Raw genomic sequence first — 56,639 nt, 5'->3', positions numbered from 1 at the left:
TGGCGCCGTGTGCCAGCACATAGGCGTCGTTCGAGGCTAGCGCCTCGAATTTGTTGGCGGCGCTGGTGAAGGGGAGCTTCGTGATCCCGGCCACGTGCCTTGCGAACAGTTTTGCAAAGCGCGGCTTCGAGTTGAGGCCGGTGCCGACGGCGGTGCCGCCCTGCGCCAGCGGATAGAGCTCCTTCACCGCGACCTTGAGTCGGGCGATGCCGCTTTCGACCTGCGCGGCGTAGCCGGAAAACTCCTGGCCCAGGGTCAGGGGCGTCGCATCCTGGGTGTGGGTGCGGCCGATCTTGACGATCTTCGAAAACTCCTTCTCCTTCTTGCGCAGCGCGCGGAGCAATTCGCCGAGAGCAGGGACGAGATCGGCGTTGATGCGGCTTGCGGCCGCGATGTGCATCGCGGTCGGAAACGAGTCGTTCGACGACTGGCTCATGTTGACATGATCGTTGGGATGCACCGGCTTCTTGGCGCCAAGCTCGCCGCCGAGCAGCTCATTGGCACGGTTGGCGATCACCTCGTTGAGGTTCATGTTGCTCTGCGTGCCGGAGCCGGTCTGCCACACGACAAGCGGAAAATGATCGTCCAGCCTGCCTTCGATCACCTCGCGCGCGGCGCGGATGATGGCCTTGGCGCGGCGCTGGTCGAGCAGGCCGAGCTCGAGGTTGGACTGCGCGGCGGCGAGCTTGACGATGCCGAGGGCATGCACCAGCGAGATCGGCATGCGATCGGTGCCGATGCGAAAATTCTGACGCGAGCGTTCGGTCTGGGCCCCCCAATAGCGATCGGCCGGGACCTCGATGGGGCCAAAGCTGTCGGTTTCGATGCGGGTCGCGGAGCGTGAGGGGCGGGTCGTCTTGGCCATGAGCACATCCATTCTGCCGCGCGAAAAGCCACGCGGCCTTTTCATGTGCTTCTCTATATAGAGAGTTTCGCCGTGTGCGACCGGCTCGGGCCCAACCTAGATCATTTCTTGCGGAAACGATCGAGCCGCACGACCTCGGCGCCGCCCTGGCTCGGCGGGGTCGGCTCGTCCGTAGCTTCCGCCTCTTCCGCGGCAGGCGCCGGTATCGATACAGCCGATGGCGCGGGCGCTGCCGGCAAATTCTCCGGCGAGACCTCGGCGACGTCGGAGGTGTCGAACTGGAGGCCGAACTTCACGGACGGATCGAGGAAGCTCTTGATGGCACTGAACGGCACCACCAGCCGCTCCGGAATGCCGCCAAAGGACAGGCCGACCTCGAAGCGGTCCTCGAGCACGGTCAGGTCCCAGAACTGGTGCTGGAGGATGATCGTCATCTCTTCCGGATATTGCGCGAGCAGTCGCGGCGACAGCTTCACGCCTTCGGCCTTCGACACGAAGGTGATGAAGAAATGATGCTCGCCGGGCAGGCCATGGGCCGCGGCATCGGTCAGCACCTTCCGCAGCACGCCGCGCAGCGCGTCGCGGGCCAGCACATCGTATCGGATATGATCGGTCGCCATGGTGGTCCTGTTGCATTCCCGAAGCCGGACCCTGCCGGCCCGACTCGCCAAGCCGCAATAATACCGCGCCTGATGGGTGAGCAGGAGTCTGCCGGGGAAGAATTCAAAGAGCAAAGTGGAGGCTTCTGTTGCCAGGTGCCTCCGAACCCCGCCTAGCGGAGCTTAACCCGCTAGGACTTTAAGTTGGTCTTTCAAACTGCGTTACGCAGCCTGAGCAACCGGAGCAAAGTTGTCGTTGGCAACTATTGCAGTAGCCCGATAACGGCGGAACAATACCGGGAAAAAGTACGCCCTTTACGCCCTCGTCGATCCTATTTCGCCCCCGCCAAAGCTCAGCTTCGGGCTCGCCCGATGGTGGGCTTTGGTGGAGGCGCCGGGTACCGCCCCCGGGTCCGAATGGTTTATTGCGACGACCGTTTATTTCCATAGCCGGCGAACCGGCGCCCCCAATATAGGGGCCAAAGGTCCCAAAAAACAGAGGCTTGGAAGCGCGATCCTGCGGTTCCCTTTGGATAGGTTCCTGCTGGACTTGGCCGCGTGACGGGCGGCGTTCTAAGCTTCTGACATGTCCGACAATTCAGCGCTGGCCGGCCAAAAATCAGATCAGAAGCCGGATTTACCTGCCGGGGCCCCTCCGCCCGGCCTGCTCGCGCTGTTTCTGGCCTTCGCTCGGATGTCGCTGGCCGGCTTCGGCGGCGTCCTGGTGTTCGCCCGGCGGGCGATCGTCGAGCAGCACCGCTGGATGACGGCGGACGAGTTCAACGAGACCTTTGCGCTCTGCCACTTCCTGCCCGGGCCCAACATCGTCAACCTATCGATGGTGTTCGGATCGCGGCTGCGCGGCATCGCCGGCGGTGTTGCAGCCTTTACCGGGCTGTTGCTGCCACCGACGCTGATCATGACGGTGCTTGCGATCGCCTATGCCCGTTTCGGCGAACTCGAGGTGCTGCGCCGAATCCTGGCCGGCATCTCCTGCGCGGCGGTCGGCCTCTTGATCGCGGTGGTCTTCCGCATGATGGCGCCGCTGCTCAGGCGGACGGATCCCCTCGCGCTGATCCTGATGCTCGGCGTGTTCCTCGCCATCGGCGTGCTTCGCCTGCCGCTCCAGGCGGTGTTGCTGGTCGCAATCCCCGTCAGTGTCGGCGTCACTTATTTCCTGCGGCGGAAAGTAGCAGCATGACCGGCCACAGCCCGATCTGGGCGCTGATCTCCACCTTTGGTCTGATGTCGCTGTTCGCCGTCGGCGGGGCCGCGGCGGCGGTCCCGGAGATGCACCGCATCGCGGTCGAGGTGCATCAATGGATGACCGACAAGCAGTTCACCGACGCCTATGCCATCGCGCAACTCTCGCCGGGTCCGAACGTCCTTATCGTGACGTTAATCGGCTATGCCGTCGCGGGCATCCCCGGTGCGCTGGCGGCGACGCTGGCGATGTGCCTGCCGACGGCGCTACTTGCCTATTATGTCAGCCGGCTCCTGAACCGCCCCAGCCAATCGCGCTGGCCCGGCCTGATCCAGGCTGCACTGGTTCCGCTCTCGATCGGTTTGATGGCCGCGAGTGCCCTGATTTTGGCCCAGTCGACCGATCGCAGCATTGCTGCACTGCTCCTGACGGCAATAGTCGCGGTGATTGCATCCGTCTCGCGCATCAATCCACTGTGGCTCCTGCTCGCCGGTGGCGTGTTGGGTTTCGCTGGCATTGTGTGATGAAAATCGCTAGGCAGTGATCCGGGCGGGGATCCCTTTCCAGCCGATTTAGAACAACAGTGCTCGTGACTTACGGGTCGCGGAGGAGACAGGCATGGCCGACACGATGGGCCACTCAGCGACAGCCACCCGAAATACCCGGTTGGTGGTCGGCTTTTGTCTGCTGGCGATTGCGCCGCAGATCTTCGAATTTATCTGGTCGATCGGAACGATCTTCGGCTGGGGGGCCGGCCGCGGCCCGGTGGCGGTGGTCACCAGCCATGTGACGGCGCTGCTCGCCGGCGCGCCCAGTGCCATCTTCGGATCGTTCGGCGGTGGCACCAAGAAGGTGTCGTCCGATGTGCTGCTGGCCCTGATCTATTCCTATCCGCTGTTCGTGGTGGCGATCCTCACGCTGTTCATGACGATCCGCTCGGCGCAAGACTATGTCGGCGGCGTCGTCCTCATGGCGCTTGCTCTGTTCGCGTTGTGGGCAGGGAGCGACTTGCAGGGCATGCGGGGCTTCTCCTTCGGCGCCGGCACCGCACCGCGCATGTTCGGCGGATTGCTGGTTGCCTTGTCCGCCGGCATCGCCCTGACCGGTCTTCTGACCGATGGACCGCCGATGGCCCATTATTCCTGGCGAGGACCGCTGTTCGTGGTGGCCGCGATCCTCTTCTTCGCACTGTCGATTCGATCGCTCGGCCTCGTGGTCACGGCCTATGCGAGCTTCATGATCGCGGCAGCGGGGTCGCACGAGACGCGCTGGCTGGAGGCAGCCATCGTCGGCGCCTGCCTGACGCTCGGCTGCGCAATTCTGTTCCCATCTGTGCTCGGGCTGCCGATGCCGATGTACCCGCGTTTCCTGATCCAGTGAGGGCGTGATGGATATTTTTGCCAACCTCGCTCATGGCTTCGCCGTCGCGTTCTCCCCGATAAACCTGCTGATGTGCCTGATCGGCGCCCTCGTCGGCACGCTGGTCGGCGTGCTCCCGGGCATCGGCACCATCGCGACGGTCGCGATGCTGCTGCCGATCACCTTCGGACTGCCGCCGGTCGGCGCGCTGATCATGCTCGCCGGCATCTATTACGGTGCGCAATATGGCGGCTCGACCACGTCGATCCTGGTCAATATTCCAGGCGAGGCGACATCGGTGGTCACCGCCATCGACGGGCACCAGATGGCCAAGCAGGGCCGCGCCGGCCCGGCGCTGGCGATCGCCGCGATCGGCTCGTTCTTCGCCGGCTGCGTCGCGACCGTCTTGATTGCCATCCTCGGCGCGCCGCTCACGAAGCTCGCGCTGGCGTTCGGCCCGGCCGAGTATTTCTCGCTGATGGTGCTCGGCCTGATCTTTGCGGTGGTGCTGGCCAAGGGCTCGGTGCTGAAGGCGATCGCCATGATCGTGCTCGGTCTCTTGCTGTCGATGGTCGGCTCGGACATCGAGACCGGCGCCTCGCGCATGGCCTTCAACATTCCGGAACTCGCCGACGGTCTCGGCTTTGCGACGGTGGCGATGGGCGTGTTCGGCTTTGCCGAGATCATCCGCAATCTCGACCATGGCGCCGAGATGAACCGCGACCTCGTCCAGCAGAAGATCACCGGCCTGATGCCGACCAGGAAGGATCTGGTCGACTCGACGCCGCCCATCCTGCGCGGCACCGTGCTCGGCTCGATCCTCGGCATTCTGCCCGGCGGCGGCGCGGTCATCGCGTCGTTCGCGGCCTATACGCTCGAGAAGAAGCTGGCCAAGAACCCGTCGCGGTTCGGCCGCGGCGCGATCGAGGGCGTGGCGGGACCGGAAAGCGCCAACAACGCCGCGGCGCAGACCTCGTTCATCCCGCTGCTCACGCTCGGCATCCCGCCGAACGCGGTGATGGCGCTGATGGTGGGCGCGATGACCATTCACGGCATCGTGCCGGGTCCGCAGGTGATGCAGAAGCAGCCGGATCTCGTCTGGGGCATGATCGCCTCGATGTGGATCGGCAATCTGATGCTGATCATCATCAACCTGCCGCTGGTCGGAATCTGGGTGCGCCTCTTGCGCGTGCCGTACCGGCTGATGTTCCCCTCGATCGTGATCTTCTGCGCGATCGGCATCTATTCGGTGAACAACGCACCGGTCGACGTCATCCTCGCTGGCGTGTTCGGTTTGGTCGGATATTGGCTGATCAAGCACGATTTCGAGCCGGCGCCGCTGCTGCTCGGCATGGTGCTCGGACCGCTGATGGAAGAGAACCTGCGCCGGGCGCTGCTGATCTCGCGGGGCGACTGGAGCGTGTTCGTCACGCGTCCGTTGTCGGCGGTTCTGCTGGCGGTCGCGGTGAGCCTCCTTGTCCTTACGGTGCTACCGGCGTTGCGCGCCAAGCGCGACGAGGTGTTCACCGAGTCCGAGAACTGAGGTCGCCGCCCGCGCCGCTGCGTCGGCGCGCCGCATTCGGAAGTCGAATCGACTGGTGTGACGCCTTCGTGAAATGAAAATGCCGGCCTTTGGGCCGGCATTTTGTTTGTGTCCAAGGGGATCGACATGACCTTTCTTCGCGCGCTCACGGGCGCATGCGCCGCAGCGCTTGCTTCGCTGGGTACCTTTGTTGCACCGGCCGAGGCGCAGACCTATCCGACGCGCAGCATCACCATGATTGTGCCGTTTGCGGCCGGAGGCCCGACTGACGTCGTCGCGCGCATCGTCACCTCGCACATGGCGCAGACGCTGCGACAGAGCATCATCATCGAGAATGTCGTCGGTGCCGGCGGCACCACCGCGACCACGCGGGCTGCCCGCGCGACCAATGACGGCTATACGCTGATCACCGGGCATATGGGCACGCATGCCGCATCGGTACCGCTCTATCCGAAGCTCGCCTACCATCCCGAAAAGGACTTCGAGCCGATCGCGCTGCTCGCGGGCACGCCGATCCTGATCCTGGCGCGCAAGGACTTTCCACCGAAGGACCTGAAGGAGTTCGTGACTTACGTGAAGGCCAACGCCGAGAAGGTGAACGCCGCACATGCCGGCATCGGCTCGGTCTCGCACGTCTCCTGCGAGCTGCTGCACTCGATCCTCGACGTCAAGCCGGTCGGCGTGCCCTTCAACGGCACGGGACCTGCGATGAATGCGCTGGTGGCGGGTCAGGACGACTACATGTGCGACCAGATCGTCAACGCCGTGCCGCAGATCAACGCCGGCACGATCAAGGCCTATGCGATCGCAACGCCGGAGCGCAATCCGTCGCTGCCGAACGTGCCGACGACGGCCGAAGCGGGCTTGCTGAAGTTCCAGGCCCAGGCCTGGAACGCGATATTCGCACCCAAGGGAACCTCTCCGGCGATCGTGGCGAGCCTGAACGCTGCGGCGGTCAAGGCGCTGGACGACGAGACCGTGCGCAAGCGCCTGCTCGAGCTCGGCAGCGTCATCCCGGGCCCGGCCGAACGGACGCCGGAAGCGCTAGCCGCCCTCGTCAGAAGCGAGATCGCGAAGTGGACCCCGGTGCTCAAGCCGGCAACTTAAAGCATGATCATCGCGCTTTAGTCAGTGCGATCAAGCTGATAGGCAGAAGGGCGGGACGCAGGTTCCGCCCTTGTCGTTTGTACCGGGAACACTCATTTTCCGGGTATAATCGGTGCGGACAGCGAATCGCCGCTGTCGCAGCGCGGGGGTGGCCGCTAAGTTCGCCGCCTCCCCAAAAGGCCGCCGTCTTCCTAAGGTTTTTGGCACATGCACCAGTATCAGGACCTGCTCGAGCGGATTCTTTCAGACGGCGCCGAGAAGACCGACCGGACCGGCACCGGCACGCTCTCGGTGTTCGGCCACCAGATGCGCTTCAATCTGTCGGCCGGCTTCCCGATGCTGACCACCAAGCGGTTGCCGCTGAAGGCGATCGTGCATGAGCTGTTGTGGTTCCTGAAGGGCGACACCAACATCAAATATCTGCGCGACAACGGCGTCACCATCTGGGACGAGTGGGCGGACGCCAATGGCGATCTCGGCCCGGTCTACGGGCATCAATGGCGCTCCTGGCCTACAGCCGACGGGCGTAGCATCGACCAGATCGCCAATGTCATCGACATGATCAAGCGCACCCCCGATTCGCGCCGGCTGATCGTGACCGCCTGGAATCCGGCCGACGTCGAGAAGATGGCGCTGCCGCCCTGCCACCTGCTGTTCCAGTTCTATGTCGCGAACGGCAAGCTGTCGTGCCAGCTCTATCAGCGCTCGGCCGACGTCTTCCTCGGTGTACCCTTCAATATCGCATCCTATGCGTTGCTCACCATGATGGTGGCGCAGGTCACGGGCCTGAAGCCCGGCGACTTCGTACACTCGCTCGGCGATACCCATCTTTATTCCAACCATCTGGAGCAGGCGAAGCTCCAGCTCACCCGCGCGCCGCGCCCGCTGCCGGTGATGCGGATCAATCCTGAGGTGAAGGATATCTTCTCGTTCCGCTTCGAGGATTTCGAGCTCGTCGGCTACGATCCGCATCCGCACATCAAGGCGGAAGTCGCGGTCTAGCGCCGATGTCGTTGGCCATTCGTCGTGCGCAGCCCGGAGAAGCCGGGCTCGTTCTCTCCTTCATCCGCGAGCTTGCCGATTACGAAAAGCTCTCGCACGAGGTGGAGGCGACCGAGGCTGACATCGCCGACGCACTGTTCGGTGAAACACCGCAACTCTATTGCGCGATCGCCGAGTGGAATGGTGAGCCGGTCGGCTTCGCGGTGTGGTTCACGAATTTCTCCACCTTCAGCGGCCGCCGCGGCATCTATCTCGAAGATCTTTACGTGCGGCCGTCGCATCGGGGCAGGGGTCTCGGCAAGGCGCTGCTGGTCTATCTCGCCAGGGAATGCGTCGAGAACGGCTGGTCGCGCCTGCAATGGGCGGTGCTCGACTGGAACGTGCCGTCGATCGCGTTCTACAAGTCGCTCGGCGCAGTCATGATGGACGACTGGACGCTGTGCCGCGTCACGGGTCCCGCGCTGGAGCGGCTTGCCGGGAGCTCTGCCTGATGGAGATCGTTTTCGTCGTTGCGATCGCGGAGAATGGCGTCATCGGCGCGGGCAATGCGATGCCGTGGCGATTGAAGTCCGACATGGCGCGCTTCAAGGCGCTCACCATCGGCAAGCCGGTAATCATGGGCCGCAAGACCTTCGAATCCCTGCCCCGGCCGTTGCTGAACCGCACCAACATCGTGATCACGCGCGATGCGGCTTATCGCGCCAGCGGGGCCATCGTCACGACATCCGCCGCGGATGCAGGCGCGGTTGCGCTTGGTGACGCCCTGCGGCGTTCGGTCACCGAGATCGCGGTGATCGGCGGGGCCGAGATCTTCCGGCAATGGCTCGATCGCGCCGACCGCCTCGAAATCACCGAAGTCCACGCACGGCCCGAAGGCGACACGCATTTCGACATCGACAAGGCGGAGTGGGACGAGGTTGAACGTATCCGCCATCCTGCCGGCCCCGACGACAGCGCTGACTTCTCCTATGTGACATATCGTCGGCGGCGCGGCCATTAACCGCTTTCGTCAATGTTTACATTGACTTTTTCGTGCCCAAGCATAGCTCGAAAGATGGTCCGGGCTGCGTTGTAAGGGACCTGCCTGTCCCCTATAAAGCCGGACCGGACAAAGCGGGCGGGGCATTCCACCCTGCCGAGGAGAGCACAGAATGCCGTGGAAGAATCAGGGCGGTGGCCCATGGGGCTCGGGTCCAAAGGGACCATGGGGCTCAGGCCCGCAACCGGTCGGGCCGAGGCCGCCGGATCTGGAGGATCTTCTGCGGCGCGGCCAGGACCGCCTCCAGCAGATCATGCCGGGCGGCTATTTCTCCGGCGTTGGCATCACGCTGATCATCCTGCTGATCGTCGCGTTCTGGCTGCTGTCGGGCTTCTTCCGCGTTCAGTCCGAAGAGCTCGGCGTGGTGCTGCGCTTCGGCAAGCATGTCCGCACCGTGCAGCCGGGCCTGAACTATCATCTGCCTTATCCGATCGAGACAGTGCTGCTGCCCAAGGCGCTGCGCGTCAACACCACCTCCATCGGCATGACGCTGATCGAGGACCCTGCACGGCGGGGCCGCTCCATTCGCGACGTGCCGGAAGAGAGTCTGATGCTGACCGGCGACGAGAACATCGTCGACGTCGATTTCACCGTGCTCTGGCGCATCAAGCCGGACGGCGTCGGTGACTTCCTCTTCAACATCCAGAATCCCGAGGGCACCGTGAAGGCGGTCGCCGAAAGCGCGATGCGCGAGGTGATCGGCCGGTCCCAGATCCAGCCGATCCTGACCGGAGCGCGCAACGTCACCGAGCAGGGCGTGCAGGAGCTGATCCAGAAGACTCTGGACAGCTACGGGTCGGGAATCCTCATCACCCAGGTGCAGATGCAGAAGGTCGATCCGCCGGCGCAGGTGATCGATGCCTTCCGCGACGTCCAGGCGGCCCGCGCCAATCAGGAGCAGTTGCAGAACGAAGCGCAGACCTACGCCAACCAGGTCGTGCCGCAGGCGCGCGGACGTGCCGCCAAGATCCTGCAGGATGCCGAAGGCTACAAGGAGCAGGCGGTCGCCGAGGCCAAGGGCCAGAGCGCGCGCTTCCTGAAAGTCTACGACGAATACAAGAAGGCGCCCGACGTGACGCGTGAACGGATCTACCTGGAGACGATGGAGCGCGTGCTCGGCGGCGCGGACAAGCTCGTCTATGACGGCGGCCCCTCGGGCCAGGGCGTCGTGCCCTACCTGCCGCTTCCCGAACTGTCGGCCAAGCGGCCGCCCACCACCGGTCCGCAGTCGAGCGGAGGCAACCGATGAGGTCTCCGGTCACAGGTTTCGTCACGCTGCTCGCCCTCCTGCTCGTCGTGATCGTGGGCTACATGTCGCTGTTCACGGTGCAGCAGACCGAGCAGACCATCGTGCTCCAGTTCGGCAGGCCCGTCGACGTCGTCACCGCGCCCGGCCTGCATTTCAAGGCGCCGTGGAATTCGGTGATCAATATCGACAAGCGGATCCTCGACCTGGAGAACCCGTCGCAGGAAGCGATCGCGTCCGACCAGAAGCGTCTCGTGGTTGATGCCTTCGCGCGCTACCGCATCAAGGACGCGCTGCGCTTCTATCAGAGCGTCGGCTCGATCCAGGCCGCGAACATTCAGCTCACCACGCTCCTGAACGCGGCGCTGCGCCGCGTGCTCGGCGAGGTCACCTTCATCAACGTGGTGCGCGACGACCGCGAGAAGCTGATGCAGCGCATCCGCGACCAGCTCGATCGCGAGGCCGACGGCTACGGTATCCAGGTCGTCGACGTCCGGATCCGCCGCGCCGACCTGCCGGAGCAGAACAGCCAGGCGGTCTACCAGCGCATGAAGACCGAGCGCGAGCGCGAGGCTGCGGAGTTCCGCGCGCAGGGCGGTCAGAAGGCTCAGGAGATCAAGTCCAAGGCCGACCGCGAGGCGACCGTGATCATCGCGGAAGCCAATTCGCAGGCCGAGCAGACCCGCGGTGCGGGCGATGCCGAGCGCAACCGCCTGTTTGCGGAAGCCTACAGCAAGGACGCCGACTTCTTCGCCTTCTACCGGTCGATGACGGCCTATGAGAACGGGCTGCGTTCGAACGATACCCGCTTCCTGCTGCGGCCGGACTCGGATTTCTTCCGGTACTTCGGTAGTCCGTCCGGCAAGATGGCAACCGAGACGCCGGCCAAGCCGTAAGCTAGACAAGGGCGGCCGGTCTGGCCGCCCTTTGTCCAGACAAAGAACAGTACGACGGGAGGTTCCATTCCGATGAGGTCCATTGCGTTCGCCGACTTCCTCATCGGCCTGGGCATCCTGTTCGTGCTGGAAGGCTTGATGTTTGCGGCCAGTCCCAGCTGGATGCGCAAAGCCATGAAGAGCGCCATTGCCACGCCGGACAACATCCTGCGGGCCGTTGGGATCGGCTCGGCCGTGGCCGGTCTGGTCCTGATCTGGGTTATGCGGCGTCCGATTTAGGCATCGGGCCCAACGCCAAAGTGAAGGCGCCAGACTGGTTTTCGCCGTATTATCGAGGTCTTGAGGCCCGTCAAGCTCCGCGCTTGCGCCGTGCCCCCGTTCGAGCGCAGTCTGGCGCCGAATTCCCCTTGTCTGGAGATCACAATGACCGCTGCCACCACTGCCCCGTCCCGCTCGCGCCGTTGCGCGAGACTTGGTGTGCGAATTGGGCTGGCCGCGCTCGCCGTCAGTGCTTTCAGCGCGTTCGGCACGCCGGCCCATGCGCGCGGACCGGATGGCATCGCCGACGTCGCCGAGAAGGTGATTGACGCGGTCGTCAACATCTCGACCTCGCAGACGGTCGAGGCCAAGGGCGGCGGCACCAACACCATGCCGCAACTGCCGCCCGGCTCGCCGTTCGAGGAGTTCTTCGACGACTTCTTCAAGAACCGCCGGGGTCCCGGTGGCGGCAGCAAGGGCGGCGACAACAGCCCGCCGCGCAAGACCAACTCGCTCGGCTCCGGCTTCATCATCGACCCATCGGGCGTCGTCGTCACCAACAACCACGTCATTGCGGACGCCGACGAGATCCACGTCATCCTCAACGACGGCACCAAGATCAAGGCCGAGCTGGTCGGCGTCGACAAGAAGACCGATCTCGCCGTGCTCAAGATCAAGCCGCCGAAGCCGCTGGTCGCGGTCAAGTTCGGCGACTCCGACAAGCTGCGCCTCGGCGACTGGGTGGTCGCGATCGGCAACCCCTTCAGCCTGGGAGGCACGGTGACCGCCGGCATCGTTTCGGCCAAGAACCGCGACATCTCGTCGGGGCCGTATGACAGCTACATCCAGACCGACGCCTCCATCAATCGGGGCAATTCCGGCGGTCCGCTGTTCAACCTCGATGGCGACGTCATCGGCGTCAACACGCTGATCATCTCCCCTTCCGGCGGCTCGATCGGGATCGGCTTCGCCGTGCCGTCGAAGACGGTGGTGGGCGTCGTCGACCAGCTCCGCCAGTTCGGCGAGTTGCGCCGCGGCTGGCTTGGGGTGCGCATCCAGAGCGTCACTGACGAGATTGCCGAGAGTCTCAACATCAAGCCCGCGCGCGGAGCGCTGGTCGCCGGCGTCGACGACAAGGGCCCGGCCAAGCCCGCCGGCATCGAGCCCGGCGACGTCGTCGTCAAGTTCGACGGCAAGGACGTCAAGGATCCGAAGGACCTGTCCCGCGTCGTCGCCGACACGGCGGTCGGCAAGGAGGTCGACGTCGTCATCATCCGCAAGGGGCAGGAAGAGACCAAGAAGGTCACGCTGGGCCGCCTCCAGGATCCCGACAAGGTGCAGGCCGCGGTGAAGACCGACGAGCCGGCGCCGGAGAAGCCGGTGACGCAGAAGGCGCTTGGCCTCGATCTCGCAACGCTGAACAAGGATCTGCGCACGCGCTACAAGATCAAGGACAGCGTCAAGGGCGTGGTCGTTACCAGCGTCGACGCCAATTCGGACGCCGCCGAGAAGCGCCTGTCCGCCGGCGACGTCATCGTCGAGGTGGCGCAGGAGGCGGTGTCGAGCGGTACCGACATCCAGAAGCGAGTCGATCAGCTCAAGAAGGACGGCAAGAAATCGGTGCTGCTGCTGGTTTCCAACGGCGAGGGCGAGCTGCGATTCGTCGCGCTGAGCGTGCAGTAGCCGCGCCTTCTTGGCCCCACACCCGCTGTCATTCCGGGATGGTGCGCAAACACCAGACCCGGAATCTCGAGATTCCGGGTTCGATGCTTCGCATCGCCCCGGAATGACGGAGAGAAAAATCTATCCCTCCACGAACTCGTCCCGCCGATACCCCTGCGCATAGAGCAACGCGGTGAGATCGCCATGATCGATCCGCGCTGCTGCCGCAGCCGCCACGGCCGGCTTGGCGTGATAGGCGACGCCCAGCCCCGCCGCCTGGATCATGGCGAGATCGTTGGCGCCGTCGCCGACCACGACCGAGTCGATGTCGTCGAGATCGAACGACTCCATCAAATCCACCAGCGTCGCGAGCTTCGCGGCGCGGCCCAAGATCGGCTCCTTCACTTCGCCCGTAAACTTGCCGTCGCGCACGACGAGCTCGTTGGCGCGGTTCTCCTGAAAGCCGATCCTGGCGGCGACCGCCCTCGTGAACAGCGTGAATCCGCCGGAGACGAGGCAGGTGTAGGCGCCGTTCGCGCGCATGGTCGCGACCAGTGTGCCGCCGCCCGGCGTCAGCGTGATGCGCCTGGCCAGCACCTCGTCGACCGCGCTGGCGGGCAGGTCCTTGAGCAGCGCAACGCGCTCGCGCAGCGCCGGCTCGAACTCGATCTCGCCGCGCATCGCGCGCTCGGTGATCGCGGCGACATGCGCCTTCACCCCGACGAAATCGGCGAGCTCATCGATGCATTCCTGGCCGATCATGGTGGAATCCATGTCGGCGAGAAAAAGCTTCTTGCGCCTGAAGCCAACAGGCTGCACGACGATGTCGATGGGCAGGTCGCCGCGGAGCTCGCGGAGCCGTTGCTCGATGGCGTGACGGTCGCCTTCGAGGTTACTGTCGGCGCCGAAGGGGATGTCGACCGCAACCCCGTCGAACAGCCAGTGTGCCGGCGCCGCTTGTGGCAGCACGGCGCGGGCGCCGTCGACGATGGTCGAGTCGAGCGCGGGATTGTCGGGGTTGCAGATCAGCGTGGCAACGAGGGACATTTGAGGTTTTCGTGAGCGAGGAGCGTTCAAGCAAGGCCGTGCTTATCGCAGGCCCGACCGCCAGCGGCAAGTCGGCGCTGGCTCTCGAGCTTGCACGCGCCACCGGTGGTACCGTCATCAATGCCGATTCCATGCAGGTCTACCGCGACCTCCGCATCATCACGGCACGGCCAACTGGGGCGGAGGAGGCGCTCGTGCCGCATCGTCTCTATGGCCATGTCGATGCGTCCGTGAATTTTTCGACCGGTGTCTGGGTCGGCGACGCGGCGAAGGCGCTCGATGAAGCAAGGGCTCGAGGCCGTCTGCCGATTTTCATCGGCGGCACCGGGCTCTATTTCAAGGCGCTGACGGTCGGCCTCTCCGTGGTGCCGCCAATCCCTGCCGAGGTGCGCGACGATGTGCGCGCGCGGCTGGAGCGCAACGGCGTCGAGGCCTTGCACGCGGAACTTGCGCGCCGTGACCCCGGTGCGGCGGAGCGATTGAACCTGCGCGACCGCACGCGGATTGCGCGCGCGCTCGAGGTGATCGAGGCAACCGGGCGTTCGCTGCTCGACTGGCACCGGGAGGGGCAGCCACCGCTGCTGCCGAAGGACAGTTTTCGCGCGGTGTTTCTCGCGCCCGAACGGGACGAGCTCTATGCCCGCATCGATGCCCGCTTCGACGCCATGTTGGGAGCCGGCGCGTTGAGGGAAGTCGAGCGGCTCGCTGCGAGACACCTCGATCCGCTGCTGCCGGCGATGAAAGCCCATGGCGTGCCGGCCTTGATGCGCCATCTGCGCGGCGAGCTCAGCCTGGAGGAAGCCGCCAGCATTGGGCGCGCCGACACCCGCCATTACGCCAAGCGGCAATTCACCTGGTTCCGGCACCAATTGCCGGATTTCGAATGGGTGAGGGCGGACGAGGCAAGGGGATCGCTTGCGGCGATCGTGAATGCGGCGGGCCCGGGTTGACGCGCTTTTGTGCGCGGTTCCCGGAATTTACCTCTCGCCGAACCACGGGAACACCGCTACACTGCCAAAATCGCGCGGGAACGGCCGCATTGCCTTGACATCCGGGCTTTGGCCGCTATGTTTCGCGCAACCTTTGGGAAGCCGAGCGCCCGCCATGCGTAACATTATTGCCAAACTCCTTATCGCCGTCGTACCCAGGCACACCGCCGGGGGTGGCTAGCTGCCATCCACAAGACAGGCGGTGTGCATGGGCCCTCTTCGGGGCCTTTTTTATTTCCCGAACCCGACACGAACGAAGCCGCTGCCAACAGCGCATCCGGAGCAAGCCAATGAGCGACAAGAGCCACGATCCGAACCAGATGACCGGCGCCGCAATGATCGTCCGCGCGCTCATCGATCACGGCGTGACCGACATCTTCGGCTATCCCGGCGGCGCGGTGCTTCCGATCTACGACGAGATCTTCCAGCAGAGCGAGGTCCAGCACGTCCTGGTCCGCCACGAGCAGGGCGCGGGCCACGCCGCCGAAGGCTATGCGCGTTCGACCGGCAAGCCGGGCGTCGCGCTGGTGACCTCCGGCCCCGGCGCCACCAACATGGTGACGCCACTCACCGATGCGCTGATGGACTCGATCCCGCTGGTCTGCATCTCCGGCCAGGTGCCGACGCATCTGATCGGCAACGATGCCTTCCAGGAATGCGACACCGTCGGCATCACGCGTCCCTGCACCAAGCACAACTGGCTGGTGCGCGACGTCAACGATCTGGCCAAGGTGCTGCACGAAGCCTTCTATGTCGCGACCTCCGGCCGTCCCGGCCCGGTGCTGGTCGACGTTCCCAAGGACGTGCAGTTCGCGACCGGCACCTATCATCCGCCGCGCAAGTCCGACGTGCACCGCTCCTATGCGCCGCGCGTGAAGGGCGATGCGACGCAGATCCGCAAGGCCGTGGCGCTGCTCGCGAGCGCCAAGCGCCCGGTGATCTACAGCGGCGGCGGCGTCATCAATTCCGGTCCTGAAGCCACCAAGCTGCTGCGCGAACTGGTCGAGGTCACCGGTTTTCCGATCACCTCCACCCTGATGGGCCTCGGTGCGTATCCGGCGTCAGGCAAGAACTGGCTCGGCATGCTCGGCATGCACGGCACCTACGAAGCCAACATGACCATGCATGATTGCGACGTCATGCTGTGCGTCGGCGCGCGCTTCGACGATCGCATCACCGGCCGCGTCGATGCGTTCTCCCCGGGCTCGAAGAAGATCCACATCGACATCGATCCGTCCTCGATCAACAAGAACATCCGGGTCGACGTGCCGATCATCGGCGATTGCGGCAACATCCTCGGCGACATTCTCCAGGTGTTCAAGGCGGAGGCGAAGAAGCCCGACATCAAGTCTTGGTGGCAGCAGATCGCGCAATGGCGCGCCCGCAACTCGCTCTACTACAAGAAGAGCAACGACGTTATCCTGCCGCAGCACGCGATCCAGAGCCTGTTCGAGGCGACGCGCGGCAAGGATACGTACATCACGACCGAGGTCGGCCAGCATCAGATGTGGGCGGCGCAGTTCTACGGCTTCGAGGAGCCGCATCGCTGGATGACGTCCGGCGGTCTCGGCACCATGGGCTACGGCCTGCCGGCCGCGGTCGGCGTGCAGGTTGCCCATCCCGACAGTCTCGTCATCGACATCGCGGGCGACGCCTCGGTGCAGATGACGATGCAGGAAATGTCGACGGCCGTGCAGTACGAGCTGCCGATCAAGATCTTCATCCTGAACAACCAGTACATGGGCATGGTGCGGCAGTGGCAGCAGCTGCTGCATGGCAACCGCCTGTCGCATTCCTACTCGGAGGCGCTGCCGGATTTCGTCAAGCTGGCGGAAGCCTACGGCGCCGTCGGCCTCCAGGTGCACAAGCCGGGCGATCTCGATGGCGCGATCCAGGAAATGATCTCGGTCAGGCGCCCCGTGCTGTTCGACTGCCGCGTCGCCGCGCTCGAAAACTGCTTCCCGATGATCCCCTCCGGCAAGGCGCACAACGAGATGCTGCTGCCGGAGCAGGCCAACGACGAAGCGACGGCCAAGGCATTCGCCGGCGGCAAGGCGCTGGTGTGAGGCCATGTTCGACCTGAACGAGCTCGAGCGCGCACACGCGATCGTGGGGCAGGCGGTGCCGGTGACGCCGGCGCATGCCTGGCCGCTGCTCGCTGAACGTCTTGGGACCGAGGTCGTCGTCAAGCACGAGAACCACACACCGATCGGCGCCTTCAAGGTGCGCGGCGGCCTCGTCTATCTCGAACGGCTGAAGCGCGAGCGGCCGAACACGCCTGGCATCATCTCGGCGACGCGCGGCAATCACGGCCAGAGCCTGGCCTTTGCCGCAGCTCGTCACGGCATTCCCGCCGTGATCTACGTGCCGCGGGGCAATTCGGTCGAGAAGAACCGCGCGATGAAGGCGTTCGGTGCCGAACTGGTCGAGCATGGCGAGGACTTTCAGGCGGCCGCCGAGGAGGCCCAGCGGCGCGCCCAGTTTACCGGCCTGCACATGGTGCCGTCGTTCCATCCGGATCTCGTGCTCGGCGTCGCCACCTATGCGCTCGAACTGTTCCGGACGGCGCCGGATCTCGACGTTCTCTATGTGCCGATCGGACAGGGCTCCGGAATTTCCGGCTGCATCATGGCGCGCGACCTGCTGGGCCGGCAGACCGAGATCGTCGGCGTGCAATCGACTGAGGCGCCGTCCTACGCGCTCTCGTTTGCTGCGGGCAGGATCGTGACGACCGAAACCAGCAATACGCTCGCCGACGGCATGGCGACGCGCATTCCAGACCCGGATGCGTTCGCCCTGATCCGCAAGGGCGCGTCGCGCATCGTGCAGGTTACCGACGACGAAGTCGCCGCAGCGATCCGCGCCTACTGGACCGACACGCACAATCTCGCCGAAGGCGCCGGAGCGGCCCCACTCGCCGCGGCACTTCAGGAGAAGACGAAACTGTCGGGCAAGCGCGTCGGTCTCGTACTGTCCGGCGGCAATATCGATTTCGATCTGTTCCGCCGTTGGGTCGGGACGGGCGCGCCAGCGATGGCGTGACGGAGAGACAAGAGGGGACGACAAATGAACCAGCCCGCATCCGCCTACTTCATCGAGGACCGTCACGATCCCAACGAGACGCACACGCTCTCGGTGCTCGTGCAGAACGAGCCGGGGGTGCTCGCGCGCGTGATCGGCCTGTTCTCGGGGCGCGGCTACAACATCGAGAGCCTCACGGTCTCGGAGACCGAGGCCCAGAAGCATCTGTCGCGCATCACCATCGTCACCACGGGTACGCCGATGGTGATCGAGCAGATCAAGCACCAGCTCGACCGCATGATCCCCGTCTACCGGGTCGTCGACATGACCCTGACCAGGCGTTCGATCGAGCGCGAGTTGGCGATGGTCAAGGTGCGCGGGCAGGGCGAGCATCGGGTCGAGGCGCTCAGGCTGGCGGATGCGTTCCGCGCCCGCGTGATCGACGCTACCACCGAGAGCTTCGTGTTCGAGATCACAGGCAATACGGACAAGATCAATCAATTTATCGACCTGATGCGCCCGCTCGGCCTTGTCGAGGTGTCGCGCACCGGTGTTGCCGCGATCGGTCGCGGGCCTGAAGGGATGTGAGCCATGCTGGCGCGCGACTGGTACTACAACGAGCGGAACCGGATGGGGATCGAGCCCGCCGTGGCGTCGATCTACGACAACCATGACGATGCCGATCTGCGGGCGCGCGCCGCGCTGAAAATGCTCGGTGTGCAGCGCGGCTGGCGTATCGCCGATATCGGCTGCGGCAACGGCGTGCTGGCGACCGAGGCCGCGCTGATGGGCGCGGAGGTCGACGCCATCGACATCTCGCCGGCGATGCTGGCGCTCGCCGAGATCTACGCCCGCGACCGCAAGGCGCCCGTGCGCACCCAGTCGGCAGGCCTGCTCAGCTTCGCCTACCGCCCCGAGTCCTACGATCTGATCGTCAGCGAGTTCACGCTGCACCATCTGCCGGATTTCTGGAAGGCGGTGGCGATGTCGCGGATCTATCGCGCACTGAAGCCGGGTGCGAGCTTTTATCTGCGCGACATCGTCTACACAGCGATGCCTGACGCGATCGAGCGCGACGTCGACCAATGGGCCGACTTCCAGATCAAGAACCACGATTTCGCGCGGGAGAGCGTGGTGACGCATATGCGCGACGAATACTCCACCTTCGGCTGGGTGATGGAGCGGATGCTGACCGACGTCGGCTTCACGCTGGTTTCGGCCGATTACCACGCCCCCATGCACGGCACCTATCTGCTGCGAAAACCGAAAGCCGGCAAGCAAGGCTAGAGCCGTGAGAGCAAGCTGCAACGACGACGTCGCTGCGCCCCCTTCCCCGCATGCGGGGGAGGGTCGGGGAGAGGGTATCTCCACAAGCGAGAACCTCCAAGAGGAGAAAGCCCTCAGCCGCGCCTTCGGCGCGACCTCTCCTGCAAGCGGGAGAGGTTAGGGAGTTTGGAATGAAGCCTGCCGACATCCTCATCGCCGTCCTGGTGGCGATCATCTGGGGGCTTGCCTTCGTGGCGAGCCGGATTGCGCTCGACGAGCTGTCGCCGGAGCTGATGACGGCGCTACGCTTCACCATTGCCGCAGTGCCCTGCCTGTTCATTCGCAAGCCGAAGATCGCCTGGTCGCTGCTGATCGCGATCAGCTCCACGCTGTTCCTGGGTCAGTTCCTGAGCCAGGCCTATGGCATCGCGCATGGCGTTCCGGTGGGATTGACGTCCGTCGTGGTGCAAAGCCAGGCGCTGTTCACCATCGGTTTTGCCGCGCTCGCGTTCGGTGAGCGGCCGACACGGCTGCAGACGCTGGGTATCGTTTTTGCCGCGGCGGGCCTGCTGATGATCTGCGGCACCGTCGGCTATGATTTCAGCGTCGCGGCCTTCGCGGTGCTGATGATCTCGCCGCTCAGCTTCGCCGTGGGCAACCTCCTGCTCCGTGGCGCCCGCGGTGCGCCGATGTTCGACCTGTTCGCATGGCTATGTCTCGCCTCGGCGGTGCCGCTGTTCGTGCTGGCGCTGATCGCCAATGGCCCGGCGGCGACCTGGACGTCGCTGACCCACATATCGCTGGCGTCGGCGCTCTGCATGCTGATGCTCGGCGGCATTTCCACCAGCATCGCCTATTGGCTGTGGGGCCGCCTGCTGCGCGACTATCCGGCCGCGCAGGTGGTGCCGTTCGCGCTGCTGGTGCCGTTCGTCGGCTCGGCCGCCTCCAGCATCGTGTTCGGAGAGCGCTTCGGACCGTTGCGCCTGGCCGGCATGCTGACCGTGGTCGGCGGTATCGCCGTGATGGTGCTGGCGAGGCGCCCTCAAGTCTCGCCGAAGACGGCGTGAGGTGAGCATGTCGCAATCGCTGCTCTATGCCTTCATCATCTTCGCCCTCGTGATGTTCTTCACCCCGGGGCCGAACAACATCATGCTGCTGTCGTCAGGGCTGACCTACGGCTTCCGCCGCACCATTCCCCATATCGCCGGCATCACCATCGGCTTCGCCTTCATGGTCGCGGCGGTCGGCCTCGGGCTCGGCACCGTGTTCATGGCCTATCCGATCCTCCAGACCATCCTGAAATATGCCGGCGCTGCCTACCTCATTTACCTTGCCGCCGTGATCGCCATGTCCGGTCCGGCCAAGCCGGGCACGGAGAGTGCCCGCGGCCCGATGACCTTCTGGGGCGCGGCCATGTTCCAGTGGATCAATGCCAAGGGCTGGGTGATCGTCATCGGCACCATCACCGCCTACGCGGCGATTGCCCAATTCCCGCTCAACATCGCCGTCCAGACCGCGATCAGCCTCATCGTCGGTACGGTCTCGACCGTGGTCTGGGCTCTGTTCGGCACCGCGCTGCGCCCGGTCCTGACTTCCGAGCGCCTGGTCCGCGTCTTCAATATCCTGATGGCGGGCCTGCTGCTCGCCTCCCTCTACCCCGTTTTCATGGATGCATGATGTCGCGGATTTCCATGCAGAAACGGGTTTCCCTCAGGGCTGAAAATGCTCTAGACAGCCCCCGAAATCCGCAAATTTCACCCTTCGGACACTGACCATTGGCCGATTTTCGGCCCTGAACGAGGAAACGACCATGCGTGTTTACTACGATCGCGACGCCGACCTGAACCTGATCAAGGGCAAGAAGGTCGCCATCGTCGGCTATGGCAGCCAGGGCCATGCCCATGCGCTCAACCTGAAGGATTCCGGCGTCAAGGAAGTCGCCATTGCGCTGCGCAAGGGTTCGGCCTCGGCCAAGAAGGCGGAGAACGCCGGCTTCAAGGTGATGGAAGTTGCCGAAGCCGCCAAATGGGCCGACCTCGTCATGATGCTGACGCCGGACGAGCTTCAGGGCGACATCTATCGCGAGCACCTGCACGACAACATGAAGAAGGGCGCCGCCCTGGTGTTCGCGCACGGCCTCAATGTCCACTTCAACCTGCTCGATCCGCGCGCCGACCTCGACGTGCTGATGATCGCCCCGAAGGGCCCCGGCCACACCGTGCGCTCGGAATATCAGCGCGGCGGCGGCGTGCCCTGCCTGATTGCGATCGCCAAGGACGTCTCGGGCAACGCCCATGACCTCGGCCTGTCCTATGCTTCCGCCATCGGCGGCGGCCGCGCCGGCATCATCGAGACCACCTTCAAGGAAGAGTGCGAGACCGACCTGTTCGGCGAGCAGGTCGTGCTCTGCGGCGGCCTAGTCGAGCTGATCAAGGGCGGCTACGAAACCCTGGTCGAAGCCGGCTACGCGCCGGAGATGGCCTATTTCGAGTGCCTGCACGAAGTGAAGCTGATCGTCGACCTGATCTATGAAGGCGGCATCGCCAACATGAACTACTCGATCTCCAACACCGCCGAATATGGCGAGTACGTCACCGGTCCGCGCATCATCACGGACGAGACCAAGAAGGAGATGCGCAAGGTTCTCGCCGACATCCAGGGCGGCAAGTTCGCCCGCGACTGGATGCTCGAGAACAAGGTCAACCAGACCTCGTTCAAGGCGACCCGCGCCAAGCTCGCCGCGCACCCGATCGAGGAAGTCGGCGCGAAGCTGCGCGACATGATGCCCTGGATCAAAAAGGGCGCGCTGGTCGACAAGTCGAAGAACTAAGTCGTCGCTCCCGGACGCAGCGCATCATGCCGTGGTGCGCTGCCGATCCGGGGGACATTGCGTTTCCTGGATCCCGGCTCTGCGGCGTATCGCTTACGCGCCGCGCTTCGTCCGGGACACGAGTGAACATAAGCTTCGCTCGCCAAACCAAATTTTAAATCTTCGCGGCTACTGTCGAGCGAGATCGCAAACGGCGATCTCGTACTTTCCATCCCGCGCGAAGCATTGCCGCTTCATTCAAATTCTTCGCGGGCCGACGGCGCCGGCCTGAATGCGAAGAACTGACATTTAAATCACATTCTTGAAATCGCGTGGTTTCTCGGATTTTTTGGCGACCTTCAGAACACCAAAAACGTCTGCGTCTTCAGGGCTAAGGATTCGGCTCTTCATCCGTATTCTCATCTCGCGTCCATCTCATCGCGATCACACGCCATTGCGTACCCGGCACCTTCGCTCCCACATGATCTTGCGGGGGAACTCTTGGAGAGAGGACCATGCGATCTGTCGTCGTCACCGGTGCGTCCACCGGTATCGGCTGGGCCATTGCGAAGTTTCTGGTCGCGCGCGGCTATCGCGTCTTCGGTAGCGTCCGAAAGCAGGCGGACGCCGACCGGCTCCAGGGTGAGTTCGGCGCCAATTTCACCCCGCTCCTGTTCGACGTCACCGACGAGGCCGCAGTCCTTGCTGCCGGGCGAACAGTCCGCGAAGCACTGGGCGGCGAGACGCTGGCAGGCCTTGTCAACAATGCAGGCATCGCGGTCGCCGGTCCCGTGCTCGAATTGTCGGCCGATGATTTCCGCCGCCAGATGGACATCAACGTCATCGGCCCCGTCATCGCGACACAGGTGTTCGGGCCGCTGCTCGGCGCCGATCCGTCGTTGAAGGGACCGAAGGGTCGGATCGTGATGATGAGCTCGGTTGCGGGCAAGAACGGCAATCCGCTGTCGGCACCCTACTGCACCTCCAAGCACGCCATCGAGGGACTGTCGGAAAGCCTGCGCCGCGAGCTGATGCTGTTCGGCATCGACGTCATCATCGTCGCCCCCGGCGCGGTGAAGACGCCGATCTGGAGCAAGGCCGAACAGATCGATCTGTCCGTCTACAAGAACTCGCCCTATCTGCCGGCGCTCAACAAGGTGATGGCCTTCATGACGGAGCTCGGCGCGAAGGGGCTGCCGGCCGAGCGCATTGCCGAAATCGTGTTCGAGGCGCTGACCGCGGCAAGCCCCAAGGTGCGCTATCAGATCACGCCGGACCCGATGCGCCACGTGATCGCAGCCCTGCTGCCGAAGCGGACACTCGACCGCATCATCGCCAAGCGGCTCGGGTTGCTGCCGCAGTGATGCCGGCACGTCGGCCCACCGCCCCGCATCCGAAGCCGGGCCGTATCACCACGGTGATCTCGGCCGCGCTTTGATCGATGCTGCGCTGCAACTTGCGAATTGAGCAGAGGGTGCTCGACCTGTTCATCGCAGGGATCGCAAAGCCCTGGCACGACCGGGCGGCTTCGGCAGCCGCCATGCGGCGCTTCGCCGCTTGCTCACATTGAGCCAAGGTCGGACCGCACCGCGCGTTGCCTGTCCTTGACGGTTCCGTTACAGTTTTATGACACGGTGCAGGCTTCCGGCTGCGCCGCGCCCTGGCCGGTCGGCTGGACGGCTTGGCATCACCGGGCCGGAGTTGAAGTTTAGCGTATTGTCGATGGCGTCCGCGCCCAATCCTGGTCCTTCTGCCACGACCGCCGTGCTGGCGAGCGTCGCCGCGCTCGGCATCTGGCGCCTGCTCGCGGTTGCAGCGCCGCATCTCGCTGCGCTCGCGCTGATGTTCGAGACCGAGACCGATTTCGGTTCGCGCCTGTCCTTCGCGCTCGCCTGGGGCATCCTGAACTTCTTCTGGATCACGCTGCTGCGACGGCCGGCGCTCTCGGGCGCTCTATCGCTGACCCTGGTCGTCGTGCTGGTTCTGCTGTCGCGGCTCAAGCACGACGTCGTGCAGATGACGGTGAACTTCATCGATCTGATGATGATCGACCGCGACACCGTCGCGTTCCTGTTCACGATCTTCCCGAATTTGCGCTGGTCGGTGATCCTGGCCGGCCTCGTCACGCTGCCGTTGATGTATTCGCTGTGGTGGCTCGATCCGTTCCGCGTCCGCCGCCTGCCGGCGCTGGCCTGCAAGCTCGCCTGCCTCGCCGGGCTTGTCGGGTATTCGCTCTATCATCCGGATGAAGCCTGGCGCGGCTACTACGACGACGGCTATCTCTCGAAATTCTTCCGCTCGGGCGTCACCGCGGTGTCGGACTTCGCGCAGTACGGTTTCATGGAGGCGGCCGCTGCGACCAATGAACGGCTCAACATACCGCTCGTCGATGCCTGCCATCCTGCCGGCCGCCGGCCGAACATCATCATGATCCATGATGAATCGAGCTTCGACATCCGCGCCGCGCAAGGGATCAAGGTGCCGCAGGGCTATGGCAGCCACTTCAAGTCCTGGGACGGGAAGCAGCGCACGTTCCTGGCCGAGAGCAATGGTGGACCGAGCTGGTTCACCGAATACAACGTGCTTGCAGGGCTCTCCTCGCGCTCGTTCGGACGCTTCGCCTATTTCGTGACGCGGATCGCCTCGAGCCGTGTCGAGCGCGGCTTGCCGCTGGCGCTGCGCCGTTGCGGCTACGATACGCTGTCGCTTTATCCCGCCTATGGCGGCTTCATGGGCGCGCGCAGCTTCCAGATGACGACCGGCATCGAGCGCTTTCTCGATGCGAAGAACCTCGGCGCGAAGGATGTCGAACCTGACAGCTTCTTCTACGACAAGGCGCTCCAGCTGATGGGCCAGCAGCCGCCGAACAAGCCGCTGTTCACCTTCATCTATCTCGGCGCCAACCATTTCCCCTGGGAGACGCGGTTCCGGCCCGACCTGCTGCCGAACTGGCGCGCACCGGGCAATGCGCCGTTCATCGACGAATATCTGCGCCGGCAGGCCATGAGCGCCGAGCAGTACAGGGCTTTCGTCGCCGGGCTGAAGAAGACCTTTCCGGGCGAGCCCTTCCTGATTGTGCGCTACGGCGATCATCAGCCGGAGTTCGCGCCTGCCATCCTCGAGCCCGGGCTCGACGAGGGCGCACTCGGCAAGAAGCTCGACGCTTACGATCCGCGTCTCTACGCGACTTATTATGCGATCGACGCCGCCAATTTCGAGCCGGTGAAAAGCGCGGCCGTGATGGACACGATCGACGGCCCCTATCTGCCGCTGGTGATCCAGGAGGCCGCCGGCATACCGCTCGACCCGTCCTTCGCCGAGCAGAAGGAGATCATGCTCCGCTGCAAGGGTATCTTCTACGGCTGCAAGGACGGCGCCGAGGCGCGGCGGCTGAACCGGCTGCTGATCGACGCGGGGATGATCACGGGGCTGTAGCGGACGCGCTTGCGTCCCGTTTGCATTACGGCTTCGTAATCTTTTCCTCGTGCAGAAATTTTTGAACTAAAGTCTGAGCCGAATATGCCCGAAATCACCGACTTGTAATTGGCGGGCCACTCCACTTCCAAAACTTCGTCACGATTGCTCCCATCATCCGACACGCCGTCACCATCGTCTTTCCGGCGGCGCGATGCCCATTCGTGATCCACCTTCCTTGCAGGAGTATCGTCCATGCGAGCGCTTGATGCTGCGCGTCTTGCATTTGCCCTCGTGCTGCTGAGCCCGGCCGTCCATGCGGCTGAAGCCACGCACGACATCAAGGGCCTCTATCTCATGACCGACTATCCGGCGATCACCGTGCAGCCCGGCACCACGACCAATGTTTCGCTGCGCTTGCAGGATTACGGTCTGGCGCCGGAACGTTACCAGCTTTCGGTCGCAGGCGTGCCGAGCGGCTGGACCGCGACGCTGCTCGGTGGCGGCCAGCCGGTCGGCGCTGCGATGCCCGCTGCTGATGGCAATGTCGCACTTCAGCTCAGGCTCGACGTGCCCGCCGGCAGCGATCTCAGCGCGCATACCGTCACGGTCCGGGCCGAAGGGCAGGGTGCAAGCGCGGAGCTTCCGATCGCGGTGTCGCTCGCAAAGGAGCTGCCCGCGAAACTAACCGTCAAGTCGAGCCTGCCCTCGCTGCGCGGCAGCCCGAAGTCCAATTTCGACTACACCCTTTCGATCAAGAACGATTCGGGCCGCAACCTCGTGGCAAGCTTCGCCGCAGAGGCGCCGACCAATTTCGAGACCTCGTTCACCGAGGCGTATGGCACGCAGGAGCTGTCCTCGATCCCCATCGATGCCGGGCAGTCCAAGGACATCAAGCTGAAGGTGCGTCCGCCCACCACCGTCGACGCGGGCCATTTCCCCGTCAAGGTGACGGTGAAGGCGGAGGACACCTCGGCCTCCACCGAACTTGCGCTCGACATCGTCGGCCAACCCCAGCTCCAGATCACCGGGCGCGACGGCCTCTTGAGCGCGCGTGCGGTTGCGGGCAAGCAAAGCTCGATACCGGTCGTCGTCACCAACACCGGCACGGCACCGGCCGAGAACATCGCGCTGGCCGGCACGGCGCCGAGCGGTTGGAAGGTGACTTTCGAGCCGGCGACGATCGATCGCCTCGTGCCCGGCAAGGACAGCGAGGTGCAGGCGCTGCTCACGCCCAGCGACAAGTCGCTGGCCGGCGACTATCAGGCCACCATCCGCGCGACATCGCGCGGGGAAAGTGCTTCCAGCCAGTTCCGCATCACCGTCGCCACATCGACGGTTTGGGGCGTTGCGGGCGCCGGAGTCATCGGCCTCGCACTCCTCTTGATGCTGGGCGCAGTAGCGAGGTTCGGACGCCGATGACCGAGCAACAGAGCGAGACCAGAAACGAGCGGCGAGATCTCGTGATCAGTGCGCGGGGGTTGACCAGACGCTATGGAAGAACCGTCGTCGTCGACGCCGTCGACTTCGGCATCGCCCGCGGCGAGGTGTTCGGCCTGCTGGGCCCGAACGGCGCCGGCAAGACGACGACCATCCTGATGATGCTCGGCCTGACCGAGATATCGTCTGGAGAGGTCAGCGTGCTCGGCTTCGATCCGGCGCGGCAGCCGCTGAAGGTCAAGCGGCGTGTCGGATATCTGCCCGACGCCGTCGGCTTCTACGATCAGCTGACGGCCGCTGAAAACCTCGCCTACACGGCCAAGCTGATGGGCCTCGCCCGCGCCGAGCGGGCAGGACGGATCGAGGCGGCGCTCGCCCGCGTTGGTCTCGCCGAGGTCGCCGCCAAGCCTGTCGCGACCTTCTCGCGTGGTATGCGGCAGCGGCTGGGCCTGGCCGAGATCATCGTGAAGCGCGCCGAGATCGCAATCCTGGACGAGCCGACCTCCGGGCTCGATCCGCAGGCGACGCAGGAATTCCTCGGATTGATCGGCGAGCTGAAAGCCGAGGGCGTCACCGTGCTGCTGTCCTCCCACATGCTCGACCAGGTGCAGCGTGTCTGCGATCGCGTCGCGCTGTTCCGGGCCGGGCGGATCGAGCTGATGGGAGCCGTGCCGGAGCTTGCGGTCAAGGTGCTTGGCGCGGGCTTCGTCGTTGAGGTCGAGGCCGAGGGGGCCGGCATCGCCCGGCGGCTTGCGCTGATCCCGGGCGTGACCAAGGTGGAGACCCTCGCGGACGACCGCTTCCGCATGACGGCCGAGCGCGATGTGCGGCCCGACGCGGCCCGCGCCGTTGTCGCGGTCGATGGAGCCCTGCGAAAGCTGTCGGTGGACGAGCCGAGCCTCGAAGCAATCTATGCACACTGTTTCCAGGCGCAGCCCGCGGGAGACGTTCGTCATGCGGCGTGAGGGATCACCGTTCCAGGGACTGTCGACCGTGTTCGTCAAGGAACTCGCCGATCACGTCTCCAGCATCCGGATGCTGATGCTGGAACTCCTGATCGTGTTCACGGCCTTGGCGGCGCTCTATGAGGCGATCAGCAGCCTCAGGCAGACCACGGCCGAGGATCCGTTTCTCCTGCTGCGGCTGTTCACGACCGACCAGGCGCCGCTGCCGTCTTTCGTCGCGATCCTCGGTTTTCTCATTCCGCTGATGGCGATCGGGCTCGGCTTCGACGCCGTCAATGGCGAGCACAGCCGGCGGACGCTGTCGCGCATCCTGGCACAGCCGATCTACCGCGACGCGCTGCTGATGGGGAAGTTCCTTGCGGCGCTTGCCACGATCGGCATCAGCCTTGCCGCCTTGTGGCTGCTTGTCATCGGTCTCGGTCTGCTCTTCCTCGGTGTACCTCCCGGCGGCGAGGAGATTGCAAGATCGCTGGTCTTCTTGGTCGTGGCGATCTTCTACGCTGGGGTCTGGCTGTCGCTTGCGATGCTGCTGTCCACAGTCTTCCGGTCGGCCGCCACGGCGGCGCTGGTCTCGCTGGGCATCTGGCTGTTCCTGACGGTGCTCTGGCCGATGCTGGCCCCGGCCGTGGCGCAGTTGATTGCGCCGTCCGATCCTCGCTATGCGCTGCTCGGCCTGAACGATCCGGCGACCGCTGTCTGGACGCAGGAATTGCTGAGACTTTCGCCGAACGACCTGTTCGGCGAGGCGATGCTGGCCGTGCTGTCGCCGACGACGCGTACGCTCGGGCCCGTGTTCCTCGATCAACTTCGCGGCGCCGTGATCGGCGCGCCGCTTCCGTTCGGCGAAAGCATCATGATCGCATGGCCGCAGACCGTCGGCCTCGTTGCCGGCACCATCATCCTGTTCGCGTTCAGCTACGTGCTGTTCCAGCGGCAGGAGGTGAGGGCGTGAGCGGATCGGCATCGCCCTCTCTTCCTCCAGGAGACGGGCGAGAGGGGGTGGCCGGAATTCCCCATCGCGGCCACCCCCTCGACTGTGCCTATCGGTGCCTGATCGTTCCCCACAGCCACTTCGCCACCGCATCCGGCGATGAGTTCGCGTCGTTGCCGCTGGCACGCAAATTGGCTTCGCGCATGGTGGCGATGTCGATCTTGCCGAGCAGCGGCTTCAGCGCCGCCTTCAATCGCTGGTCACCGGCGCGTTTCGGCGCGAGCAGCAGGATGGCGTCGTAGGGCGGGATCGCGTGCCTGATATCGTCGAGCGCGACGAGATCGTACTTCGCGATCAGGCCGTCGCTGGTGTAGCCGGCGATTACGTCGACCTCGCCGCTGGCGACGGCCGCATACATGAAATCCGGCTGCATCTGGCGCTGGGCGCGGAACGAAAGGCCGTAGGCCTTTTGCAGGGCGGCCCATTCCGGTCGCGAGAAGAACTCGTAGTCGCCGGCAATCGACATCGTCGATGCGTGCGCGGCGAGATCGGCGATGCTGCGGATGCCGAGCGCCTCGGCGCGCTGCTTCGGCATCACCAGCGCATAGGCGTTCTCGAAGCCGAGCTCGCCGAACAGGGTGATGTTGTCCCTGGCGAGCGCCGTTTTCAGTTCCGCGAGCAGCACCGCGCGCGGCTTGATGTCGGTGCGATGGAGCTGGTTGGCCCAAAGCGTGCCGGAATAGTCGACATAGAGATCGATGTCGCCGGCCTTCAGCGCCTCGAAGATCACGCTTGAGCCGAGGCCCGAGCGCGCCGTCGCGGACAGACCGGCGGCCTGGAGACGGTCCCTGAGCAGCGCCGACAGCACATATTGCTCGGCAAATGTCTTGGCGCCGACGACGTAGCCCTGCGAGGAGCGCCCCATCGTCGGCACCAGGGTTGCGGCGACGAGGGCCGCGATCCCGGCGCAGCCGAGCGCTGCGCGCAGACGGTTGCGACGACGCAGGCCGTTCTCGATCAGGCCAAGCAGTTGATCGACGGCGAGCGCAAGCAGGGCCGAGGCCAGGCAGCCGAACAGCACGAACACCCAGTTCTGGGTCTGGAGCCCGGCAAAGATGTAATTGCCGAGACTGGTCTGCCCGATCGGAGTCGATAGCGTCGCGGTGCCGATCACCCAGACTGCGGCGGTGCGGATGCCCGCCATCATCACCGGCAGCGCCAGCGGCAGCTCGACCATGACCAGCGACTGCCGCCCGGTCATGCCGACGCCCTTGGCGGCTTCGATCAGCGCGGGATCGATGCCGTTGAGCCCGGTGATGCCGTTTCGCAGGACCGGCAGCATCGAATAGAGCGCCAGCGCCAGCATCGCCGGCAGGAAGCCGAATGCGGAGAAGGAAACGCCGAACCAGGCCAGCGCGACGGAAGCAGCCAGCAGGAGCAGCGGATAGAACAGCGCAAGCAGCGCCAGCCCAGGCACGGTCTGCACGATGCTGGCGAATGCGAGCAGCATGGCGCGCGGTGCCGGGCGATTGCGCGTGAGGATCGCCAGCGGCAGGCTGACGGCGAGACCGAGCGCCAGTGCGGCAAGGCTCACCCGCACATGGTTGCCGAGATAGTCGGGCAGATGCGCCAGCGCTTCGCCCCAGCGCGGATCGGCGAGGAGGCTCATGCCGCACCGCTCTGCGGCAACAGCGCATTCAGCCGCTCGACCTGGCGCCGCGGCGTGCGCAGCAGCTCCAGCACGTAGGCGTCGCCGCTCCTGGTGAGCTCATCGGGCGTGCCCTGCGCGAGCAGCTGTCCGCCGCGCATCACTGCGATGCGGTCGGCGAGCAGAATCGCCTCCGTCATGTCATGGGTGATCATCACGGTGGTCAGGCCGAGCCTGCGATGCAGCGAACGATAGTCGTCGCCGAGTGCATCGCGGGTGAGGGGATCGAGCGCGCCGAACGGCTCGTCCATCAGCACGATGCGAGGCCTTGCCGCGAGCGCCCGCGCCACGCCGACGCGCTGGCGTTGGCCGCCGGAGAGCGCTTCCGGCAGACGGTCGCGATGCGCGGCCCGCTCGAGCTGCACCAGCTCCAGCAACTCGTCGACGCGCATTGCGATTGCAGCCGACGGCTCGCCCAGCAGCCTTGGCGTGATCCCGATATTGTCGGCGACGCTCAAGTGCGGAAACAGCCCGCCGCTCTGGAAGACATAGCCGATCCGTCGCCGCAGCGCGACCGGATCGACCTTCCTCACGTCCTCGCCCTCGACCGTGATGGTGCCGCCGTCGGCCTCGATCAGCCGGTTGGCGAGCCGCAGCAGCGTGGTCTTGCCCGAGCCCGAGCCGCCGACGATCGCCACAAACTCGCCCTCGGCGACGTCGAGCGTTACATCGTTCACGGCCTTGAGGGAGCCGAAGCTCTTGGTGACGTGTGCATAGCCGATCATGGGACTGGACGGCATCAGGCGTGCGCTCGGCTCGGTTGCCTCTGAGGGGCGGGGTGGCGGGGCCCATGCGTAGCACGCTTGGCGCCTTGATTGAACTTGGCCGCGCGAGCGGCTAAGGCATCGGCCTGAATTCGGAGGACGCCCATGACGACGCCCACGGCAGTGGCGCTGGAAGATGCCAAGGTCGCGTTCCGCCTCGGGGACGGGCGGGTCTATACGGCAGTCGAGAAGGCCCATCTCGCGGTCGCCCAGGGCGAGTTCGTCGCCATCGTCGGCCCGACCGGCTGTGGGAAATCGACCCTGCTCAACGTCGCGGCCGGGCTGCTGAAGCCCGCCGCTGGCAGCGTCCAGATTTTCGGCCGGCCGCTGATGGGGCTGAACCGGGATGCCGGCTACCTGTTCCAGGCCGACGCGCTGTTCCCGTGGAAGACCGCGCTCGACAATGTCGCGATCGGGCTCGAGATCAAGGGCACGCCGCGCACTGATGCGCTGCCGCGGGCGCAAAAATGGCTGACGTCGGTCGGTCTCGGTGCCTTCGCGGGCCGCTATCCGCACATGCTGTCCGGCGGCCAGCGCAAGCGCGTGGCCCTGGCGCAGGTGCTGATTCGCGATCCCAAGATTCTCCTGATGGACGAGCCGTTCGGGCCGCTCGATGCACAGACCCGCCAGGTCATGGGCAACCTGCTGCTCGATCTCTGGAATGCGGACCGCAAGGCCGTGCTGTTCGTCACCCACGATCTCGAAGAGGCGATCGCGCTCGCCGACCGCGTCGTGATCATGTCGGCCGGGCCGTCCTCGCGCATCATCGGCGACTGGCGCGTCAGCCTGCCGCGCCCGCGCGACATCTTCGAGGTGCGCCTGGACAAGGAATTCCATGCGCTCCATCGCGAGATCTGGAGCGTGCTGAAGGACGAGGTGATGAAGGGCTACGCGCAACCCGCTCACGCGGCGGAGGCGGTTTGATGTCGCGGTTGATGCTGTTGGCGCTGCAAATCCTGGTCGCGGTCGTCTGCATCGTGCTGTGGCAAGCGCTGTCGACCGTCCCGGTATTCGGCAAGATCCTGCTGCCGCCGTTCTTCTTCTCCAATCCGTTCGATGTGTTCAGCCAGATCGTGAAATGGTTCGCTTCAGGCGTCATCTGGAAGCATCTCGGGATCACGCTGGCGGAATCGATCCTCGCCTTCGTGATCGGATCGCTCGGTGGCGTGCTGGTCGGCTTCTGGTTCGCGCGCCAGCCGCTGGTCGCCGCAGTGTTCGACCCCTACGTGAAGATGGTCAACGCGCTGCCGCGCGTCGTGCTGGCGCCGATCTTCGCGCTGTGGCTCGGCCTCGGCATCTGGTCCAAGGTCGCGCTCGGCGTCACCCTGGTGTTCTTCATCGTCTTCTTCAACGTCTATCAGGGTGTGAAGGAAGTCAGCCGCACCGTGCTCGACAACGGCCGCATGCTCGGCATGAGCGAGCGGCAGTTGATGCAGCACGTCTATTGGCCGTCGGCGCTGTCGTGGATGTTCTCCTCGCTGCACACTTCGGTGGGTTTTGCCGTGGTCGGCGCGGTCGTCGGCGAGTATCTGGGATCGGCGGCGGGGCTCGGCTATCTCATCCAGCAGGCCGAGGGCGTGTTCGACGTTGCCGGCGTGTTCGCCGGCATGTTCGTGCTCTCGGCCTTCGTCATCCTGATCGATTTCGGGGTGACGCTCGCGGAGCGCCGCCTCCTGGTGTGGCGGCCGACCGCGTCGGAAGGGCGCGGGTAGGGCGCAAATTCATTTCTGCGTGCCGCGTGCCGCTGGAGGAGCTCACCTCTCCCGCTTGCCTTGCGGGAGAGGCAGGCACCTCTGCCGTTGCAGCAATCAGACCTGACCTCATCACGCTTTAGAGGCCTTCCGTTGACGCCATCGCTTCGTCCCGCCATGTTGCGGCCATGACCAGAACGACGCTCGATCTTACCGGACTGAAATGCCCGCTGCCCGCCCTGAAGACGCGCAAGGCGCTCAAGCCTTTGCAGCCGGGTGATCAGCTGGAGGTTCACTGCACCGATCCCTTGTCGGTGATTGACATTCCGAACCTGATCCGCGAGACCGGCGACAAGGTCGAGATCACCGAGCGCAACGAAGCGCGCATCGTGTTCCTGGTCGAAAAGAGCGGCGCCCCGTAGAAAGGCGAATGTTCACGGCGGCGACGTTTGACTATGCTGCGCCTGCGGGGGAAACGGCCGGAGCTTCGCTGCAATGCGAAAGACGCCGATTGTTGCGGTGGATGATCTCGAACCTAAGACTCTCAAACCTAAGACATCGGGCATGACATTCTCGACATCGAGGGCAGGCGCAAGTCCCGCGGTGGGCCGCGAGCCTGCCGTCAAGCTCGGCAAGACGGCTGCAGGGCCGGAGTTCAGCGCGCTGGCGCAGGCCTCCATTCTGATCGTCGACGACGAGCCGGGCATGCGCAATTTCCTGGTGCGCACGCTTGCGCCGCGCTGCAAGCTGGTGGACGAGGCGGCCGATACCGACCAGGCATCGCGCAAGCTCGATTCCAACCGCTACGACGTCGTCATTCTCGATAACATCATGCCAGGCAAGAACGGCGTCGATTGGCTCGCCGAGCAGCGCGCCGTCGGTTTCTTCGCCGACGCCATCCTGATCACCGCCTATGCCGACCTCGACACTGCGATCCAGGCCCTGCGCGCCGGTGCGGCCGATTTCGTGCTCAAGCCGTTCCGCTCCAACCAGATCCTCAACGCGGTGGCACGATGCCTCGACCGTGTCCGCCTCCAGCGCGAGAATTACGTCCTGCGCTATGCTTTGCGTGCCTCGTCCGACCGCACCTTTCTGCGCGACAATCTGATCGGACAGTCGGCAGCGACGCTGCGCGTGCGTGAGACCATCGCACGCGTCGCGCGCCTGCCCACCTCGGTTCTCCTCACCGGCGAATCCGGCACCGGCAAGGAAGTGGCCGCGCGCTCGATCCACTCGCTGTCCGACCGCGCCGACAAGCCCTTCGTGCCCGTGAATTGCGCGGCGATCCCGCCCGAGATGATCGAGGCCGAGCTGTTCGGACACATCAAGGGCGCCTTCACCGGCGCCGATTCGGGGCGCGAGGGCTTGTTCCTGTACGCGCATGGCGGCACGCTGTTCCTCGACGAGATCGGGGAGCTGCCGCCGCCGATGCAGAGCAAGCTGCTCCGCGTGCTTGAAGACCGCCGCGTCCGTCCGGTTGGCTCCGAGCGCGAAGTTCCGGTCGACCTGCGCTTCATCTTCGCAACCAATGCCGAGCTTCAGAAGGAGGTCGAGAGAGGCCGTTTCCGGGCCGACCTGTTCTACCGGCTCAACGTGATGCAGATCCACCTGCCGCTCCTGAAGGATCGCGGCGATGACGTGCAGGAGCTTGCCGCTATCTTCATGAGCAAGCTGTCGGTTCAGCTCGGCATGCCGCCGGTGCCGATCGACGCCTCGGTGCAGTCGGCACTCGCAAGCTATGACTGGCCGGGCAATGTGCGCGAGCTGCGCAATCTGATCGAGCGCACGCTGATCCTCGGAGCCTTCCCCGACGATTTCGCCGGTCCCCGCCGCGACGGTCAGTCGGCGCCTGCCGACAGTCTCGCGGAGCTCGAGCGCCGTCACATTCTCGGCGTGCTGAAGGAGGTCAATGGCAATCGCGAGGAGGCGGCTCGGCGCCTTGGTATCTCGCGCAAGACCATCGACCGCAAATGCGCGTTGTGGGATGTCTGATGCTGCCGGTCGCAGCGCCCAGCCCGTGCGGGGACGCTCCGTCCGCTTCCGGCTGCTCGCGATCGCGCTGCTGCCGATGCTGGTCATCCTGCCGCTCCTGCTCGGCGTTGCGATCTATCGCTGGAACGCGAAGTTCGACGCGACCTTGATCTCCAAGGTGAACGGCGATCTCACCATCGCTCACCAATATCTCGCCCGCATCCTGGAAAAGACCGGCGTCCAGATCCGGGCGCTCAGCCTGTCGGCCCGCTTCCATGAGGTGCTGGCGCCGGATGCGCGCGGCTCCCTGCGGGATCTGCTCGACGAGACCCGAAAGGAAATCGGTCTCGATTTCCTCTATCTGACCAACGGCCGCGGCGATGTCCTGGCCTCATCGCCGCCGCTGCAGCATCAACCGAGACATGACTGGCCGATCATCATGTCGGCGCTGTCGGGGCAGGTCTCTGCAACCGGCGTCGACATTTTCAGCAATGACGAGCTCGCCGCAATTTCGCCGACCCTGGCTGAACGCGCGCGATTGGGTCTCGTGCCGACCCCGAACGCGGTGCCGACCGACCGCAGCACGGAGACGCGCGGCATGGTCGTGCATGCGGCGAGCCGGGCGATGCTGCCTGACGGCGGCGCCGCTGCACTGGTCGGCGGCACACTGCTCAACCAGAATCTCGAATTCATCGACACGATCAACGATCTGGTCTATCGCGCGGCGAGCCTGCCGGAGGGCAGCCAGGGCACTGCGACGCTGTTCCTGGACGATGTGCGGATATCGACCAACGTCCGTCTGTTCGAGGGACGGCGCGCGCTCGGCACGCGCGTGTCGGCGGCGGTGCGCTCGGCCGTGCTGGGCGAGGGGCGCACCTGGCTCGACAGCGCTTTCGTGGTCAATGACTGGTACATCTCCGCCTACGAGCCGCTGGTCGACAGTTACGGCAAGCGGGTCGGCATGCTCTATGTCGGCTTTCTGGAGAAGCCGTTCAGCGAAGCCAAATACCAGACATTGGTGATCATCATCGCAGCGTTCGTCGCCATCACCGCCGCGACCGTGCCGATCTTCCTGCGCTGGGCGAGCTCCATCTTCATGCCGCTGGAGCGCGTGACGGCGACGATTACCGAGGTGGAGCGCGGGAATCTGTCCGCCCGCACCAGGATGCCGGTGCTGGGTGACGAGATCGGCCGCGTCGCGGTTCATCTCGACAGCCTGCTCGACCAGATCCAGGAACGCGACCGACAGCTCCGGGAATGGAATGAGGAGCTGAACGTCCGCGTGCGGGAGCGCACCCGGGACCTCGAGCACGCCAATCTCAAGCTCGAGGCAACCACCAAGCAGCTCATCATGTCCGAGAAGCTGGCTGCGATCGGCGAGATCACCGCCGGCGTTGCGCACGAGATCAACAATCCGATCGCGGTGATGCAGGGCAATCTCGACGTCATCCGCAGTGTGTTCGGGGCCGATGCCGACAAGGCGAAGGTCGAGTTTCGCCTGCTCGACGAGCAGATTCACCGCATCAGCCAGATCGTGACCAAGCTGTTGCAGTTTGCAAGGCCGGAGGAGTATGCCGGCTATGTCGAGCGCCATGCGCCGACAAGCGTCATCTCCGACTGCCTGCCGCTGGTGCAGCATCTTCTGAACAAGACCGAGATCGCCGTGGTCAGGGACGACCGCGCCAACCGGCTCGTGCTGATGAACCGCAGCGAGCTGCAGCAGGTCCTGGTCAATCTCATCGTCAACGCGATCCACGCCATGCCAGACGGTGGAACCCTGACGCTCCGCTCGTTCGATGCCGAGCGCGACGGCCATCAAGGCGTCGCCATCGAAGTCACTGATACCGGCATCGGCATGAGCGCTGAGGTGATCGAAAAGATATTCGATCCCTTCTTCACCACGAAACGGCGGCAAGGCACCGGGCTGGGCCTATCCATCAGCCAGACGCTGATCAAGCGCCAGGGCGGACAGATCACGGCCGAAAGCCGGGTCGGTTGGGGAAGTACATTCACGGTCTGGCTGCCGGAAGCGACCTGATTGGACATTTTGTCCGAGGATTTCCGGACATTCTGTCCGGCGCAGCACGTTGCGCTGCGGGAAGTCGTTGAATCATCACGGTGCGACTTCTGGCACGCGCGTTGCTCATCTCAAGACAGGGTGTTGAGGGGGATGAGGGCGCGATAGCCGTCACTGCAACGCTGCTTGCGAGGCGAAGGGACATCACCCGCGATCAGTTGCTTGCTCGGCGCACATGACGCGATGCGCACCAGATGATTCCGCTTCGGCATGAAGTCCGACCTGTCATGCGCGGCTGCCGAGCTCGCACACGACCGGTCTCAAACCGATGTGCCGGCAAGGCCGCGCCTGGGAGGTAATGCTTATGACGACTGCCGATACCGTTCTTGCACCGGTTGGTGCTCCCGGCTTCCTCGATCGTGAACGCACGATCGCGACAGCCGGCTTCAATCGCTGGCTGGTGCCGCCGGCTGCCCTGTGCATCCATCTCTGTATCGGCATGGCCTACGGCTTCTCCGTGTTCTGGCTGCCGCTGTCGCGTGCGATCGGCATCACGGCGCCGAAGGTCTGCCCGGACATGTCGCTGTGGCAGGAGCTCTTCACCACGAGCTGCGACTGGAAGGTCGCCAGCCTCGGGTGGATGTACACGCTGTTCTTTGTCTTGCTGGGTGTCTCCGCCGCGATCTGGGGCGGCTGGCTCGAGCGCGCCGGTCCGCGCAAGGCGGGCATCGTCGCCGCCTGCTGTTGGGGCGGCGGGCTTCTGATCGGTGCCTTCGGCGTCTACGTCCACCAGCTCTGGATCATGTGGCTCGGTTGTGGCGTCATCGGCGGCGTGGGACTGGGGCTCGGCTACATCTCCCCGGTGTCGACCTTGATCAAATGGTTTCCGGATCGTCGCGGCATGGCGACGGGCATGGCCATCATGGGATTCGGCGGCGGTGCCATGATTGGAGCGCCTTTCGCCAATCTCTTGATCAACTACTTCAAGACGCCCGCCTCCGTCGGTGTCTGGGAGACCTTCGTCACGATGGGGGTGGTCTACTTCGTCTTCATGATGATCGGCGCCTTCGCCTATCGCGTGACGCCGGCGGGCTGGCAGCCCGAGGGCTGGACGCCGCCGAGCGAGAAGAAGTCGATGATCACCGAGCACCACGTGCACCTCGACAACGCGCACAAGACGCCGCAATTCTGGCTGATCTGGTGGGTGCTCTGCCTGAACGTCTCGGCGGGTATCGGTGTGATCGGCATGGCCTCACCCATGCTCCAGGAGATCTTCGCAGGCAAGCTGATCGGGCATCCGGAGCTGACCTTCGGCCAGCTCTCGGTTGAGCAGAAAGCCACGATCGCGGCGATCGCTGCGGGCTTTGCCGGCCTGCTGTCATTGTTCAACATCGGCGGTCGGTTCTTCTGGGCGTCGATGTCGGACCTCATGGGGCGCAAGAACACCTACTACACGTTCTTCGTCCTCGGGATCGCACTCTACGCGCTGGCGCCGACCTTCGCGGCGATGGGCTCGAAGCTGCTGTTCGTGCTCGGCTTCGGCATCATCCTGTCGATGTATGGCGGCGGCTTCGCGACCGTGCCGGCCTATCTCGCCGACATGTTCGGAACCCAGTTCGTCGGCGCCATCCACGGCCGGCTGCTGACGGCGTGGTCGACCGCTGGCATTATCGGTCCGGTGGTGGTGAACTACATCCGCGAGTTCCAGCTTGCGGCCGGGGTGCCGCGCGACCAGCTCTACAACACGACCATGTACATTCTTTGTGCCATGCTGATCGCCGGCTTGATCTGCAATTACCTGATCAAGCCCGTCGATCCGAAGTGGAACATGAGCGAGGAGGAGGTCGCCAAACTTCAGGCCGCAAGTGCCAAGGGGGAGGCAACGATCAAGCACGGCTCATTCGGTATCGGCACGGGCGGCTTGGACCTCAAGGCCGCGCTGTTCTGGGCCTTCGTCGGAGTTCCGCTGGCCTGGGGTGTCTACAAGACGCTGGAGAGCGCGGTGAAGATCCTCTGACCGCGCAAATCCCTTCGCGGGGGCATCTAGAGGGCATGCGGCATTGTTGGCTGCATGCCCTTAAATGCCTATTCGAGCGCAAGAATTCAGTTGGCATCTGGTATGCCAAGAGATAGGGTTGGACCTATTCCAAAGAAGGTCTACGAGACGCAGTGATGAGCCACGACGTGCAACAGGTCCGCTCGTTCGAACATCCGGGCGAGGGGCGGAAGCGAGCCAAGGCGACGCCCAAGGGGCGCCAGGTCGACCCCACGGCCGCGCACGAGATCGAGCAGCTGCTCGGCGACAGGCCGCGGCGGCGCGATCTGCTGATCGAATATCTGCACCTGATCCAGGACAAGTATCACCAGATCTCGGCTGCGCATCTGGCGGCGCTTGCCGACGAGATGAAGCTCGCCTTCGCCGAGGTGTTCGAGACGGCGACCTTCTACGCCCATTTCGACGTGGTGAAGGAAGGCGAGCCCGACGTCGCGCCGCTGACGATCCGCGTCTGCGATTCGCTGACCTGCGCGATGCTCGGCGGCGAGAAGCTCTTGCAGGATTTGCAGAGCGCCTCGGGCCCCGGCATCCGTGTCGTGCGCGCGCCCTGCGTCGGCCGTTGTGATACTGCGCCTGCCGCGGAAGTCGGTCACAACTTCGTCGATCACGCCACCGTCGCCAATGTGATGGCGGCGGCCAAGGCCGGCGACACGCACGTGCATCTGCCTGAGCATACCGAGTACGACGCCTATGTCGCCGGCGGTGGCTACAAGCTGCTCAATCGCGTACGTTCGGGCGAACTCTCGAAGGACGATCTCCTGAAGGCGCTCGACGACGCTTCGCTGCGCGGCCTCGGCGGCGCCGGCTTCCCGACGGGGCGCAAATGGCGCGCAGTGCTGGGCGAGCCCGGCCCGCGGCTGATGGCGATCAACGGCGACGAAGGCGAGCCCGGTACGTTCAAGGATCGCTACTATCTCGAAACCGATCCGCACCGGTTCATCGAGGGCATGCTGATCGGCGCGCATGTGGTCCAGGCCTCCGACGTCTACATCTATCTGCGCGACGAATATCCGGCCTCGCGCGAGATCCTCGAACGCGAGATCGCAAAGCTCCCGCCGGGCGGCCCGACGCTGCACATGCGCCGCGGCGCCGGCGCCTATATCTGCGGCGAAGAATCCTCGCTGCTGGAGAGCATCGAGGGCAAGCGCGGCCTGCCCAGGCACAAGCCGCCGTATCCGTTCCAGGTCGGCCTGTTCGGCCTGCCGACGCTGATCAACAACATCGAGACGCTGTGGTGGGTGCGCGACATCGTCGAGAAGGGCGCCGACTGGTGGAAGGGCCATGGCCGCCACGAGCGTCACGGCCTGCGCAGCTTCTCGGTCTCGGGACGCGTGAAGAATCCCGGCATGAAGCTGGCGCCCGCCGGCATCACCGTACGCGAGCTGATCGAGGAATATTGCGGCGGCATGGCCGACGGCCATCAGTTCTACGCGTACCTGCCGGGCGGTGCGTCCGGCGGCATCCTGCCGGCGTCGATGGACGACATCCCGCTCGATTTCGGCACACTGGAAAAATACGGCTGCTTCATCGGCTCGGCAGCGGTCGTGATCCTGTCGCAAAAGGACAGCGTGCGCGCGGCCGCATTGAACCTGATGAAATTCTTCGAGGACGAGAGCTGCGGCCAGTGCACGCCGTGCCGTGTCGGAACCCAGAAGGCGGCGCTGCTAATGCAGAAGCCGGTCTGGAACCGGGCCCTGCTGGAAGAATTGAGCCAGGCGATGCGCGATGCCTCGATCTGCGGGCTCGGACAGGCGGCATCGAATCCGCTGTCCTCCGTGATCAAATATTTCCCTGACGAGTTCAAGGAAGCGGCCGAATGACGAAGATTACGTTCGAGCTCGACGGCAAGCAGGTCGAGGCCAATCCCGGCGAGACGATCTGGCAAGTCGCAAAACGCCAGGGACGCGAGATTCCGCATCTGTGCTATTCGCCGGCGCCGGACTATCGCCCGGACGGCAATTGCCGCGCCTGCATGGTCGAGATCGAGGGTGAGCGCGTGCTGGCGGCGTCCTGCAAGCGCACGCCGTCGGTCGGCATGAAGGTGAAGACCGAGTCCGCGCGCGCGGTGTCGGCGCAAAAGATGGTGATGGAGCTGCTGGTCGCCGACCAGCCGGCGCGCGAGACCTCGCACGATCCGGATTCGAAATTCTGGCACTGGGCCGAGACGACGGGCGTCACCGAGAGCCGCTTCCCCGCCGCCGAGCGCTGGGCGACCGACGCCAGCCATCCGGCGATGCGCGTCAATCTCGATGCCTGCATCCAGTGCGGGCTGTGCGTGCGCGCCTGCCGCGAAGTGCAAGTCAACGACGTCATCGGCATGGCTTATCGCAATCACGATTCGAAAATCGTGTTCGACTTCGACGATCCCATGGGCGAGTCCACCTGCGTTGCCTGCGGCGAATGCGTGCAGGCCTGCCCGACCGGCGCGTTGATGCCGGCCGTGATGCTCGACGATGCGCAGACGCGCGTTACCTATGCCGACAGGAAGGTCGACTCGCTCTGCCCGTTCTGCGGCGTCGGCTGCCAGGTCACCTATGAGGTCAAGGACGAGAAGGTGATCTATGCGGAGGGCCGCGACGGCCCCGCCAATCACAATCGCCTTTGCGTCAAGGGCCGCTTCGGCTTCGACTACATCCATCATCCGCATCGTCTCACAAAGCCGCTGGTGCGGCTGCCGAATGCGAAGAAGGATGCCAACGACCAGGTCGACCCGGCCAATCCCTTCACCCATTTCCGCGAAGCGAGCTGGGAGGAGGCCCTCGACATCGCCGCCAGGGGCCTCGTCAGGATCCGTGACGAGAAGGGCGTGAAGGCGCTGGCGGGCTTCGGCTCGGCGAAGGGCTCCAACGAAGAGGCCTATCTGTTTCAGAAGCTGGTGCGCACGGGTTTCGGTTCGAACAATGTCGACCATTGCACCCGTCTATGCCACGCCTCGTCGGTGGCGGCGCTGTTCGAAGGCCTGAGCTCGGGCGCGGTATCGGCGCCGTTCTCTGCTGCAATGGATGCCGAGGTCATCATCGTGATCGGCGCCAATCCGACCGTGAATCATCCGGTCGCTGCGACCTTCATCAAGAACGCGGTCAAGCAGAATGGTGCAAAACTGTTCGTGATGGATCCGCGCCGGCAGTCGCTGTCGCGCCACGCGACCATGCATCTGCAGTTCAAGCCGGGCTCCGACGTCGCGATGCTGAACGCGATGATCAACACGATCATCGCTGAAGGCCTGACCGATGACCAGTACATCGCCGGCTACACCGAGGGCTTCGAGGAGCTCAAGGAGAAGATCAAGGAGTTCACGCCGGAAAAGATGGAGCCGATCTGCGGCATCCCGGCGCAGACGCTGCGCGAGGTGGCGCGAACCTATGCGCGCGCGAAATCGTCGATCATCTTCTGGGGTATGGGCATCAGCCAGCATGTCCACGGCACCGACAATGCGCGTTGCCTGATTGCGCTGGCGCTGATCACCGGTCAGGTCGGCCGTCCCGGCACCGGCCTGCATCCGCTGCGCGGCCAGAACAACGTGCAGGGAGCCTCCGACGCCGGCCTGATCCCGATGTTCCTGCCGGATTATCAGCCGGTCGGCCGCGACGACATGCGCGGCGCGTTCGAAAAGCTCTGGCAGCACGATCTCGATCCCGTGCGCGGCCTGACCGTGGTCGAGATCATGAACGCGATCCATGCCGGCGAGATCACGGGCATGTATATCGAGGGCGAGAACCCCGCGATGTCCGATCCCGATCTCCAGCATGCGCGCCAGGCGCTGGCGATGCTCGATCATCTCGTGGTGCAGGACCTCTTCGTCACCGAGACCGCGTTCCACGCCGACGTGATCCTGCCGGCCTCGGCCTTCGCCGAGAAGGAGGGCTCGTTCACCAACACCGACCGTCGCGTGCAGCTCGCGCGTCAGGTGATCAAGCCGCCGGGCGATGCGCGGCAGGATCTCTGGATCATCCAGGAGATCGGCAAGCGGATGGGCCTGCCGTGGAATTATTCCGGCCCCGGCGACGTCTACACCGAGATGGCGGAGCTGATGCCGTCGCTGAAGAACATCAGCTGGGAACGGTTGGTGCGCGAAGGCGCGGTCACCTATCCGGCCGATGCTCCCGACAAGCCCGGCAACGAGATCATCTTCACCACGGGCTTCCCGACCGCGAGCGGCCGCGGCAAGATCGTGCCGGCCAAGGTCATCCCGCCGGATGAGCTGCCCGACGACGAGTATCCGATGGTGCTGTCGACCGGCCGCGTGCTGGAGCACTGGCACACCGGCTCGATGACGCGCCGCGCGCAGGTGCTCGACCAGATCGAGCCGGAAGCGGTCGCCTTCATGTCGCCGAAGGATATGCGCAGGAAGAAGCTCGCACCGGGCGATTTCATCCGTCTGGAGACCCGCCGCGGCGCGGTCGAGGTCAAGGTGCGCTCCGACCGCGACGTGCCCGAGAACATGGTCTTCATGCCGTTCTGCTACGCGGAGGCTGCGGCGAACCTCTTGACCAACCCCGCGCTCGATCCGTTCGGCAAGATTCCGGAGTTCAAGTTCTGCGCGGTAAGGGCCGAGCGCGCCGAAATGCGGGACGCGGCGGAGTAGGGAGAGCCTCGTCGTTTGGCGGCTTAAGCTTCCAAACATGCGGTGTCGTCCCGGCGAAACGCCGGGACCCATACCGCGTGATCTCTCGATTGCAGATGGTCGCAGTCCCGAACGACGGGTCTTCGCAAAACTTCTCCCTGGGGTTATGGGTCCCGGCCTTCGCCGGGACGACACTGTGGGTGTGGTGCTCATCTGGGCCCACACCGTCATTGCGAGCGCAGGGAAGCAATCCAGCATCTCTGCGCGGAGACAGTCTGGATTGCTTCGTCGCTTCGCTCCTCGCAATGACGGTGATAAACATCGCCCATGTCCAAAGTCACCCCCGCCACACGTGCGCTCGCGACCGCCGGTCTCGCCTTCACCGTCCACACCTACGACTATGATCCCGACGCCGAGAGCATCGGTCTCCAGGCGGCCGCCGCCCTCGGCGAGGACCCGGCGCGCGTCCTGAAGACGCTGATGGCGCTGGTGGACGGCAAGCCGGTCTGCGTGGTCGTTCCGTCCGACCAGGAGGTGTCGATGAAGAAGCTTGCCGCTGCGACAAGCGGCAAGTCCGCCCAGATGATGAAGCCGCCTGAAGCCGAGCGCGTCACCGGCTACAAGGTCGGCGGCATCAGCCCGTTCGGGCAGCGGAAGCCGGTGCGCACCGTGATCGAACAGAGCGCGCTGGTACATGACCTCGTCTACCTCAACGGCGGCCAGCGCGGCTTGCAGGTGCGGCTCAAGCCCACAGATGTGCGGGATGTCCTCAAGGCGGTCGTTGCGGACGTGCTCGCGTGAGCGTCTCGTCTATTGCTTCTGCAACAATTTCAGCCGGCAGCGCAGCGCTTCCCGGATATGCGCGCGCGCCAGCTGTTCGGCCTTGTCGCCGTCGCGCGCGGCGATGGCGTCGATGATCGCCTGATGCTCGCCATGGCTGGTTGAAGGGCGTCCGGTCACCGTGAAGGTGGTCGGGCCGAGCAGGGCGATCCAGTCCTGCAATTCGCAGGAGGCATTGTCGAGATAGCGATTGCGCGCGGCGCGGCAGATGGCCTCGTGGAAGGCGCGATTGAGCCTCGCCATCTCGCCTGCATCGATCTCCGACGCCTCGACAAAAGCCTGCTCGATATCCCGGAGCGCGTCGATCTCCGTCGTTGAGGCGTGCTCGGAGGCGAGGCGCGCGGCGGCGCCTTCCATGATCTCACGCATGGCGTAGAGCTCGAGCACCTCGGAAATGTCGAGATTGCGCACGATCAGGCCGCGCCCGCCAGCGGGCTCGACGAAGCCGCGCGCGGCAAGGCGCCCCAGAGCTTCGCGCACCGGTGTGCGGCTGACCTTCAGCCGCTGCGCCACTTCCTCCTCGCGCAGGCGGTCGCCGGCGCGGTAGCTGCCGGCCTGGAGGGCCTCGCACAGCGAGCGGAACACGGCTTCGCCCAGCGCCACGCCGGCGCCGCGCGAAACCGATCCGCCTGTCTTTGCCGCGCGTCTGGCCATGATCCCTCGATGCGCATCCTGCCCATGCAGAGACGCCGCTTGCACGTCTTATGTATATCTTTGTATACAAACGTGCGCAATGGCGGACGTGGTCGAGCATGCCGCCGACGAACGGAATGTCTCTACTCTTGAGTGCCATCGGGCAGACGGTATGGGCAGCAAATACGACGTGCTGGTGATCGGCGGCGGCAATGCGGCGCTGTGCGCGGCGATCAGCGCCCGGCGCGGCGGCGCCTCGGTGCTCGTGCTCGAAGGCGCGCCGAAATTCTATCGCGGCGGCAACACCCGCCACACCCGCAATATGCGCTGCGCCCATGACGCTGCGACCGAAATCCTCACCGGTCCCTACACCGAGGAGGAATTCTGGGAGGACCTGCTGCGTGTCACCGGCGGGCAGACTGACGAAGTGCTGGCCCGTCACATGATCCGCGAGTCCAGGGACATCCTGCACTGGATCGTGGAGCAGGGCGTGCGCTGGCAGCCTTCGCTCGGCGGCACGCTGAGCCTCGGCCGCACCAACTCCTTCTTTCTCGGCGGGGGCCGCGCGATGCTCAATGCGCTCTATCTCACCGCCGAGCGGCTCGGCGTCGAGGTCGAATACGATGCCGAGGTCACCGATCTCGTGATCGAGGACGGCATGTTCCTTGCCGCGCGCCTGAAGCGGCCGGTGAAGGGTGAGACCGAGATCCGCGCCACCTCGCTGGTCGCAGCGGCCGGCGGCTTCGAGGCCAACATCGAATGGCTGAAGCAATATTGGGGCGAAGCCGCCGACAACTTCCTGATCCGCGGCACGCCCTATAATCGTGGCTCGATCCTGAAGATGCTGCTCGACAAGGGCGTGCAGGAGGTCGGCGATCCCACCCAGTGCCATGCGGTCGCGATCGACGCCCGCGCGCCGAAGTTCGACGGCGGCATCATCACGCGGCACGACTCGGTCGTGTTCGGCATCGTCGTCAACAAGCACGCGCAGCGCTTCTACGACGAGGGCGAGGACATCTGGCCGAAGCGCTACGCGATCTGGGGCCGGCTGGTCGCGGCGCAGCCCGACCAGATCGCCTACATCATCTTCGATTCCACCGTCGTCACCAGCTTCATGCCGACGCTGTTTCCGCCCATTGCCGGGCAAACGGTGGCCGAGCTCGCCGGCAAGCTCGATCTCGAACCGGCCGCGCTGGAGAAGACCGTCACCGAGTTCAATGCCGCGGTGCGGCCCGGCACGTTCGACCACACCATCCTCGACGACTGCCGTACCGAAGGCATCGCGCCGCCGAAGACGCATTGGGCGCGTCGGATCGAGACATCGCCTTTTCTTGCCTATCCGGTGCGGCCCGGCATCACCTTCACCTATCTCGGCACGCGCGTGAACAAGGAGGCGCGGATGCTGATGGCTGACGGCAAGCCGTCGGGCAACATGTTCGCGGCCGGCGAGATCATGGCCGGCAACGTCCTCGGCAAGGGCTATGCCGCCGGAATGGGCATGACCATCGGCAGCGTGTTCGGGCGGATCGCGGGACGGGAAGCGGCAAGACATGCACGGAACTAGGATTCTCGACGAGGCCGACCGTCTGATGACGGTCTGCAATTCCTGCCGCTACTGCGAGGGTCTGTGCGCGGTGTTTCCCGCCATGGAGATGCGCCGCGCCTTCTCCGACGGCGACCTCAACTATCTCGCCAATCTCTGCCATGCCTGCGGCGCCTGCTACGTCGACTGCCAGTTCTCGCCGCCGCACGAGTTCAACGTCAACGTCCCCAAGACGCTGGCGGTCGCGCGCGCGGAATCCTATGCGGCCTATGCCTGGCCGCAGGCGCTGTCCGGCGCGTTTGCGCGCAACGGGCTCGTCATCAGCATCATCGCCGCGCTCAGCATGGCCGCCTTCATTCTCGGCTTCGTTGCGCTCAACGACCGCGGCGTGCTGCTCGGCGTGCAGACCGGACCCGGCGCGTTCTACAGGCTGATGCCGCATAGCGCGATGGTCTGGCTCTTCGGCGCTGCATTCCTTTACGCGATCTTCGCCCTCGCTATGAGCGTGCGCGCCTTCTGGCGCGACATCGGCGCGCCCATTGGCGGCCGCGCGGACGGCGGCTCGATCTTCCAGGCGATCCGCGACGCCGGCGAGTTGCGCTATCTCCATGGCGGCGGCGTCGGTTGCTACAACGAGGACGACAAGCCCACCGACCGGCGCAAGCGCTATCACCACCTGACCTTCTACGGCTTCCTGCTCTGCTTTGCCGCGACGTCGGTGGCGACGCTGTATCACTATCTGCTCGGCCGCGAGGCGCCATATCCGTGGTGGGACGTGCCGGTGGTGCTGGGCACGCTCGGCGGCATCGGCCTGATCGTCGGGCCGATCGGCCTGTTCTCGGCCAGGATGCGACGCGATCCGGCATTGCTTGACGAGAGTCGTTACGGCATGGATGTAGGGTTCATCGCCATGCTGTTCCTTACTGGCCTCAGCGGGATGCTGCTGCTGGTCCTGCGCGAGACTGGCGCGATGGGGCCGCTGCTCGCGCTGCATCTCGGCGCCGTGTTCGCGTTGTTCATCACCATGCCCTACGGCAAGTTCGTGCACGGCATCTATCGCTTCACCGCGCTGGTGCGCTACGCGCAGGAGCGGCGGACGGCGGCGTGATTTCCTTGTCTCGGTTGAAATCGAAATAGACCGTCGCGAAGGTAGGCGACGGTCTGCCTTTGTGACCAACGGTTCCTCGACGTGCATCTCAGAGGGCTCGGGATTCTTGCCCCCGCGGTGACGGTGGCGAGCCGCGTCAGGCGCGCGCAGCCTCGCGCGGCCGGGCTGCGACGGCGACGACGCCGGGTCTTCCGCTCTCGACCTGAACACGGTTGCGTCCCTTTTCCTTGGCGCGATAGCAGGCGGCATCGGCGCGCCGCATCGCATCCTCGAGCGTGGTGTTGCGGTCGGCGATGCAGGCCACGCCGATGCTGGCGGTGACCGCAAAGCAGCGATCGTCCCAGGCGAAATTGAACAGCTCGAGCGATCTGCGCAGACGCTCGGCAATATCGACGGCATCGAAGGGCGAGCATCGCGGCAGGATCAGACCGAATTCGTCACCGCCAAGCCGGGCCACCAGATCATGCGCATGCCGGCCCTGTTGCAGGAGGCGCGAGACCTGGCAGAGCAGGCGGTCGCCGGCAAGGTGGCCGCAGCTATCGTTGACACTCTTGAACTGGTCGAGGTCGAGCAGGATGAGGCCGAGCGCACCCGCCGCCGCATTGTCGAGCTCGCTTTGCAGGCGCGCCTCGAAGGCGCGACGGTTTGACAGGCCGGTCAGCCAGTCGTGCGATGCCTGCCAGGCCAGGCGCTCCTTCTCGGCATGCAAGGCGTCTTCGAACGCCTGCCGTTGCAGCACCAGCCGCCGCGTATGCCAGATCAGAAGCAGGATCAGCGTCGCGGCGGTGACGATGTTGATGCAAGTCAGCGTCACCTTGATCGCGCGGGAGCCTTCGCCGAGAACGGTGGAGAACCGGTTGGCGTGCACCGTGAACTGGGCATTGAGCTCCGAGAGCCGTGACGACAGGAATCGCAGGCGATCGTCGTCCTGAATGGGGCCGTTCTCCAGCGCGGACCGGATGACCTCGCCAAAGATGCTGAGCTCCAGCAGCATGGGGTCGGTGGCAGCCCACTCGCGGATCGCGTTCTGAAGGAAGCTGACGCGGCTGAAGTAGCGAAACAGCCAGATCAGACCCGGTACGTCATCGGGATGGTTGCCGCCTTGCAGGAAGCCGATGCGGGCGGCCTCGACGTCGACCGGATCGCGCTCGAGCGCCCAGCGCGCGAACTCGTCCCCGATGGGAACGGCGAGCGAGGCCTGGTATTGCGCGAACTGGCTGGTCTCACCCGAATGCAGATAGAGATTGAGGAAATAGACGGCATTCTTCTGCGAGCGCGACCAAAGTGCTTCGCCCGCGACATAGGCGCGGACCGAGGACATCACCTCGAGACTGAATCCCGCGATCGCCGCCTGGAGCACGACGACCATCACGAAAGGCGAGACGAGCTTGATGACGTGAAGGAGGTTGCGCCCCTCCGCCGACGTCGCTGTTCTGCGAAGCACTCTATTCCCCAAGTCGATCGACGATCCCAACCGAGCGTTGCGCCTGCAACGCAAAGTAGACGGGATGGTTGCTTAACTCGACCTGAAAGGCGCAAGGGACTCCGTCACAGGGTGAAGCCGTCGTGAAGTAGCCGCCCGCAAATCGCTTCAAATACCGGCGAACCGGGACCGGCGCGGTATCGCCGAACCAATGCCGTGCATTCCGTCCTGCGCGATCTACCTGATCGAGGGAGCTTGGTCCGGTGCTATACCAGCACCGGCTGGCGCACGCGACCGGCGTCGCCGAACACGCGCAGGTACCGCTCGATCTCCGAGGGAAGGCCGGTCGCCTTCTCCGGATTGTCGGAGAGCTTGACGGCCGGATGGCCGTCGACCGACGAGACCTTGCAGACCAGCGAGATCGGATCGAGGCTGAACGAGCCGTCCGGCGTGCAGCCGACGAAGTCGTTGGTGAGGTTGGTGCCCCAGCCGAAGGAGAGCCGCACGCGACCGGCGAAGTGATGATAGGTCTCCTCGATCGAGCCGACGTCCATCGCGTCGGAAAAGACGAGCAGCTTGTCCTTGGGGTTGCGGCCCTTCTTCTGCCACCAGGCGACGATCTCCTCGCCGGCCTGGATCGGCGGCGCGCTGTCGGGGCGGAAGCCGGTCCAGTCGGCGACCCATTCCGGCGCATCGCGCAGGAAGGCCTTGGTGCCGAAGGCGTCGGGCAGCGCGATCAGGAGGTTGCCGCCATAGGTCTGGCGCCATTGGTCGAGAATGCGGTAAGGCGCCCAGCGCAATTCCTCGTCGTCCCTGGCGAGCGCGGCTGCGACCATCGGCAGCTCATGCGCGTTGGTGCCGATGGCTTCGAGATCGTTGTCCATTGCGAGCAGCACGTTGGATGTGCCGATGAAGGATGAGCCCAGGCCTTCCTTCACCGCCTCGACGCACCAGCGCTGCCAGAGGAACCCGTGACGGCGGCGGGTGCCGAAGTCGGAGAGCCGCAGGTTCTCGAGCTTCCGCAGCCGTTCGACCTTGGTCCACAGCTTGGCCTTGGCGCGGGCGTAGAGCACGTCGAGCTCGAAGCGGCCGCGGCCCTTCATTGCTGCACGCGAACGCAGCTCATTGAGGATCGCAAGCGCCGGAATCTCCCACATGGTCGTGTGGGTCCAGGGGCCGTGGAAATGCAGCTCGTACTGGCCCTCGACCTTGCGCAGCTCGTATTCGGGCAGGCGGAATTCCGCCAGCCAGCGGATGAAGTCCGCCGAGAACATATGGGTCTTGCCGTAGAAGGTGTTGCCGGCCAGCCAGATCAGCTCTTTCTTGCTGAAGCGGATGGTGCGGGCATGGTCGAGCTGGGCGCGCAGCTCGCCCTCGTCGATGATCTCGGCGAGCCGCACATGGCGCGAGCGGTTGATGACCGAGAAGGTCACCTGCTGACTCGGGTAATCCTCCCGAATCATCTGCAACATCAATAGCTTGTAGAAGTCGGTATCCAGCAGGCTGCGGATGATGGGATCCAGCCGCCAGCTGTGATTGTAGGTCCGGCTCGCAATGTCGGTCACTGTCATGGCGGGATTTTAGCGTGCCTCCCCCTGCGCAACCAGTGGGTCTGGCGGGAATCGGGTTCTTGCGGCGGCGGGCCCGTCGTTCAGGCGGCGGCCGTCGCCGCAACGGTCTCGAGCTCAGTCCTGATCCAGCGATGGGCAGGGTCCTTCTGATAGCGCTGGTGCCAGACCATGAACATCGGCAGCTCGGCCAGCGTTCGCGTGCGGGAGGCCAATGGAATTCGCGCATGCGCGAAATCGCGCATCACACCGGATGCGAGCAGGCTCGGCATGCTCGCAAGCATCTGCGAGCCGCGCAGGAAGGATGGCACGCCGGAGAAGCTCGGCACGGAGATCGCGATGTCGCGGTGAAGCCCGTTTGCCGCGAGCCGCCGGTCGAAGTCCAGCCGCTCGTTGTCGGTGTAGACCACGGTGATGTGACGCGCCGCGAGATAGGCGTTGCGGCTGGCCGGCGCAGCACGCGCCTTTGCGTCGTAGTAGCAGACGTAGTGATCCCTCAGCAGCCGCTTCTGCACGATGTCGACGCCGGATGGCGGTAGCGGCGTGATCAGGAGATCGCAGCGGTTTTCGCGCAGCATCGCGGGCGAAGGCGACTGTGAGGGGATCACGCGCAGGTTCAGGCTCTTCACCTGCTCCGCAACATGGTTGAAGAAACGCGGCAGCAGCAGGTCGCGCTGGAAGTCATTGGCGGCCACCGTCAGCGAGAGCTGGGCCTGCGCCGGCGCGAAGGTGACGCCGCCGGCAAAGCTGCGCATCTCGTCGATCAGCGCGCGCGCCTTCGTCGCGAGGGCCTGGGCGTGCGCCGTGGCGACGATGCCGCGGCCGGATTTGGCGAACAGGGGATCGCCGGCGATCCGCCGCAGCTTGTTCAGTCCGTGGCTGACCGCCGATTGCGTCAGGCCGATCCGCGTTGCCGCAGCGGTGACCGATCCCTCCTCCAGCACGGCGAGGAACAGTTCGAGCGCGTGGCCGTCGAGCGCTAAATGATCGATTTCCTTCATGGAATTCATTATAATCGATCTATTTATCTTGAGAATAGACCGTCCCATGATCTCCCGACAAGCCGGGCGCCCGGACCCGGGCGCCCACAGGGAGAGACAACGCCAATGAATGTCCAGGCGCCAGCCTTGCGGGATCCCCGCCTCAATCGTCCCGAGCCCTTCACGCCGCCGCTCGGCGACGGCGGCTTCTTCCAGCGCGACCGCTCCATCCATCCGCCGGCGCATGCGCCGGGGTACAAATCCTCGGTGCTGCGCTCGCCGCGCCAGGCGCTGTTGTCGCTGGAGAACTCGGTCTCGGAGATCACGGGGCCGGTGTTCGGGCACAATGATCTCGGCCCGCTCGACAACGACCTGATCCGCAACTACGCCAAGGACGGCGATCCCGTCGGCGAGCGCATCATCGTCCACGGCCGCGTGCTGGACGAGACCGGCCGGGGCGTTCCGAACACGCTCGTCGAGTTCTGGCAGGCCAATGCCGGCGGCCGCTACCGGCACAAGAAGGACACGTATCTGGCGCCGATCGACCCGAATTTCGGTGGCTGCGGCCGCGCGCTGACCGACGAGACCGGTTACTACTATTTCCGCACCGTGAAGCCGGGGCCTTATCCCTGGCGCAACTACGTCAACAGCTGGCGCCCGGCCCACATCCACTTCTCGGTGTTCGGCTCGGGCTTCGCGCAGCGGCTGATCACGCAGATGTATTTCGAGGGCGATCCCTTGATCCCGGTCTGCCCGATCCTGACGACGATCCCGGACAAGGACGCGCTCGACCGCCTCGTGGCGCCGCTCGACCTCAACGCCTCCACGCCGTTCGATTCGCTCGCCTACCGCTTCGACATCGTCCTGCGCGGCCAGCGCTCCACCTATTTCGAAAATCGTACCGAGGGGAACTGAGCCATGCCGCAGCCGCTCAACTATCTCAAGGAAACCGCCTCGCAGACGGCCGGGCCCTACGTCCATATCGGCTTGATCCCGGCGATGGCCGGCTTCGACATCTTCGAGAAGAACTTCTCCAACGTGCTGGTGACGCCGAACACCGCAGGTGAACGCATCACGCTGGAAGGCAAGGTGCTCGACGGCACCGGCACGCCGCTGCGCGACGTGCTGCTGGAGATCTGGCAGGCCAATGCGAGCGGTCGCTACAACCATCCGGCCGATCGCTCGGCAGGCGCGCTGGAGCCGGAGTTTCGCGGCTGGGGCCGGGCCGGTTCCGACTTCGATAGCGGCCTCGTCACCTTCGAGACCATCAAGCCGGGCGCGATCACCGACAAGGCGGGCCGCAAATGCGCGCCGCACATCAACGTCTGGGTCGTCGCGCGCGGCATCAATATCGGCCTCAACACGCGGCTCTACTTCTCGGACGAGGAGGCGGCCAATGCCGCCGACCCCGTGCTCAACCTGATCGAGCAGCCGACCCGTCGCTCGACGCTGATCGCGAAGCGCAGCGAGCGTGCCGGCAAGGTCGTGTATTCCTTCACGATCAATTTGCAGGGGCCGGAGGAGACGGTATTCTTCGACGTGTGAAGATCCGGCGGTCGTCCCGCAGGGGTCACTCGACCCGATCGTCGCGTTTGATCGTTCCGCGCGCGAGGAATTGCGGTGGCTGCCGCACCTCGCGCGATGCCGGCCGGTCGACCGGATCGCGCCCCACTCTTGGCTTCAGTTCAGCCAAATCGATGAAGACGTCCGCCTGCCGGCGCAGGTCGTCGGCGATCATGGGCGGCTGAGTGGAGAGTGTGGAGACGACCGTCACGCGGACACCGCGGCGTTGCAGGGATTCCACCAGCGATCGAAAATTCCCATCGCCCGAAAACAACACGATCTGATCGACGTGTTCGGCGAGTTCCATCGCACTCACGGCGAGGTCGACATCCATGCTGCCCCTCACCTTGCGGCGGCCGGTGCTGGCGTCGACGAACTCCTTGGTGAGCTTGGTGACGACGGTGTATCCGTTATAGTCGAGCCAATCGATCAGCGGGCGGATTGACGAAAACTCCTGATCCTCGATGACGGTCGTGTAGTAAAAGGCGCGCAGCAGCGCACCCCGGCTTTGAAACTGGCTGAGCAACCGCCTGTAATCGATGTCGAAGCCGAGCGCCTTGGAGGTGGCATAGAGATTGGAACCATCGATAAAGAGTGCGATCTTCCCAAACGAAGACATTATGCACAAATCCCCAGTTCGACACGAAAGCCGACGATCCGGCCGAAAATACTGAAGGCGCCGACGGGCTGGCTGAAAAAGCGGCGCAGACGACCGGACAGAAGTGGCCGCCTTGCGCCGAGGTCAGGGAGGTTCCATGCCACCAGCGCCAGGGCGCCGAATGCAGACACGCTAAGGCGCGCGCATTCGCCGATCTATTGTACGGAGGTAAGGGGCCCTTATCCAAAGGATTGGACGCCCTATACGAAGGTAAGTGCCGCGAAGACGCCGGATCGAGGAGACCGGCTCGCACTACAGCTTGCGACCAAGGTCTAGCATACGAAGCGCGTTGATCGGGAACCAAAGCGCTTGCAAATGCTTCCTCCGACATAGCCCGTGGAGAGGTGTGTCATGAGCAGGTTGCAAGAGCGCGAAACTGTCCCTGACGTCTACAATCTATTTCTCGCCGCTGTCCTCTTCATATCCCCATGGCTGTTCAAGATGACGGTCAGCCAGGGCAAGATCGATCTCTGGGTAACGAGCGCGATCATCGGCATCCTGTCGCTGGCTGCCATCATTGCCTATCGAGATTGGGAGGAGTGGCTCAACGTTTTGATGGGCATCTGGCTCATCGTGTCGCCCTGGTTGCTTGGCTTTGCGCACACACGCGCGATGCACTTCGGCATCGGTTTCGGTGTCGTCATCGTGCTTCTGGCGCTGCTCGATCTGTTCCTTCACTATGAAAGGAGGCATCCCGAGGAAGGGCCGATCCATGCCAGGCAGGAAAGCGCGCGCGAGTAGAATGCGACGCTTGGCGGTTCGGCATCCGGAGCCTCAGCCTTCGTCACCATGGAGCTGCGCGCGAAACGCGCGCGGCGACAATCCCGTGGCGGCGGCATAGACGCGGCTGAAATAGGCGGGGTCCTCGAAGCCCAGCGCATAGGCGATCGTCGAGACCGGCAGGTTGGTGTAGACGAGGTTGCGCCGTGCCTCGCGGACCAGCCGGTTGAGGATCAGGTGCGAAGCGGTGTCGCCGGTCGCTGCCCGCGTGATCCGGTTGAGATGGGTCGGCGTGATCGATAGCGCGCCTGCGTAGTCCGCAACGCTCCAGCGCTCCAGATGGTGCTGTTCGAGCAGCGCCTCGAAGCGGCGGAATAGTCCGCTTTCCGCCGTGCCGCTGCCGCCGCTCTCGCCGGTGAGCGCGCGGGCCACGAGCCCGACCATGGCCGACGACAAGGCGCGGAGTACATGAGCACGGCCGAAATCGCGAGCGGCGTGTTCGGCGAAGATCTGCTTCATCGTGGCGCGGATCTGCGGCGTGCCGCGCACCACGGCCGATCGCGACAGCGCACCGCGCAGGCCCTCGGCGGCGAGCAGCGTCTCGTCCAGAATCTCCGCCGCGATGGTCAGCACCCAGCCTTGGGTATCCGGCACGAAGCGGAAGCCATGGACATGGCCCACAGGCACGTTGACGATCTGCATCGGCCTCAAGGGCACCATGCGTCCATCGAGCGTTGCCTCGCCGCCGCCGCGCTCGATCAGCAGGACCTGGTGCAGCCGGGCATGGCGGTGCACCGCCAGGGTCCAGTCATGCAGCACCGAGCGGGACGCAATCGTCTCGCAATGCACGACGTCGGGCAGGTCGCCGGACTCGCCGAACAGATTGTAGACCCGGATCGCCGGGGCGGGGGCTGTGCTTCGCATGTTCGAATAGTACAAGACAAAGGCAAAACCCTCCATCGGTTTGCGGCGTTGGACCTGCAAAAAAGTGCCGACGGGAGGACGCAAAAATGAAAGTTCAGGTCTGTATCATCGGCGGCGGGCCGTCCGGGCTGTTGCTGTCCCAGCTTCTGCACCTGAAGGGCATCGACACCATCGTGCTGGAGAAATACAGCCGCGATCACGTGCTCGCCCGCATCCGCGCCGGCGTGCTCGAGCACGGCTTTGCGAAGCTGATGCGCGAGGCCCAGTGCGGCGAGCGGATGGACCGCGAGGGAGAGATCCACCGCGGGTTCGAGATCGCCCATGGCGGCGTGCTCTCCAAGATCGACCTGCACAAGCATTCCGGCGGCAATTCGGTGCTGGTCTATGGCCAGACCGAGCTGACGCGCGACCTCTATGAGGCGCGCGACCGGCTCGGCGGCAAGGTCGTGCACAACGCGGAGGACGTGACGCCACATGATTTGACGTCGGACCATCCCCACGTGACCTATCGCTCGAACGGCGAGACGATCCGCGTCGATTGCGACTACATCGTCGGCGCCGACGGTTTTCACGGTGTCAGCCGCAAATCGATCCCGCAGGACGTGCTGCGCGAATATGAGAAGGTCTATCCGTTCGGCTGGCTGGGGGTACTGTCGCGCACGAAACCGGTGTCGCCTGAGCTGATCTACGTGAGGCACGAGCGCGGCTTTGCGCTCTGCTCCCTGCGCTCGCAGGTGCTGAGCCGCTACTACATCCAGGTGCCGTTGACCGACAAGGTGGAGGACTGGAGCGACGATGCGTTCTGGGCCGAGCTGAAGCGCCGCCTTCCGGCGGAGGTCGCCGGCCACCTGATCACGGGACCTTCGATCGAGAAAAGCATCGCGCCGTTGCGAAGCTTCGTCGCCGAGCCGATGAGCTATGGCCGGCTGTTCCTCGCCGGAGATGCAGCTCACATCGTGCCGCCGACCGGCGCGCGCGGACTGAACAGCGCCGCTTCCGACATCTACTATCTCTACCACGCGATGCTCGCGCACTATCGGAGCGGCGACGATTCCGGTCTCAAAGGCTATTCCGCCAAGGCGCTCGCGCGGATCTGGAAGGCACAACGCTTCTCCTGGTGGATGACGATGCTGCTGCATCGCTTCCCCGACCGGATCGAGTATGAGGATCGGCTCCAGCAGACGGAGCTGGACTATCTGCTCTCGTCCGAGACGGCGCAGCGCCTGCTCGCGGAGAATTACGTGGG

The 56,639-nt window shown here is 64.8% G+C and carries 52 protein-coding genes and 1 other RNA gene (1 of these 53 running past the window's edge); 40 read left to right on the top strand and 13 right to left on the bottom strand.

From position 1 onward, the window contains the following. From fumC to ssrA, 3 genes are all read right to left on the bottom strand, one after another. A protein-coding gene (fumC, locus tag IC50_RS03230; RefSeq protein ID WP_035700338.1) for a class II fumarate hydratase crosses the window boundary here: on the bottom strand, positions 1-877 show its 5' portion. 551 nt of this gene lie to the left of the window's left edge; only the first 877 of its 1,428 coding nucleotides appear in the window; its start codon is at positions 875-877; its stop codon lies beyond the left edge, outside the window. A gap of 89 nt (positions 878-966) precedes the next feature. After that, positions 967-1,485, bottom strand: coding sequence for an SspB family protein (locus tag IC50_RS03225; RefSeq protein WP_035700336.1), 519 nt, complete (start codon positions 1,483-1,485; stop codon positions 967-969). 114 nt (positions 1,486-1,599) lie between these two features. Continuing rightward, positions 1,600-1,966, bottom strand: a transfer-messenger RNA (tmRNA) gene (gene ssrA / locus IC50_RS38610). An 84-nt stretch (positions 1,967-2,050) separates the two neighbouring features. Between ssrA and IC50_RS03220 the strand changes: the two genes are divergently transcribed. The 12 genes from IC50_RS03220 to IC50_RS03165 all read left to right on the top strand — a co-directional run bounded on the left by IC50_RS03220 (position 2,051) and on the right by IC50_RS03165 (position 12,801). Continuing rightward, complete coding sequence (locus IC50_RS03220) at positions 2,051-2,665, top strand: chromate transporter (protein WP_035700333.1); 615 nt, start codon at positions 2,051-2,053, stop codon at positions 2,663-2,665. After that, a complete protein-coding gene (locus IC50_RS03215; protein WP_035700331.1) occupies positions 2,662-3,192 on the top strand; it encodes a chromate transporter in 531 nt (176 codons plus the stop codon). The genes IC50_RS03220 and IC50_RS03215 overlap by 4 nt, the downstream gene beginning before the upstream one ends. Positions 3,193-3,286: 94 nt before the next feature. Continuing rightward, positions 3,287-4,048 carry a tripartite tricarboxylate transporter TctB family protein gene (locus IC50_RS03210; RefSeq protein ID WP_035700328.1) on the top strand — a complete coding sequence of 254 codons (762 nt, stop codon included), beginning with the start codon at positions 3,287-3,289 and terminating at the stop codon, positions 4,046-4,048. A gap of 7 nt (positions 4,049-4,055) precedes the next feature. Further along, entirely contained in the window at positions 4,056-5,570 is a 1,515-nt protein-coding gene (locus IC50_RS03205; RefSeq protein WP_035700325.1) for a tripartite tricarboxylate transporter permease, read from the top strand. A gap of 126 nt (positions 5,571-5,696) precedes the next feature. Next, positions 5,697-6,677, top strand: coding sequence for a tripartite tricarboxylate transporter substrate-binding protein (locus tag IC50_RS03200; protein ID WP_035700374.1), 981 nt, complete (start codon positions 5,697-5,699; stop codon positions 6,675-6,677). Positions 6,678-6,884: 207 nt separating this feature from the next. Continuing rightward, positions 6,885-7,679: a thymidylate synthase gene (locus IC50_RS03195; protein WP_035700322.1), complete on the top strand. Its 795-nt coding sequence runs from the start codon at positions 6,885-6,887 to the stop codon at positions 7,677-7,679. Between the two features lie 5 nt (positions 7,680-7,684). After that, complete coding sequence (locus IC50_RS03190) at positions 7,685-8,170, top strand: GNAT family N-acetyltransferase (RefSeq protein WP_035700320.1); 486 nt, start codon at positions 7,685-7,687, stop codon at positions 8,168-8,170. After that, on the top strand, positions 8,170-8,679 hold the full coding sequence (locus IC50_RS03185; RefSeq protein WP_035700317.1) for a dihydrofolate reductase: 510 nt from the start codon (positions 8,170-8,172) through the stop codon (positions 8,677-8,679). Before IC50_RS03190 ends, IC50_RS03185 begins: the two co-directional genes overlap by 1 nt. A gap of 151 nt (positions 8,680-8,830) precedes the next feature. Continuing rightward, entirely contained in the window at positions 8,831-9,967 is a 1,137-nt protein-coding gene (gene hflK / locus IC50_RS03180) for an FtsH protease activity modulator HflK (protein ID WP_035700314.1), read from the top strand. After that, complete coding sequence (gene hflC / locus IC50_RS03175; protein ID WP_035700311.1) at positions 9,964-10,860, top strand: protease modulator HflC; 897 nt, start codon at positions 9,964-9,966, stop codon at positions 10,858-10,860. The genes hflK and hflC overlap by 4 nt, the downstream gene beginning before the upstream one ends. Positions 10,861-10,932: 72 nt before the next feature. Further along, positions 10,933-11,139, top strand: a complete 207-nt coding sequence (locus IC50_RS03170; protein ID WP_035700309.1) for a DUF2065 domain-containing protein — start codon at positions 10,933-10,935, stop codon at positions 11,137-11,139. Between the two features lie 144 nt (positions 11,140-11,283). Continuing rightward, positions 11,284-12,801: a Do family serine endopeptidase gene (locus IC50_RS03165; RefSeq protein WP_035700306.1), complete on the top strand. Its 1,518-nt coding sequence runs from the start codon at positions 11,284-11,286 to the stop codon at positions 12,799-12,801. 120 nt (positions 12,802-12,921) lie between these two features. Here the strand turns inward: IC50_RS03165 and serB are convergent, their stop codons facing one another. Next, entirely contained in the window at positions 12,922-13,827 is a 906-nt protein-coding gene (gene serB, locus IC50_RS03160; protein WP_035700303.1) for a phosphoserine phosphatase SerB, read from the bottom strand. Between the two features lie 11 nt (positions 13,828-13,838). Between serB and miaA the strand changes: the two genes are divergently transcribed. From miaA to IC50_RS03095, 13 genes are all read left to right on the top strand, one after another. Then, positions 13,839-14,777: a tRNA (adenosine(37)-N6)-dimethylallyltransferase MiaA gene (gene miaA / locus IC50_RS03155; RefSeq protein WP_035700301.1), complete on the top strand. Its 939-nt coding sequence runs from the start codon at positions 13,839-13,841 to the stop codon at positions 14,775-14,777. Positions 14,778-15,106: 329 nt separating this feature from the next. Next, entirely contained in the window at positions 15,107-16,882 is a 1,776-nt protein-coding gene (locus IC50_RS03150) for an acetolactate synthase 3 large subunit (protein ID WP_035700298.1), read from the top strand. Positions 16,883-16,886: 4 nt separating this feature from the next. Next, positions 16,887-17,858 carry a threonine dehydratase gene (locus IC50_RS03145; RefSeq protein ID WP_035700295.1) on the top strand — a complete coding sequence of 324 codons (972 nt, stop codon included), beginning with the start codon at positions 16,887-16,889 and terminating at the stop codon, positions 17,856-17,858. A gap of 24 nt (positions 17,859-17,882) precedes the next feature. Further along, the gene (ilvN, locus tag IC50_RS03140) at positions 17,883-18,425 is read left to right on the top strand and encodes an acetolactate synthase small subunit (protein WP_035700291.1); all 543 of its coding nucleotides are present in this window, start codon (positions 17,883-17,885) and stop codon (positions 18,423-18,425) included. A gap of 3 nt (positions 18,426-18,428) precedes the next feature. Continuing rightward, positions 18,429-19,124 (top strand): class I SAM-dependent methyltransferase, encoded by a 696-nt coding sequence (locus IC50_RS03135; RefSeq protein ID WP_035700289.1) that lies wholly within the window; start codon positions 18,429-18,431, stop codon positions 19,122-19,124. Positions 19,125-19,294: 170 nt separating this feature from the next. Continuing rightward, positions 19,295-20,170: an EamA family transporter gene (locus IC50_RS03130; protein WP_035700286.1), complete on the top strand. Its 876-nt coding sequence runs from the start codon at positions 19,295-19,297 to the stop codon at positions 20,168-20,170. Between the two features lie 7 nt (positions 20,171-20,177). Continuing rightward, entirely contained in the window at positions 20,178-20,780 is a 603-nt protein-coding gene (locus IC50_RS03125) for a LysE family translocator (RefSeq protein ID WP_035700283.1), read from the top strand. A 133-nt stretch (positions 20,781-20,913) separates the two neighbouring features. Continuing rightward, positions 20,914-21,933, top strand: a complete 1,020-nt coding sequence (gene ilvC / locus IC50_RS03120) for a ketol-acid reductoisomerase (protein ID WP_035700280.1) — start codon at positions 20,914-20,916, stop codon at positions 21,931-21,933. A 494-nt stretch (positions 21,934-22,427) separates the two neighbouring features. Further along, on the top strand, positions 22,428-23,276 hold the full coding sequence (locus tag IC50_RS03115; protein ID WP_035700278.1) for an SDR family oxidoreductase: 849 nt from the start codon (positions 22,428-22,430) through the stop codon (positions 23,274-23,276). A 358-nt stretch (positions 23,277-23,634) separates the two neighbouring features. Continuing rightward, the gene (locus tag IC50_RS03110) at positions 23,635-25,347 is read left to right on the top strand and encodes a sulfatase-like hydrolase/transferase (protein ID WP_035700276.1); all 1,713 of its coding nucleotides are present in this window, start codon (positions 23,635-23,637) and stop codon (positions 25,345-25,347) included. 234 nt (positions 25,348-25,581) lie between these two features. Continuing rightward, on the top strand, positions 25,582-26,748 hold the full coding sequence (locus tag IC50_RS03105; RefSeq protein ID WP_035700273.1) for a COG1470 family protein: 1,167 nt from the start codon (positions 25,582-25,584) through the stop codon (positions 26,746-26,748). Continuing rightward, positions 26,745-27,731 (top strand): ABC transporter ATP-binding protein, encoded by a 987-nt coding sequence (locus IC50_RS03100; RefSeq protein ID WP_050990868.1) that lies wholly within the window; start codon positions 26,745-26,747, stop codon positions 27,729-27,731. Before IC50_RS03105 ends, IC50_RS03100 begins: the two co-directional genes overlap by 4 nt. After that, the gene (locus IC50_RS03095) at positions 27,721-28,683 is read left to right on the top strand and encodes an ABC transporter permease (RefSeq protein ID WP_035700271.1); all 963 of its coding nucleotides are present in this window, start codon (positions 27,721-27,723) and stop codon (positions 28,681-28,683) included. The genes IC50_RS03100 and IC50_RS03095 overlap by 11 nt, the downstream gene beginning before the upstream one ends. Positions 28,684-28,771: 88 nt before the next feature. On the opposite strand, the gene IC50_RS03090 is transcribed toward IC50_RS03095, so the two are convergent. Together IC50_RS03090 and IC50_RS03085 are read right to left on the bottom strand one after the other, a co-directional pair. Further along, positions 28,772-30,331, bottom strand: coding sequence for a glycine betaine ABC transporter substrate-binding protein (locus IC50_RS03090; RefSeq protein WP_035700268.1), 1,560 nt, complete (start codon positions 30,329-30,331; stop codon positions 28,772-28,774). Next, complete coding sequence (locus IC50_RS03085) at positions 30,328-31,110, bottom strand: ATP-binding cassette domain-containing protein (RefSeq protein WP_035700266.1); 783 nt, start codon at positions 31,108-31,110, stop codon at positions 30,328-30,330. Before IC50_RS03085 ends, IC50_RS03090 begins: the two co-directional genes overlap by 4 nt. Before the next feature lie 129 nt (positions 31,111-31,239). Here IC50_RS03085 and IC50_RS03080 point away from each other — a divergent pair, with 129 nt between their 5' ends. The 9 genes from IC50_RS03080 to ybaK all read left to right on the top strand — a co-directional run bounded on the left by IC50_RS03080 (position 31,240) and on the right by ybaK (position 44,234). After that, entirely contained in the window at positions 31,240-32,058 is an 819-nt protein-coding gene (locus IC50_RS03080) for an ABC transporter ATP-binding protein (RefSeq protein ID WP_035700262.1), read from the top strand. Then, positions 32,058-32,846: an ABC transporter permease gene (locus IC50_RS03075; RefSeq protein WP_035700260.1), complete on the top strand. Its 789-nt coding sequence runs from the start codon at positions 32,058-32,060 to the stop codon at positions 32,844-32,846. The genes IC50_RS03080 and IC50_RS03075 overlap by 1 nt, the downstream gene beginning before the upstream one ends. A 167-nt stretch (positions 32,847-33,013) precedes the next feature. Next, entirely contained in the window at positions 33,014-33,247 is a 234-nt protein-coding gene (locus IC50_RS03070) for a sulfurtransferase TusA family protein (protein WP_035700257.1), read from the top strand. 142 nt (positions 33,248-33,389) lie between these two features. Next, complete coding sequence (locus IC50_RS03065) at positions 33,390-34,817, top strand: sigma-54-dependent transcriptional regulator (RefSeq protein ID WP_035700254.1); 1,428 nt, start codon at positions 33,390-33,392, stop codon at positions 34,815-34,817. After that, complete coding sequence (locus tag IC50_RS03060; protein ID WP_035700251.1) at positions 34,810-36,834, top strand: sensor histidine kinase; 2,025 nt, start codon at positions 34,810-34,812, stop codon at positions 36,832-36,834. The genes IC50_RS03065 and IC50_RS03060 overlap by 8 nt, the downstream gene beginning before the upstream one ends. Before the next feature lie 343 nt (positions 36,835-37,177). After that, positions 37,178-38,830, top strand: a complete 1,653-nt coding sequence (locus IC50_RS03055; RefSeq protein ID WP_035700248.1) for an OFA family MFS transporter — start codon at positions 37,178-37,180, stop codon at positions 38,828-38,830. Positions 38,831-38,985: 155 nt separating this feature from the next. Then, complete coding sequence (locus IC50_RS03050; RefSeq protein WP_035700246.1) at positions 38,986-40,689, top strand: NADH-ubiquinone oxidoreductase-F iron-sulfur binding region domain-containing protein; 1,704 nt, start codon at positions 38,986-38,988, stop codon at positions 40,687-40,689. Beyond that, complete coding sequence (fdhF, locus tag IC50_RS03045; protein ID WP_035700243.1) at positions 40,686-43,454, top strand: formate dehydrogenase subunit alpha; 2,769 nt, start codon at positions 40,686-40,688, stop codon at positions 43,452-43,454. The genes IC50_RS03050 and fdhF overlap by 4 nt, the downstream gene beginning before the upstream one ends. Before the next feature lie 306 nt (positions 43,455-43,760). Then, positions 43,761-44,234 (top strand): Cys-tRNA(Pro) deacylase, encoded by a 474-nt coding sequence (gene ybaK / locus IC50_RS03040; protein ID WP_035700241.1) that lies wholly within the window; start codon positions 43,761-43,763, stop codon positions 44,232-44,234. 9 nt (positions 44,235-44,243) lie between these two features. On the opposite strand, the gene IC50_RS03035 is transcribed toward ybaK, so the two are convergent. After that, entirely contained in the window at positions 44,244-44,927 is a 684-nt protein-coding gene (locus IC50_RS03035) for a GntR family transcriptional regulator (RefSeq protein WP_035700239.1), read from the bottom strand. 151 nt (positions 44,928-45,078) lie between these two features. On the opposite strand from IC50_RS03035, the gene tcuA reads away from it, so the two are divergent. Further along, entirely contained in the window at positions 45,079-46,470 is a 1,392-nt protein-coding gene (gene tcuA / locus IC50_RS03030) for an FAD-dependent tricarballylate dehydrogenase TcuA (RefSeq protein ID WP_035700237.1), read from the top strand. Further along, entirely contained in the window at positions 46,457-47,557 is a 1,101-nt protein-coding gene (gene tcuB, locus IC50_RS03025) for a tricarballylate utilization 4Fe-4S protein TcuB (RefSeq protein WP_035700235.1), read from the top strand. The genes tcuA and tcuB overlap by 14 nt, the downstream gene beginning before the upstream one ends. Before the next feature lie 136 nt (positions 47,558-47,693). On the opposite strand, the gene IC50_RS03020 is transcribed toward tcuB, so the two are convergent. The 3 genes from IC50_RS03020 to IC50_RS03010 all read right to left on the bottom strand — a co-directional run bounded on the left by IC50_RS03020 (position 47,694) and on the right by IC50_RS03010 (position 51,558). Further along, positions 47,694-49,001: a GGDEF domain-containing protein gene (locus tag IC50_RS03020; protein WP_035700234.1), complete on the bottom strand. Its 1,308-nt coding sequence runs from the start codon at positions 48,999-49,001 to the stop codon at positions 47,694-47,696. A gap of 245 nt (positions 49,002-49,246) precedes the next feature. Next, complete coding sequence (pncB, locus tag IC50_RS03015; protein WP_035700231.1) at positions 49,247-50,551, bottom strand: nicotinate phosphoribosyltransferase; 1,305 nt, start codon at positions 50,549-50,551, stop codon at positions 49,247-49,249. 80 nt (positions 50,552-50,631) lie between these two features. Further along, positions 50,632-51,558: a LysR family transcriptional regulator gene (locus tag IC50_RS03010; RefSeq protein ID WP_035700229.1), complete on the bottom strand. Its 927-nt coding sequence runs from the start codon at positions 51,556-51,558 to the stop codon at positions 50,632-50,634. 96 nt (positions 51,559-51,654) lie between these two features. On the opposite strand from IC50_RS03010, the gene pcaH reads away from it, so the two are divergent. Then, positions 51,655-52,443: a protocatechuate 3,4-dioxygenase subunit beta gene (pcaH, locus tag IC50_RS03005; protein WP_035700226.1), complete on the top strand. Its 789-nt coding sequence runs from the start codon at positions 51,655-51,657 to the stop codon at positions 52,441-52,443. Between the two features lie 3 nt (positions 52,444-52,446). Next, positions 52,447-53,073: a protocatechuate 3,4-dioxygenase subunit alpha gene (gene pcaG / locus IC50_RS03000; protein ID WP_035700222.1), complete on the top strand. Its 627-nt coding sequence runs from the start codon at positions 52,447-52,449 to the stop codon at positions 53,071-53,073. 25 nt (positions 53,074-53,098) lie between these two features. Here pcaG and IC50_RS02995 read toward each other — a convergent pair whose 3' ends face one another. Next, a complete protein-coding gene (locus IC50_RS02995; protein ID WP_035700219.1) occupies positions 53,099-53,710 on the bottom strand; it encodes a LabA-like NYN domain-containing protein in 612 nt (203 codons plus the stop codon). After that, the gene (locus IC50_RS41020; RefSeq protein ID WP_157460809.1) at positions 53,710-53,880 is read right to left on the bottom strand and encodes a hypothetical protein; all 171 of its coding nucleotides are present in this window, start codon (positions 53,878-53,880) and stop codon (positions 53,710-53,712) included. The genes IC50_RS02995 and IC50_RS41020 overlap by 1 nt, the downstream gene beginning before the upstream one ends. 220 nt (positions 53,881-54,100) lie before the next feature. Between IC50_RS41020 and IC50_RS02990 the strand changes: the two genes are divergently transcribed. Further along, a complete protein-coding gene (locus tag IC50_RS02990) occupies positions 54,101-54,490 on the top strand; it encodes an SPW repeat protein (RefSeq protein WP_050990867.1) in 390 nt (129 codons plus the stop codon). Between the two features lie 33 nt (positions 54,491-54,523). Here the strand turns inward: IC50_RS02990 and IC50_RS02985 are convergent, their stop codons facing one another. Beyond that, complete coding sequence (locus IC50_RS02985) at positions 54,524-55,429, bottom strand: helix-turn-helix domain-containing protein (protein WP_035700216.1); 906 nt, start codon at positions 55,427-55,429, stop codon at positions 54,524-54,526. 50 nt (positions 55,430-55,479) lie between these two features. Between IC50_RS02985 and pobA the strand changes: the two genes are divergently transcribed. Next, positions 55,480-56,639: 4-hydroxybenzoate 3-monooxygenase (gene pobA / locus IC50_RS02980; protein ID WP_035700213.1), on the top strand; the 1,160-nt coding region annotated here is incomplete at its 3' end.

The organism is Bradyrhizobium genomosp. I (2014), from assembly GCF_000261685.1.
Classification (GTDB): domain Bacteria; phylum Pseudomonadota; class Alphaproteobacteria; order Rhizobiales; family Xanthobacteraceae; genus Bradyrhizobium.
This window is presented reverse-complemented; position numbering and strand designations above follow the sequence as displayed.

Coding starts and splice junctions, on each gene's coding strand:
- pncB (WP_035700231.1), bottom strand. CDS start 50,551: ATGACAGTGACCGACATTGCGAGCCGGACCTACAATCACAGCTGGCGG.
- IC50_RS03215 (WP_035700331.1), top strand. CDS start 2,662: ATGACCGGCCACAGCCCGATCTGGGCGCTGATCTCCACCTTTGGTCTG.
- fdhF (WP_035700243.1), top strand. CDS start 40,686: ATGACGAAGATTACGTTCGAGCTCGACGGCAAGCAGGTCGAGGCCAAT.
- IC50_RS03130 (WP_035700286.1), top strand. CDS start 19,295: ATGAAGCCTGCCGACATCCTCATCGCCGTCCTGGTGGCGATCATCTGG.
- IC50_RS03135 (WP_035700289.1), top strand. CDS start 18,429: ATGCTGGCGCGCGACTGGTACTACAACGAGCGGAACCGGATGGGGATC.
- pcaH (WP_035700226.1), top strand. CDS start 51,655: ATGAATGTCCAGGCGCCAGCCTTGCGGGATCCCCGCCTCAATCGTCCC.
- IC50_RS03035 (WP_035700239.1), bottom strand. CDS start 44,927: ATGGCCAGACGCGCGGCAAAGACAGGCGGATCGGTTTCGCGCGGCGCC.
- IC50_RS03075 (WP_035700260.1), top strand. CDS start 32,058: ATGTCGCGGTTGATGCTGTTGGCGCTGCAAATCCTGGTCGCGGTCGTC.
- ilvN (WP_035700291.1), top strand. CDS start 17,883: ATGAACCAGCCCGCATCCGCCTACTTCATCGAGGACCGTCACGATCCC.
- IC50_RS03095 (WP_035700271.1), top strand. CDS start 27,721: ATGCGGCGTGAGGGATCACCGTTCCAGGGACTGTCGACCGTGTTCGTC.
- IC50_RS03010 (WP_035700229.1), bottom strand. CDS start 51,558: ATGAATTCCATGAAGGAAATCGATCATTTAGCGCTCGACGGCCACGCG.
- hflC (WP_035700311.1), top strand. CDS start 9,964: ATGAGGTCTCCGGTCACAGGTTTCGTCACGCTGCTCGCCCTCCTGCTC.
- IC50_RS03225 (WP_035700336.1), bottom strand. CDS start 1,485: ATGGCGACCGATCATATCCGATACGATGTGCTGGCCCGCGACGCGCTG.
- IC50_RS03100 (WP_050990868.1), top strand. CDS start 26,745: ATGACCGAGCAACAGAGCGAGACCAGAAACGAGCGGCGAGATCTCGTG.
- IC50_RS03110 (WP_035700276.1), top strand. CDS start 23,635: ATGGCGTCCGCGCCCAATCCTGGTCCTTCTGCCACGACCGCCGTGCTG.
- IC50_RS03150 (WP_035700298.1), top strand. CDS start 15,107: ATGAGCGACAAGAGCCACGATCCGAACCAGATGACCGGCGCCGCAATG.
- IC50_RS03085 (WP_035700266.1), bottom strand. CDS start 31,110: ATGCCGTCCAGTCCCATGATCGGCTATGCACACGTCACCAAGAGCTTC.
- tcuB (WP_035700235.1), top strand. CDS start 46,457: ATGCACGGAACTAGGATTCTCGACGAGGCCGACCGTCTGATGACGGTC.
- IC50_RS03105 (WP_035700273.1), top strand. CDS start 25,582: ATGCGAGCGCTTGATGCTGCGCGTCTTGCATTTGCCCTCGTGCTGCTG.
- IC50_RS03165 (WP_035700306.1), top strand. CDS start 11,284: ATGACCGCTGCCACCACTGCCCCGTCCCGCTCGCGCCGTTGCGCGAGA.
- IC50_RS03210 (WP_035700328.1), top strand. CDS start 3,287: ATGGCCGACACGATGGGCCACTCAGCGACAGCCACCCGAAATACCCGG.
- IC50_RS03220 (WP_035700333.1), top strand. CDS start 2,051: ATGTCCGACAATTCAGCGCTGGCCGGCCAAAAATCAGATCAGAAGCCG.
- IC50_RS03195 (WP_035700322.1), top strand. CDS start 6,885: ATGCACCAGTATCAGGACCTGCTCGAGCGGATTCTTTCAGACGGCGCC.
- IC50_RS03205 (WP_035700325.1), top strand. CDS start 4,056: ATGGATATTTTTGCCAACCTCGCTCATGGCTTCGCCGTCGCGTTCTCC.
- pcaG (WP_035700222.1), top strand. CDS start 52,447: ATGCCGCAGCCGCTCAACTATCTCAAGGAAACCGCCTCGCAGACGGCC.
- IC50_RS03125 (WP_035700283.1), top strand. CDS start 20,178: ATGTCGCAATCGCTGCTCTATGCCTTCATCATCTTCGCCCTCGTGATG.
- IC50_RS03170 (WP_035700309.1), top strand. CDS start 10,933: ATGAGGTCCATTGCGTTCGCCGACTTCCTCATCGGCCTGGGCATCCTG.
- IC50_RS03050 (WP_035700246.1), top strand. CDS start 38,986: ATGAGCCACGACGTGCAACAGGTCCGCTCGTTCGAACATCCGGGCGAG.
- IC50_RS03055 (WP_035700248.1), top strand. CDS start 37,178: ATGACGACTGCCGATACCGTTCTTGCACCGGTTGGTGCTCCCGGCTTC.
- hflK (WP_035700314.1), top strand. CDS start 8,831: ATGCCGTGGAAGAATCAGGGCGGTGGCCCATGGGGCTCGGGTCCAAAG.
- IC50_RS03185 (WP_035700317.1), top strand. CDS start 8,170: ATGGAGATCGTTTTCGTCGTTGCGATCGCGGAGAATGGCGTCATCGGC.
- IC50_RS02990 (WP_050990867.1), top strand. CDS start 54,101: ATGAGCAGGTTGCAAGAGCGCGAAACTGTCCCTGACGTCTACAATCTA.
- IC50_RS03190 (WP_035700320.1), top strand. CDS start 7,685: ATGTCGTTGGCCATTCGTCGTGCGCAGCCCGGAGAAGCCGGGCTCGTT.
- tcuA (WP_035700237.1), top strand. CDS start 45,079: ATGGGCAGCAAATACGACGTGCTGGTGATCGGCGGCGGCAATGCGGCG.
- IC50_RS03200 (WP_035700374.1), top strand. CDS start 5,697: ATGACCTTTCTTCGCGCGCTCACGGGCGCATGCGCCGCAGCGCTTGCT.
- serB (WP_035700303.1), bottom strand. CDS start 13,827: ATGTCCCTCGTTGCCACGCTGATCTGCAACCCCGACAATCCCGCGCTC.
- IC50_RS03080 (WP_035700262.1), top strand. CDS start 31,240: ATGACGACGCCCACGGCAGTGGCGCTGGAAGATGCCAAGGTCGCGTTC.
- IC50_RS03070 (WP_035700257.1), top strand. CDS start 33,014: ATGACCAGAACGACGCTCGATCTTACCGGACTGAAATGCCCGCTGCCC.
- IC50_RS02995 (WP_035700219.1), bottom strand. CDS start 53,710: ATGTCTTCGTTTGGGAAGATCGCACTCTTTATCGATGGTTCCAATCTC.
- IC50_RS03115 (WP_035700278.1), top strand. CDS start 22,428: ATGCGATCTGTCGTCGTCACCGGTGCGTCCACCGGTATCGGCTGGGCC.
- ilvC (WP_035700280.1), top strand. CDS start 20,914: ATGCGTGTTTACTACGATCGCGACGCCGACCTGAACCTGATCAAGGGC.
- IC50_RS02985 (WP_035700216.1), bottom strand. CDS start 55,429: ATGGAGGGTTTTGCCTTTGTCTTGTACTATTCGAACATGCGAAGCACA.
- IC50_RS03060 (WP_035700251.1), top strand. CDS start 34,810: ATGTCTGATGCTGCCGGTCGCAGCGCCCAGCCCGTGCGGGGACGCTCC.
- ybaK (WP_035700241.1), top strand. CDS start 43,761: ATGTCCAAAGTCACCCCCGCCACACGTGCGCTCGCGACCGCCGGTCTC.
- IC50_RS03065 (WP_035700254.1), top strand. CDS start 33,390: ATGACATTCTCGACATCGAGGGCAGGCGCAAGTCCCGCGGTGGGCCGC.
- IC50_RS03145 (WP_035700295.1), top strand. CDS start 16,887: ATGTTCGACCTGAACGAGCTCGAGCGCGCACACGCGATCGTGGGGCAG.
- IC50_RS03090 (WP_035700268.1), bottom strand. CDS start 30,331: ATGAGCCTCCTCGCCGATCCGCGCTGGGGCGAAGCGCTGGCGCATCTG.